The sequence below is a fragment of the Pseudoalteromonas sp. Z1A2 genome, assembly GCF_011378755.1.
Lineage (GTDB): Bacteria > Pseudomonadota > Gammaproteobacteria > Enterobacterales > Alteromonadaceae > Pseudoalteromonas > Pseudoalteromonas distincta.
Genome location: NZ_WTKX01000001.1, coordinates 115,344 through 173,014 on the forward strand (window position 1 = coordinate 115,344; position 57,671 = coordinate 173,014).

Genomic DNA, 57,671 nt, shown 5'->3' on the forward strand with positions numbered 1-57,671 from the left:
GAGTGATTGAATAAGATCAAAAACATCTTTGCTAGCATCAAATACATGCGCATCTGCTTGCAAGCCAATACGAGACGATACTTTACCCACGCCTTGTCTATCATCAATGGCAGCAGTCAGGATCACAGGTTCCATGCCACGTTCTTTATAATTAAATGCAGATTGTAATAACGTGGTTGATTTACCTGCATTCATTGCAGAGTAGTAAAAGTATAATTGAGCCATTGTGGTGCCATTTTATAAAAAGTGCGCTTATGCTACCTTAATATTAAATTAATACCAATTTACAAACGCGAATTTTATTTTGTCAGGGCCTGTTTATTTAAGTGTTTGTAAGTATTTAATATACACAGGTGCACTTTCAAATTTTGATAACCACTGCCACATTTGCAAGCTTAGAGCATTATTTTCTTCATAGAATTTTTTTGAAAATACAAGGTAACCATGGCTGGTTTCGTAAGGGGGATAAATAGGTTTAACATTATTACCCTCATACGGATAACTCGACACTTTTAAGCCATCTACTTGGCATAGATCAACGCTCGCCTGCACTCCCCCCTTATCTAGCAACTCAAAAGCTTTGCTTTTAGAAAACGTATTATGAATAAAAAATGGTTCTTCTTTTAACGCGCTATTTAGCCCATAACCATTAGGAATAGCTATCGTAAATGCTTTATTTTGAAATACTTCACGAGTCTCCCATTCCTTATGAAATTTATAACGCCCTATAAGGCAGCTGCCAAATTCACTTACTGCGTAGTCATCTTGTAACTTACCTTGCTCATCAACAGGGTAAACAGCAACGTTTTCTCGCCCTTTGCGGTAACTTGCAATAACAGCATTAACTCGATGAAATTCTAAATCGTTTAAGCATCTACGCCATGGCTTTCTAACAAATGATATTGCTACATTGGGCAATGCTAAATCAAGTTGTTGAAGTATTTCGATTGATGCACCAGGTTTATCTGTTGGTATATTTTGGCCATCACCTAAAAACATGGGTGCTATATTTTTGTCTTCGTAACAAAACACGAGACTTTGCGGCTTGCTAAACGCAGTAGCGGTAAACATTAAACTGGCAATAAAAAAGTAAACTAAGCTATTAATACGCATAATAATTTTTATTAGTTGATTATTTAAATTATAGGTTGAGTTAAGCAGACTGGCTATATTTTATCAATTAATTTACATTAATCCTTCGTGCTTCAGCAACCACAGTTTCCTATCAAGCCCACCAGCATAGCCCGTTAACTTTGCATTTGCGCCAATAATTCGGTGGCACGGTACAATAATACTAATCGGATTTTTACCATTAGCAGCGCCTACTGCCCTCACTGCTTTTGGGTTATTGAGTTGGTTAGCAATATAGCCGTATGTTTGCGATTGTCCAAAAGGTACTGTTAATAGTGCTTGCCATACACTTTGCTGAAATACCGTACCGCTTGTATCAAGTGGTACATCAAACATAGTGCGTTTTTTTGCAAAGTACTCATTTAACTGCGCAGCGCAAATAAGCACCGCCTTGTTAGTAACTTGCTCAAATGGCGTATGAGGGTGCTCAACTGGAGGATAAAAACCAACGTAACTCACACCTTTATCAGTCGCTTGAATAATTATGTCGTCTATAGGGCTCGAAATTGATGTTTGAATGATCATTATAATTGCTGCCAAAGTTGAAACGTTAAGTAAGAGCGAAAAGGAGCGCAATTAGCAGGCTCAAACGGATTTGCCGCTGCTTGTGCTTTTTTAACACCTAAATCACCATCAAGTAATATATCGGGTTGGCTTTGTCCTCGCAGCTTTGCATAATTTACTGTCCAAGGGCCAATTCCTTTTAAACTAAGCCATTCGTCTAAATCGTCATTTTCAGGATTTAGCGCACAAAACTGGGCTAAGTTGTGTAGCGCATTTTTGCGTGCTTGTGGCATTTTAAAAAATGCAAAATCACTATTAGCAACAATTTTAGCCGTAGGAAAATAAACGGCATCGCCCTCTTTTTCGCCTAATTCATCAACTAACTTTGTTACTAAATTATGCGCTGCAGTAACACTCACTTGTTGCCCAAGTACCGCTCTTATACCGGCTTCAAAACTTGACCAAATCCCCGGAAGTCTGAGCCCTTCGCACACTGTAAACGCATTGTTTATATTGGCGCTTAAATGCATTTGAATTAAATTAATATCGGCATCTAAATCAAGCACACGGCGTATATTATTTATAACAGGTTGTAAGTACGCCGTATTGTCTATATTGATAGATACACTAAAGTGGTTTTTACTCGCTATAAATTCTGCGGTAAAACTTCCTTTATATTTATCACTTGCAAAAGTACGCCCGTAGCTCGTTTGTGTTATCCACTCCATTGGTTTTATCAAGCGCCTTTGTAAAAAGCCCTGCAAAGCAGGCCAATTATAAGGCGGCCTAAATGGCAGGGTTAAAATGAGTGTTGACGTTGGCTTTTTATCGCCACTGCGCAGCTTCGAGGGAGCTATATTTAACTGCTGTAAAAATGCATCATTAAAGCGCCTAATGCTTTTAAAGCCTGCGGAAAACGCTATTTCGGTAAGGGGTAAATGTGTTTCTTGAATCAGTTTTTTAGCAAAGTGGCATTGGTTAAATAATCGATATTGCGTAATCGACACGCCAAAATACTGCTTAAACAACTGCCTTAAATAACGACTACTTACGCCTAAACGAGCTGCTAATTTTTCGCAGTCGTGCTCGTCATTTTGATCTATTAACTGTTTTGCTCTAAGTGCCGTCGTTTTTGTACCCTGCCATGCTGCGCTGCCTGGGGCACTATCGGGCCTGCAACGAATACAGGGCCTAAAACCATCTTGCGCCGCGTTATGGGCAAACTGATAATAAGCAACGTTTTTTTCGTGAGCCGTTGGTGCAGGGCAAATTGGTCTGCAATAAATACCGGTACTTTTTACCGCTACGTAAAAAAGCCCGTCAAAACGAGGATCGCGACTCTGACGTGCTTTTTGCCAATGTGAAGTGTACATAAACGGCTCTATAAATTAATCTAATAGAGCCTAGCTTATAGAAAATAAACTGTATTACTAGCCATATTCGGCACTCAACTTATTGCGGCTAGGTAGCGTTTTTCAACTTCAGTCCAATTAATTACATTATAAAAAGCAGCAATATAGTCAGGACGCTTATTTTGATACTTCAAATAGTAGGCATGCTCCCATACATCAAGTCCCAAAATAGGGGTATTTCCCTGCATTAAAGGGCAATCTTGATTAGCACTATTTTCTACAATCAACTTTTTATCTGGGGTCACACATAGCCACGCCCAACCACTGCCAAATTGACTAATTGCAGCAGCAGTAAATTGATCTTTAAACTTATCAAAACTGCCAAACTGTTCATTTATTGCCTGAGCTACACTACCTTCAGGTTCCCCTCCTCCTTCTGGGCTCATTACTTGCCAAAATAAGCTGTGATTAAAATGCCCTCCTACATGCTCTTGTACTGCTTTTTGTAAATTACTAGGCAGGCTGTTTATTCCCTTAAGTAATTTTTCAGCATTTGCGGTTGCATAAACAGTATCTGCTAAAGCAGCATTGGCTTTATTGATATACGTTTGATGATGCAATGTGTGGTGAATATGCATTGTTTTACCATCAATATGAGGCTCAAGCGCATCGTACTCATAGTTAAGTGCAGGCAAAGTAAAAGCCATAAATACTCCTTTTTCTTTTAAATTAGTGCAGTTGATTGTTTGTAGTGCTCTCTGAGCATAAGCAAAAATTCACTTGCTCTATTAGCTCAGGTAAAAAATGATAGCGTCTTGCAAATGATACAAGTTCAGAGGACGTTTTAGTGTAATGATGCTTACTCACTTTTTGTATATCGTAATGAGTATGCTTAATTAGCGAACAGAGTGTTAAGTGTACTTCGCATAGCCATTTGCATGCATTTTCAGGCTGTTGCATAGCTATATAGGTATCAGCTAAATTATGCGACGCAACAACAAGTGCGGGTATGCAATGCTCAATAGCATGGATGACATTGTTATTAATCTGAGCATATAAAAACTGCTGAAGAAGATGATCTGCAAGTGTTTTAGCTAATAAGTATTTATCGCGGGCTTCGAGAAGTGCACCTTGTTCAAATGCATAATTACCTTGCATTATATTCGACTGCCAAGGGCTTAATGCTTGATCAAGACAAAGTAAATCTGAGTGGGATTGTTTTTGGTTTGAGATCATATAATCATCTGCACGTTTATTTATGGGCGTGTAGTTAACTTACACACCCACAAACCTAAATGCAAATGATTTTCATTAACTATTTAGCAAAGTCTAGTAATTCCTGCCCTGTTAAGCGATATATAATCCATTCGTTTTGAGGCTTTGCACCAATGCTATTGTAAAAATCGATAGCGGGTTTATTCCAATCAAGCACTACCCATTCAAAACGACCACAGTCATTACTAATCGCCTTATTAGCTAAGTGCTTCATAATGGCTTTACCTGCACCATTGCCACGGCTATCTGGGCTTACGTATAAATCTTCAAGGTATAGGCCATTTTTACCTAACCATGTAGAGTAATTATAAAAATAGACCGCAAAACCAATTGGCTCATCACCTTCTAAACAAATTATGCTGTGCGCAGTAGCACCGTCGCTAAACAGCGTATCTAAAATAGCCTGTTCGTCTGTTTTAACTGCATCCGGTTCTTTTTCATATATGGCAAGTTCGGTAATAAAGTGCAAAATTGTTTTCGCATCACTTGGTTTTGCATCACGTATTATAACGGGTTGGCTCATTTTATTTTTACCTTAAATATACTGCTCTAATTTATCTTTTAAAATATCTAATTGAATCGGTTTGCTCAAGTAGTCATCCATTCCAGCGGTTATACAACGCTCTTTATCAGAGTCCATTGCATTAGCCGTAATAGCAATGATCCTAATGTTTTTGTGTTGTATACCCGCCATACCTTTACGGATAGCTGCAGTTGTAGCAAAGCCATCCATAACAGGCATCTGGCAATCCATAAGAACGAGCTTAAAGAAACCAGAATCGTGAGACTCTAATATATCTATCGCTAATTGACCATTTTCGGCAATTGTAACGTCACAATTAAGCTTTTTGAGCATTAATGTAGCCACTTGTCGATTAATTGGATTATCTTCTACAAGTAATATTTGGGTAGGTTCCTGCACCTTTTCTTTTTTAAGAGAGGAAATATAGCCTGAAGTAACAAGTGGGAGTGTCTCATCTGAATCATTACTTGTTATGACTGACAGTGCAGAAATTAAATCGGCAGTGGTTACAGGTTTGGGGAAATATGCCTGAAAGCCTGCATTAGAATAGCGCTGCGCACCTTCCATACCAGCAATACTGGTCATCATTACAAGTGGCATTGATTTATAATGTTCATGTGCTTTTAGTGCTTTACACAGCTCTATACCATCCATTTCTGGCATTTGCATATCAAGCACTGCAATGTCATACATGCAATTGTTACTTTTATACTGCTGCGCGCACATATCAAGAGCTTCGCGTGCGTCACATGCAAGCGCAACTTTAGCACCCCAGTGCTCAAGCTGCTGTGAAATTACAATTCGATTTGTCTCGTTATCATCAACAACCAAAACGGTTAGCTCTTCCATATTAATATTAGGAATATAGCGCTCTTTTTGATCTCCCGGAGTCAGCATTATAGAGGCAGTAAAGGTGCTTCCTTTACCTGCTTCGCTAGTGAGAGAGATAGCCCCCCCCATTAGTTCACAAAGCTGCTTACAAATAGCCAGCCCTAAGCCACTGCCTCCATATTCACGCGTTGTTGATGCATCGACTTGAGAGAAAGGGGTAAATAATTGCTCTTGTTTTTCTAAACTTATTCCTATGCCTGAGTCCTTTATACTTACAACAAACTCTAAACCTTGAGCTACTTTATTAATTTTCGCGCTTACAACAACCTCGCCTTGACTCGTAAACTTAACGGCGTTGCTCAATAAATTAGTAATAACTTGGCGAATGCGCCCTGGATCGCCGCATAACTGCGAAGGCTCTAGCGCTACCAGATCCAAAATAATTTCAATACCTTTGTCTTGAGCTGTAAATGCTTGTGCGGCAGCAACTTCACCAATTAAATCACGTCCATTAAAGTTAATTTCTTCAAGCTCGATTTTACCTGCTTCAGCTTTAGAGAAATCTAAAATATCATTAATTACACCCAATAAAGAATGTGCACTTTTTTTGGCTATATCTACTTTTGTTTCTATTGGTTTAGATAGCGACTCTAATTGAACAAGCTCTAGCATACCGAGTACGCCATTCATCGGCGTTCTAATTTCATGGCTCATGGTTGCTAAAAATTGGCTCTTAGCAATGGCTGCATCTTCAGCTTTCACGAGTGCTACTTTTAGCTCCTCACTAATTACTTTTCGTTTTTGAGAAACTAAAGTGCTTCCCACTAAAGTAGCTAATGAGCGAAGATACGTTTCTTCACTTTGCGTCCAGTTGTGATGCTCGCCTACTGTTTCAGCGCACAAAATACCTAAATTACCATCGCCTGTTGCAATTACAGCATCAAGCATCGATTTAATATTTAGTGGTGTTACATATGCTTCAATAAAATCAACAGTTGCTGAGTGAGTATAAACATCATCAATAGCCACTAAATTATGTTTATAAATAGCATTAAAATAAGCTGGGTAGTCTTTAGCAGTTAAAATAGCGTCGGTATCTACAAACCCTTGACCATTTATATATAAGCAATGACACGTCATCACATCTCGTTTTTCGTTAAAGATCCATATCGAAGCTCGTGTAACATTTAGCACTTCACACATAGATTTAACGGCTAGCTTTTTAACCTGTTCTACATCACTATTTTGCACCTCAGGTGCGACTGTAAGCGCGGCTAAATTTTTGTTATAACGATTTGCTTTTTCGCTCTCAAGTTCAAGTCGTTTATGTGCATCAATACTTTGAAATGAACCAAACACACGTACACATTTACCGTCTTTAAGCTCAGCTTGGCCCATCGATTTAACCCAACGCTCTTGCCCAGAATAGGTCAAAATAATAAGCTCTACACTCCAGCTTTCACCTAAAGTCACTGCGCACTCAAATAAGGTACTTATAGTATCTCGGTGTATGCCTGGTTTATAAAAGTTAATAGCGGTATCTATGCTCGGTTCAAAGTCCTCTGGTACTTCGTGAATAACTTTAACTTCATCAGACCAATAAAGTGTATGCGCATCTAAGTCCATCTCCCATGCGCCAATCTGCCCTTGCTTACTCATTGATTCAAGTAGGCTTTGCTGACGATTTATTTTTAACTGTGTATTGTAACGCTCTGTAATATCAAAAATAAATCCATCTAAATACAATATGCTGCCATCATCTGCGTAAATGGCTTGGCCTTTTTCATTTACCCAATGTAAGGAGCCATCGCGGGCTGTAATCCTATACTCAACAGACCATGACTGCTTAGCGCTAACACAACGTAGAATTTCATCTTTTATTTTTTTAGAATCGTCTTCGCATATCAAATCAAAAAAGCTGGGGGGTTCATCATGTATCAACTCATCAGGTGAATAACCTGTTATTCCACTCGCTTGCTCGCTCATATAAAGCATGCTTAATTTATTATCAAACTTACATCGATAAATAATGCCAGGGATATTTGATACCAAAGATGCAAACCTATCGCGGCTTCCTTGTAGCTCAAGCTCTGTAGATTTTCGTTCTGATATATCTAAATGCGTACCTATCATACGTTTTGGAGAGCCATCGGTATTCCACTCAACTACTTTTGCAGTATCGAGTACCCAAATCCAATGTCCATTTTTATGCTTCATGCGGGCTTCACTAACAAAATAGTCAGTCTCACCGGCAAAGTGCTCTTGAAGTTTTTTATTTGATATCACTAAGTCGTCTGGGTGAGCATATGTATACCAAGTATCTATAGTACAAGGCTCAATCTCACTGAGTTTGTAACCTATTATCTCGGCCCAGCGGTTATTAAACGTCACTTTATTCGTATCAATATACCAACCCCAAATACCCACGGCTGTTGAGTCTATCACTAACTGTAACTGTGTTTTGTGTTGCTCAAGCTCTAGCTCTTGTACTTTCAGGGCTGTAATGTCATTACGAATAGCAATATAGTTTTGCGGTTTTCCATTTTCATCTAAAAATGGTGCAATCGTCGTATCTACCCAATATATGCCACCATGCTTAGCTTTATTGCATATTTGCCCGTTCCATATATCACCACGTTTAAGCGTTTTATACATATTTTTAAAAAATGCTTTTTCGTGTTTTCCTGAATTTAAAAGGCGATGGTTTTGACCTATTAATTCGTGTTCATCGTAGCCACTAATCTCACAAAATTTCTTATTTACAAAAGTGATGGTGCCATGCAAATCAGTTACAGCAACAATAGCGTGTTCATCTAATGCACTTTTTTGCTCGGCTAATTGTTTTAATGCAATTTGAAGTGCAGAGCGTTGCTTTTGTAATATACTGTGTTGCTCTTCTTTTACGGCTACTAAATTACGTAAACCCAATGAAAGCTGGTTAAACTCAATACTGTCGTTTATTACAGGGACTTTTACCTTATCTCCTTTTGTAATACTTTCAACAATTTTAGCTAAGTTAATTAAAGGTCTAGAAAGTCGACGCCCAAACCACCACGATGACGTTAATATAAGCAGCAATGCCCCCGCATTTGTTAATAAAGCAAGCTGTTTATAAAAATTAGCACCTTGTAGTGCAACTTCTTTTGGTTTTGTTACAAGTAATTGCCATCCAGATTCATTTAAAAACTCTAGAGAATCAATATACCCGTATAAAGTCTCTTCATTTTTATTACTGTAAGAAAAAACACGTTGCGTTGGGGAGCCGTTTTGAGAGAAAAATAGTGGTTGAGAATCTTCTGAATTATTATTTTTTTGAATTTTATTATTATGCATAACATAAAATGTTATGTCTTTATTTGCAGCGTGTATTTTACTTAGATTATTTAATAAGCCGTTTAAATTTATATCTGCGAGCAATATGGCTTGTAGCTTATTTTCGGTATTTACTAACGGTAAGCCAATAATATGATACTCACGCCCTGAGACTGTCATTGACTGAAATTGGATTTTACCTGTATTTTTAATACCAGAGAGTATGTTATTAAAACGTTGATCTTTAATAATATTAAAAAAGGGTGATGAAGGTAGTGATTTAACGAGGTTTACATCAATAAGTTCTACATTATTAACAAAGTCGTACTGCTCAACAAATTGCGCTATTAATTGTTGTTTTTTAGTCGGGCTAATATCAAACTGCGCCCTAAGCAAATATAGATCCTTAACATGCTCTGCAAACCAAATATCAGCAAATTGCTTACCTATATTATTAAGCTCGTTTAGTTCAGCGTCTGCATTTTGCTTAAGCGTGCTATTTACATGTCCAAGGCTAAACCAAGTAAGTATACATAGTGGCCCTAAGGCTATAATTATAAAGGTTATAATTAACTTACTTCGAACAGACTGTCCTTTACCTGTTAATTCATCAAAGTTTAAACCTTTGTGCATGCTTAATATCCAGCAACTTATAATCATTTAATATTACTTACATTAATGCACTAAATATATAAAGACGCAAGTTTTGAGCGGTAAACTCCTTAAAAAATGGGTGTTTAGCGTTACAATATTAAATTCACACTTTTTAAAATATACGCCTTTATTACTAACTTATAATTAGATTTATTGACGCTACCACATCTGTAGCGGTTTTAAACCAGCCATGATATAAGCAATATTCAATTAATACATTTGAGGTCATTATGGCGCACGATCACTCACATAGTCATGTAGACGAAAACCAGAGCGATAAACAGCTAACCGTCGCTGTGGTTATTAATGTATTGCTAACCGTAGCCCAAGTTATTGGCGGGGTATTTTCGGGCAGTTTGTCACTTATAGCCGATGCACTTCATAATTTAAGTGATGCTGCCGCTATATTTATCGCGCTCGTTGCACGTAAAATTGGTAATAAACCTGCTGACACCACTCATCATTTTGGCTATAAACGCGCTGAAATACTTGCCACACTTTTTAATAGCGGTACATTGATATTAATTGGTGTGTATTTAATTTTTGAAGCCATTTCGAGCTATTTAAACCCTCAACCAATTAATGGCTGGATAGTTGTGTGGGTGGCAGCAATAGCATTGATTATTGATTTAGCAACCGCATATTTAACCTACCGAGCTGGCGCAAATCACAGTATAAATATAAAAGCGGCCTTTATTCATAACGTATCAGATGCAATGGCATCTATTGTTGTTATTATTGCGGGCACCTTAATTATTTTATACCAGTGGTATATCGTTGACTTAATTGCCACTGTGCTTATTTCTCTTTATGTAATTTATCATGGCATTTTACTATTAAAGCAAAGCTGCAAAATTTTAATGCAAGCAGCGCCTAGCAATATTGATACAGATGCAATATCACGTGCTATTAGTAATGAATTTAATATCGAATCGGTAGTTAGTATTAAGCTTTGGCAACTAGATGATAAAGAAAATTATTGTGAGCTTATTATTGGCACCCAGCACTTAATTAATTTGCCAGCAGTAAAAAGCTTTTTACACGACAATTTTAATATTGAAAATTGCATAATAGAAATCCGACCAATCGCAAATTAAAGCCCAATTTAATGCTCTTAATAACAAGCTAAACCAAATACATAACTATTTAATTGAAAACAGCTCGTATTATCATTTACAATATTGTCATTAACTCATAATGAGATACCGTTTTTGAAACTTTGGTTACGTAGAATTCATTTAGGCCTTGCCCTAATTAGCGGACTATTTTTATTAATAGTGAGCCTAACCGGTGCTGTTATGATTTATGCAAAAGACATACAGCACCTAATAGAGCCTGAGAAATGGCAAGTAACACCCCAAAAAAACTTAATGCATTACGATGAACTTATACAAAATGTACAAGCTCAAACTAAGCAAAAAATCACCTTTTTTATGCCCGAACAAGCGCCAAACGCAGCATGGCAATTTCGGTTAGCCAATAAACACTACGCCAGTGTTAACCCTTACTCAGGGAGTGTACTAAACATCTATGAATCAACCGATACGATTTATGGGTTTGCTATGGGATTACATCGTTGGCTGTTGTTTGAAAACAGTAAAGGTGAGAAAACCTTTCGAAATTGGATGTCGGTGTGTGCATTGCTACTTTTAATAAATGTATTACTGGGCTTTTACTTATGGGTAAAGCCCAAAAACAGAGTTAAACGTTTAGCTATAAAACCAAAAGCCAAATTTAGAGTGCTCATGTATCAATTACATACAGTGCTTGGTGTTTACTTTTTTATACCGCTTATGCTGATTGCATTTACTGGTATGGCATTTAACTGGAAAACACAAACTCAATCTGTATTAGAATTTGTGACGTTTAATAAAGTAGAACAAAGACCTAAAGCACCAAAAGTAATAACCCCTTCTCAAGCTACTTTAAACTACAATGAAGCAATTAAAAATGCAGAGAACGTATTTCCAGACGGTAAATTATATAGAGTTTACTTACCTAAAAAGGATGACGAAGCAATTGCACTGAGAATGCAAAACCCTGGCGAAAGCCACGCTTACAGCTGGGTTTGGACTAACCCATTTACGGGTAAAGTATTAAACTCATTTGACGCCAGTAAAACAAACTTCACAACACAAGCATGGAACTTCAAATATAAGTTTCACATTGGTGATTTTGCAGGTCCTATCGTGCAGTTTTTATGGTTATTAATAGCCCTTTCACTCGCATTTTTTATTGTAAGCGGTGTGTATTTCTGGTTAAAACGCCATAAATGGAAATAAATCTCATTAACACTTGTGTCATTAGTTGATAATGATTACCATTACGTAAATTGTTATCAACTAAGACACCCCATGTTAAAAACTTCGCTTTGCCTTATCGCTGTTGCAATAAGTACTAACACGTTAGCAAATGAAAATAATAAAAATGAATACAATTCTGATCAATTTGAGCATGTCATTGTTTCAGGCAGCCGTATATCAGAAAGCATTGACGAAGTACCAGCCTCGATCACCGTTATTAATCAGCAACAAATACAACAGCATTTAAAAGTAAGCTCAGAATTGGGAAGTTTACTCGCGAAAATGGTTCCTGGCCTTGCCCCAGATACAGGCAGTTCAAGTAATTCAGGACAAACACTACGCGGCCGTGCGCCATTAATAATGATTGATGGCGTACCGCAATCAACCCCTCTTCGTAATGGTTCTTTAGGCGTAAAAACGTTAGACGCCAGCGCAATAGCGCGCATTGAAGTCATAAAAGGCGCAACGTCTATTTATGGTAATGGTGCCTCAGGTGGCATTATTAACTACATAACAAAACAAGCGCGTAGTGATGGTAAACCGGAAGGCGAAATAAGTATTTCAAGCCGCTTTAGCGCTGTTAAATTAGCAGAAAGTGGTGGCGGTAGAGTATCAGCCGCAGTAAACGGTAAGCTCAACCAACTAAGCTACCTGTTAACGGCAAGCTATGAAGAAAACGGCGTACAACGCGATGCACAGGGCGATATTTTAGGCTTGCAATATGGTTTATCAGACTCTGAAACTCAAAACTATTTTACCAAACTAACTTATGATTTTGACGACGAAAAGCAACTGCAGTTCAGCTATAACTTTTACAGCTCACAGCAAAAAACTGATTTAGGCGATGTTACTGGCGATGGCAATATAGGGGAAAAAACATACGCTATACACGTCCCATTAGCGCTTCAAAAACAAGGTAAACCGCAAGGCCCAGAAGGCAACAAAAATATAACCCTAAAATATGTTGATTACGCGTTGTTTGAAAACACACAAATGACCCTCGATCTGTATAAACAAAATATAGAAAACGTATTCTTTTTCTCAACCGCTTTAGCCAATCTTGATGAAGGTTATAGCGGTGGTCAATCGGTTATTAAATCAGACAAGCAAGGTGCAAGAGCTACATTTAATAGCCAGTTTGATTTTGAAAACCTAACAGCCACTCTAATCTACGGTATTGATGCCTTAAATGATAAAACATCGCAACCTTTAGTAGATGGCCGTGTGTGGGTGCCCGAAATGGACATGGAAAGTGTGGCTGGCTTTTTACAAACTAAATGGGTAATAAACGACGATATTATTGTAAAAGCGGGTGTAAGAAACGAAAGCATTGATTTGAGTGTAAGTGACTACCAAACGCTAAAACTTTGCAAAACCGTATCTCAATGTTCAGTACCATTAAATGTGCGTGGTGATACCATAAACTATGACGCTACAACGTATAATGCAGGCATAAAATACAATTTAACAGATGCATTCAGCCCATTTTTTAGTTATTCACAGGGCTCTGATATTTCTGATATTGGTCGCCTACTTCGCGCTGCAACCGTTGACGATATTGCACTTGTTCAAACACAAGCCTCAATAATCGACAATTACGAAATTGGTTTTACCTCACAGTTTGAAAACGTACGTTTTGAATTTGCTCTTTACAGAAGTACCTCAGAGCTTGGTACAAGTAATGAGTATAATGAAGTAACAGGTGTTTACGAACCCGTACGTGCACCACAAGAAATATGGGGTTACGAAGGGTTAGTTAATTATACTATTAACCAAGACCTTAAATTAAGCGCCACATATAGTTACGTAGAAGGAAAAAACACCGAAGCTGATGACTACCTAGGCGCAAGCCAAATTAGCCCACCGAAAGCCACTGCTAATTTAACGTGGCAAACAAATGACGAGCTATCGCTTGCAATGAGCTTTTTATATGTAGGCGACAGAAAGCGTTTTGATAAAAATGCGCAAGGCCAATACTCTGGCGATCAGGGCCCTGTTAGCAGCTACAACACATTCAACTTAAGTGGCCAATACAATGTTAACGCCAGGTGGAGTGGGTATTTTGGAATAGAAAACCTATTTAATAGTGATTACTACCCTGCCCGCGCACAGGCTTACACCTACGGTGGATATAACATTAAAGGATTAGGCACAACCGCAACGCTGGGTGCTAAATACCAGTTTTAATTAGTGATAGACTCAATAAATAGGCATCAGCATGCCTATTTATTTAAAAAGATAATATGAAAAGCAGTATCTCTACTTATTGTTTATAAATACCTCTAGTAATCATTCTCAGATACTAATACAAATAAAAAACTGTCCATAAACCAAGCAGTAACGCAAACTTAAATAAGAATCAAAACCAATAGTAACGCAATGATTTTTATAGAGAAAACTTGCAATATAGGCTATATGTACTACACTGCATACAATTGAAATAGTTGAGGCGATTTATCATGAAAGGTAATCAAAAAGTAATCGATGCGTTTAATACATTGTTAGCTAACGAATTAGCAGCAATCGATCAGTATTTTATACACTCGCGCATGTATGACGACTGGGGTTTAAACAAACTATACGAGCGCCTTAACCACGAAATGGAAGAAGAAAAAGATCACGCAGACTGGCTTATTAAGCGCATCTTGTTTTTAGAAGGTGTACCAAATATGACTAAGCGCCGTGATTTACTTATCGGTAACGATGTAAAAAGCATGATGCAAAACGATTTAACACTAGAGCTTGAAGTAGTTGCGTGTGTTAAAGACGTAATCGCAATATGTGAAGAACAACAAGATTATCAATCTCGTAGCATTTTAGAAAAGCTGTTATTTGATACCGAAGAAGATCATGTTTACTGGTTAGAGCAACAACTTGGTCTAATTGATAAAATTGGTTCTGAAAATTATCATCAAGCACAAATGGCTTAGTAGGAGCATATTATGAAAGGCGATAAAGACGTTATTGCAGCGCTTAATAAAGTACTCGCTAATGAGCTTGTTGGTATTAACCAATACTTTTTACATGCACGTATGTTTAAAGATTTTGGCTTTACACAGCTTGATAAAGCAGACTACAAAGTATCAATTCAAAAAATGAAAAACGCTGATCGTTTAATTGAACGTATTTTGTTTTTAGAAGGCTTACCAAATCTTCAAGACCTAGGCCGATTACGTATTGGTGAAAACAGCGAAGAAATGATTGCTGCTAACATGAGTTTTGAACTCGATACTATTGACGAGTTACGAAGCGCCGTTAAACTGGCTGAAAGTAAAAAAGATTACATTACCCGTGAAGCCCTTGATCACATTTTAAATGAACAAGAAGAGCAAATTGATTGGTTAGAAACCCAACAATTACTTATTAAAAATACGGGTATCAAAAACTACTTACAGTCTCAACTGTAAATAGTAACAAGCATAAAAAAAGCAGCTAAAAAGCTGCTTTTTTTATATCTAAATTTTATATGTAATTAAGCAACTTGATCCGTTACATCCGCAATTTGAATAAGTCTGCGATTAAGGATCTTTTTAGTACAACCACAACACTTACCGCATTGGCTGCCTACTTTAAGCTCTTTGGTTAATTCACGCATGGTCGTTGCACCATCGTCAATTGTTTGCTCAATTTTTTTATCAGTCACACCGTGACAAAGACAAATATACATCAATACAAACCGTGTTAATTACATTCAATAGGTGCATACTAATCTAAACGACAATTGTTATCAATAGCCTCCTCACTAATAAATATAAATTATTTATTAGAATATGGTATTTGTTCTCTTAACTATATTTACCTAAAAGTAAAGTTATGGAATAATGGCCGCCTCTTAGGGGAGTAGCCCGCTCAGTAATGAGTAAACTTATCAACATAATTGCACCTCATGTGCATGGTAAGTTTGTAATGTTGTAGCAAGCGTTATCGGCGAGACCTAGGTAGACACTATCCTCATGGCGGGAGATAGTTGTTTGCCTTGGTTTAGTATTCCCGCCTGTAAGAATCAATAATGGAAGTTTTTTTAACCTCAACCGTCACTGTTACACTTGCCGAAATTGGCGATAAAACCCAGCTTTTATCACTCCTGTTAGCTGCCCGTTTTCGTAATAAAAGCGCACTTATTCTTGGTATTTTAGCCGCAACTTTACTCAATCATGGCCTATCAGCGTGGTTTGGGCAGTGGTTAAGTAATAGTTTTTCTTCTGAATATTTACCTTGGCTTGTAAACATCAGCTTTATTATTGTTGGCCTTTGGCTATTAGTTCCAGACAAAGACGAAGATGTAAGTAATAAATACGATAGCTACGGGGCTTTTTTAGTCGCTTTTGTATTATTTTTTATTGCAGAAATTGGTGATAAAACACAAATAGCGACAGTGTTGCTAGGCGCACAATATCAGTCTGTGTTTTGGGTAACGGTAGGAACCACTTTAGGTATGCTAATTGCTAACGTGCCTGTTATATATGCTGGTAATGCATTACTAAAAAGAATATCTCTAAACACCGTACGTGCTATTGCTGCTTGTGTGTTTGTGTCATTAGGTATTTATGGCTTAGTTACAATTTAATCAATATTAAAGCTCGAACCTGTTAATTCAAGTGCGAGCTTTAATTTTTTCTGCACGTTATTTATGCATTGTTTACACAGTAACACCCCTTGGTTTGCGTAATTAAAAGGTTGGAATTAAAACCTGCAGCTAAATTAGTGACCGCAGTTTCAACAAAGCCACTTCCTTGGGCACACGCTAATCCTTCAGAGAGCGGACCGGCATAAACAAACTCACCGTTTTTATTAATAATAACGGCGGCAGGCGTTGCCGGAATAACGTGTTTAAGCTTTGGTGTTAATTCAACTTGTACAACCTTCATAGCTTTATTGGCAGCAAAAGAGCTTAACGATGAAATATGTGGTTTAGCCTGTATGGTGCACCCGCAATTTTTTTCAGTTATAAGCACTAACGACGCTTCATTAGTGTCAACCCAGTCCAATTGCTTTTTAAAGTTATTAAACCAGTGCTTTTGCAATAAAACTTTTGAGCTATCAAACGGTTTAAGTTGCTCTAACTGAAAATAAACTAAACCTGCAACAACACAAACAAGCCATATAGCTATAAGCGAAAATACAAAAGAGTTAGATTTATTTAAACTTGGCAATGCTTTGCTCTAATACATCAATACTTACATCGATTAACTGCACCTTAGCGGTTAACTGCTGCACTATTTGCGTATCTTGGTACTGATTTTGGCGCATAGTATCAGTACTGCTTGCTATTAACTCGGTATTACCTGCCTGCTCCGCTACAACTTGTGCAACTGAGTCAGAGCTTGAAGATACTGCGGCTATTTGCTCGCTCATTGCTGAAATATTTTCTTTCATTGCAGCACTAATACTTGTTAAATCAACTACAAAACTCACACACTGACTCATTGATTGCGTTGACGTTTTACTATTATTAACAAGATCTTTTAATGTAAGACTAATTTTATCTGTTGTTGCTTTACTGTGGTTAGCCAAAGATCTTACCTCATCAGCAACAACAGCAAAACCTCGACCGTGTTCGCCTGCGCGGGCAGCTTCAATAGCTGCATTTAAAGCAAGTAGGTTTGTTTGCTCAGCAATGCCTGATATTTCATTAAGAAGCCCTGAAATAACATCGCCAGCTGCCACTAAGTGATTTATTTTTTCTTCGGTATGATTAAGCAGTGTTAACAACTCTCTACTTTTAGCGTCTGTTTGAAGCACTTCTTTTAATGCATCACCTGCAGATTGTGTAATATGGTCAACTTGGCGCTTAAGCACCTCACTTTCTTCTTCTACAAGTTTAAAGCCATTGGCAACTTGAGCGCCAGAATTAGCAATATCATCGGTTTGTTGTGTGCGTTGAACCGCACCACTCGCTAACTGATCGTGTACATCAATAAGCTCTTGTGAGTTTTTTTGCAATGATTCTGATTGTGTTTGTACCTGTTTAATAACATCAGATAAGTAATCTAGTAATGTGTTAAATCCTGCTACAGCTTCGCTTTTAGTGTCATCCGCGCGAAGAGAGAGTTTAATGTTTTCAGGATCTTTCATTATTTGTTCTGTCGCATAACTTAAAGATAAGCCCGCACGACGTTCCCGTTGCAGCGTTTTTGCAATATAGCCTGCAACTAATACTTCAACTATTGCGTATCCAGCATGAATTAGCACCGTAGTAAAAGCGAGTCTATCAGGGTCAAATACGTAAAAACCCGTATTTTGAGTTTGTAAATAATAAAAAGATAAATGATGTACCGCTACAAAAATAATAGCGGTAATAAACACTCGCCACTGTACAAAAACAATTAACATGGGCATTAAAATAAATATTTCAAAATGGACTTCAATCAGCCCAAAAGTTTGTTGTATGTGCAAAAAAGAAAACATCATTATGGCGGCAGCTACCACATGGGGGATAATAGGGCTATCACCTTGTGTTTTTAAAAGCCATATAGGTAATAAACACAATGGCAAACCTATCATAAAAGCCTGCGCTAATGTGTCGAAATACAAGCCTATAGCAATAGACTCGACAAACAAAAGACTGAAAATAATTGTAAATAACCGGCCAATACTAGACATAAGAACCTTAAAATTGTTGTTTGCATTGTTGTTTTATAAAGCAGTCTGCAATATACGTATATAAACGAATTTCAGTTTACTTAACACAATAATTAACTAACGACACATCAAAGCAATGCATTTTATTTACATTACATGCATGCGGTCTACTTAATTATAGGCAGTATTTTCTTAAACGTAGGCGTAGCAGCTTTTTTTGTCCATTGAAAAATTACTATTTCAGCGCATGAAATTACAGCTCCAGCTTGACGTAGCTGCTCAATCGCCAAATTTTTATGTTGTGGGTTTCTCGAACCAACTCCGTCGTAAACAATAATAACTTCAAAGTCATTTTCTATTAAATCTAAGCATGTTTGTAAAACACACACATGTGCTTCAGTTCCCACAACAACAACTTGCTTTTTACCATGGTTTTTTAACGTATCAACAAAACCAGGCTCTGCACACGCACTAAAGTACGTTTTATGAAAATACGTGGCATTAGGTAACGTATTTTTAATTTGCTGATTAGTCTCGCCCAAACCTTTCACATATTGCTCCGTTACTAAACATGGAACGCCATGAATAATACCCGCTTGAGCTAACTGCAATGTGCTTTTTAAAATATTCGGAAAATCTTTAATTGCAGGAGCAAGCAACTCTTGTAAGTCTATAACTAATAACACGCTGTTTTTTGCATCAATATTAGAGAAAAGCACTATACTCTCCTTATAAGCATTTACTATTATCTGTATAGAGTAGCTCACTATTTAAAAATAGAACTTTTAGCGTTATGTATATTATTTGTAATTAAAAAATAAAAACTTATGCTATATTTACTATCTAGCTAAGCATCATCCTATCTTCCACTGAGAGTGTTTATAAGTGCGTTTGAGCAAATTTTTTTTTCATATCACCATTACTTTTTTACTATGCATCCAAAGCACTTTTGCATCACAAAACTATGCTCAGCAATTACAACGAATTTCTACTGACGAAGGCCTATCGCAAAGTTACGTTTTGCAGACTCAAGAGGATGATATTGGTTATATTTGGATAGCAACCCAACAGGGTTTAAATCGTTTTGATGGATATAATGTAAAAACTTTTAGTGGCGGCTTTGGCCTGGATAAACACTATATTTATGCATTATTTAAAGCCGAAGACGGAAAAATCATTGTCTCAACAGATCTTTCTGGTGCCTATATAATAGATCCCCTCACTTTAAAAACCGAAAAAATCTATTCTGGTCAAATAGATAAAGAACAAAAAATGTTCTCTCCGATCTCTGCAATGACTCAGCAACAAAACACTTTTTATTTCGCCATAGATGCTCAAATATATACATTTGATGAGACGAGTAAACACTTTACATTTAAGCTAACCCTACCAAATAAAGGTGACTACATTCGGTCATTAACAATATATAAAAACACTTTATATATTGGTACAAATGATGGTTTATACACTGCAAATATAGATAATTCAGAACTTGTAAAAATACCTCTTCATCCCCCTGAAAAAAATACGATAGATAATGTAAACGTCAAATTCTTAAGTATTGATAATGAATTAGGATTACTTGTTGGTACTGTTGAAGGCATGTATCAATTAGCATTCGATAATACCAAAAATATATCTGCAGCAAATATTACAACTTTAATCCCTGATTATAATATATGGGATTATGCCAATACTGTTTACGGGGAGTTTGTAGCAACCGAAAGTGGATTGTTCAGTTATCACCGCGAAACCAAAGAACTAGAATTCGTATTAAATTATGAAAAAAGTAAGTTTAATATTAATGAAAACTCAATAAACGATCTAATGGTTGATAAGTCCGGCGTACTTTGGCTCGCATCTAGAACCCAGGGCGTGTTTACATGGCCAATTATAACCCGACGGTTTAAACACATTACTTTACCCGGTAACAATACTATTCATGCCACCTACCAAGACAAAAATAATATTATTTGGTTAGGAACAGAAGATGGAATTGCACGGTACGACAAAACAACAAATAAAAGTGATGTATATCTGAGCTCAACCGACTCAAAAGCAATATACGGGGCATCTGCCGTTTATGATATTTTTGCGTCTTCAATTGGTGATAATCAATTCCTTTGGCTTGTTACTTTCGATGGTTTTAAACTGTTTGATAAACAAACGGGTAAAATTATTGAAAATAAAGACACAGAAAAAAATGTAATTAACCAATCCAACTTATTTGGCTTTGCCCAGTTATCTGCAGACACATATGCATTTATGTCGAATGATAATTTTTATGTTTTTAATGAAACAACAGGAAAAACAAGAATTATTAAGGGGCTCAAAGAGCAAGTCGATCCTTTATTTTCTTACGCTTTTTATAAACACCTCGACACACATCCTGAAGAGTTTGTACTTGGCACATCAAAAAGCTTCCTTAGGTACAACGAAAAAACGAAAACTTTAACGACTATATTTCAGTCTTTTAATCCTAAAGAAGATATTTTTTACACTGTAGAAAACTTTTACTTAGACTCAAAACGAAACATTTTATGGTTAGCAACCACTCACGAAGGTTTGCTCGGCGTTGACCCCGTTACTTATGAAAGAAAGCACTATATAGGATTAAAAAATTCGTTTAATACTGATTCTATCTATTCACTACTTCCCGATAAAAACGGCTTTTTATGGGCAAGTACCGACAATGGTCTGTATCAAATAGACCTAGATACTCTCAATGTAGTGAGTTTTTCAGTAAAAGACGGTTTGAATATAAACCAATTTACACCAATAGCGGCAGCAACACTAAGCGATGGCAGGCTTATATTCGGTAGCAATGCTGGAGCCTTACTTCTTGACCCGATAGACTTTAATGAAAAAGAACAACTACAAAAAAGTAATCTAGCCATTACTGATATTAGCCTCCTTACTAGGGAACTCAATTACAACCCTCATAAATACCTTAGCAAACCACTTGAATTAAATTATGAAGACATGGGATTGACGGTTAGCTTTTCTAACTTCTCTTACCCTAATATTGATAAAGCATATTATAAAGTAATCCTTTCAGGGCCTACGTCTCTTACATATGAAGATTTACAATCTAATCAAGTGTTTTTCACAAAGCTTCAACCTGGTAATTACTCACTAAAAATATCAGCACATAATCGTGATGGTATTATTACAAGCGAGCCTACAACACTTAATATCAACGTGGCGTATGCTCCTTGGAAATCGCCCATTGCTATAGCCACCTACATTATTTTAATTCTTGGGGTGTTATTTTTTATTTTTTGGCAGTATCGCAGCCGCCGAGTAGCAATTGAACAAGCCCATAGAGCGACTATTCATTCGCAAAAGCAAACAGAACTCGCGCTTAAAAATAATAAAAGCGGCGTATGGGATTATAACTTTAAAGACGCTTCCGTAAATACGCTCAGAGGAAGTGAATTAGGCTATACAGACTTACCTGAACGCGTGCATATAGATCAATTTTTAGCGATTATACACCCAGACGATCGACGTCGTTTTGAAAACCAATGGGAAAACTACTTCAAGTACAAAAAACAACAAAACTGGCAAGCAACTTACCGTTTACAGCATAAAAATGGCCATTGGCTCTGGTATCAAGATACAGGGCAAGTTATATACGATCCTCAAACAAATGAGCCGCTATATGTTTCTGGCATATATACCAATATCACCGAGCAACGAGCTAATGAGCAACAAGCAAAAATTTTAGGTGAAGCGTTTAGCCAAATAAACGATTGGTTACTTATACTCGATAAGCGTTTAATGCCATTTTCTGCGAACAATAGTTTTATTGAAACATTTTCAAACGAGCAAACGGCCACCCAAATTAGCCCTAAATTGTTTATTAAAGCAATTGGTAAAGATAAGTGCAGAGAGTTTGCTAGTATTTTAAAAAAATTAAAACCAACTGAAAACTGGCAAAGTGATGTTTATATAAGAACAGCAAGAAATAACGAACACCCAATACATATAAGTGCCACAGCTGTAACAAAAGACACTGCAAGTTACTATGTGATTGTTATTACAGATTTAACTGAACAAAAACGTGCTGAAAACGAACTGCGCTATTTGGCTAATTTTGACCCTCTAACACATCTACCTAATCGTAGTTTAATGTATCAAAACATTGAAAAGGCGATTAAATATGCCGATAAAAACAATACCCAATGCGCATTATTATTTATTGATTTAGATAAGTTCAAACCTGTTAATGACTCTTTTGGTCATGCAGTAGGTGACAAGCTTTTATGTAATATCACCCAAAGAGTAAGCGGCATGCTTAGCGAGGACGCTATACTTGGCCGCCAAAGTGGTGATGAATTTTTAGTGCTGATTCAAAATATAAAATCACTCCAATCTCTTCGCGATACCGTAAGAAAAATTAGTAATGAATTAGCTAATAAAGTAATTATTGAAGACTTCTCTATTAATATTTCAGCAAGTATTGGCGTAGCTCTGTACCCATTCGATGCTATAACCACAGATATACTCATCCGTAATGCCGATGTTGCAATGATGCACGCTAAGCAAGGCGGGAGAAACGACTTTAAGTTTTTTAGCGATGAAATGAATGAGCTAATAAAACAAAAATTACTGCTTGAAAATGATTTAAAAGATGCAGTAAAAGACAACCGATTTTTTAATCACTACCAGCCTATTATCGACATAGAAGAGAAAACAATAAATGGCGTGGAGTTACTCATGCGCTGGAAAAATGAAGGCCAGTTAATATCTCCAGCTCTTTTTATTCCTGTAGCTGAGGAAACCGGTTTAATAGAACTTCTTACTGAGCAAGCCTTGCACCGTTCACTAATTGAACTTGCACCTATACTCAGCGAAAACCCGTTGTTTTATATATCTTTAAACTTATCGCCTAAACACATTTTAAAAACAAACATAACACAGCGGTTAATGGCTATATTAGCGGACTCTCAAGTTCATCCAAGACAATTAAGGCTCGAAATAACAGAGAGTATTTTATTAGAAGATAAGCTTAAAGCAGCCAAACAGCTGCAAAACCTAAAAGCTGCTGGGTTTAAATTACTGCTTGACGATTTTGGTACAGGATACTCATCACTCACCTACTTAAGCCAATTCCCTATTAATGTTATTAAGATAGATCAAAGCTTTGTAAATAGTATTGGTATAGATAAGGGAGATGAATCAATTATTAAAACTATTTTTTCATTGGCAGAAAACTTAGATCTATACTGCATTGCAGAAGGAGTAGAAACGCGCGAACAGATGCTCTTTTTAGCCGAGGTTGGCTGCCATGTATTACAGGGTTATTACTTTGCAAAACCAATGAATGCTAAAGACTTACGTAAAAGCGATTGTTTTAGCAATATCATTGATTTGATTAGATTTGATTTGATTTGATTTGATTTGATTTGATTTGAAACATTAAAAGCGTGCTAATCATTATTACACGCTTTTATATTAATTAGATGCTATTAATGGATATGATGGCATTCATGGCTTTCGATTTGTAATACACTATTACGTACATTAAATTTTTCGGCTAATAATTGCTCTACCTTCATACGACACGCTTCATCATGTTTTTCAATCGTACAATGTTGTTTAAGGACAACGTGTGCGCCTACTACAATACCATTATACTTGCGCGTTACAGTGACGTTATGGACATTATGAACATGTTCCATATCTGTAATTTTACTTTCAATATCAGTAACTTTAGGAAGTTTCGCTTTATTTAGGCGTAAACCTTTTATACAACTAATTATGACCTTAATACCGGTGAATAATACGAAAGAAGCAATTAACATACTCGATAAAATATCGATTACAACCCAGCCTGTGAAATATATAAGAATACCGGCAACAAATGTCGATACGGTAGAAATCAGATCAAAGAATGAGTGTAAAAATACCGCGTACACATTAATACTCGCTTTGCGGCCTTTATATAAAACCCATGCAGCAGCCCCATGAAATAAAAAACCAATAGCAGCAATAACCGACATTAAATAACTATTGATAGCCAGCTCATTTCCTTCATGTTGGTGTATATAGCGCTCACCACCTTCATACAAAATAATTAAACTGATTGCTAGGTATAAAAACCCGTTCACTAGGCCACCAAAAAGCTCTGCTCGTTGATGGCCATCGTTATAGGTTTTGGCAAAATGAATAGCGAGACTTGATGCTATCAGTGCGATGAATAACGAGCTATTGTGAACAAACAAATGCCCCGCATCAGCAAGAACAGCAAGCGAATTAGAATAATAAGCACCTATAACCTGAATTACCATAAACGAACACGTAATTGCTAGCGCAATGAGTAACCGACGACGAGAAGCTTGGTGTGTAGTGATTTCTGTCATGAAATGCTTGAATAACCTATACTTAAAGTGCAAATAAGCCAAAGATGGCTTAGAGTAGAAATGGGTAATGATATACAGTATCAATTATAATACGTACTGCCCGCAAACGCACTAAAAACTTAGTAAATCAAAAAAAATGTGCTAATAGTTAGTAAAGAAAAAGAATTTAATTATGGCTTGGACACATGGAGAGTTGAGTGAGTAATAACCTATCAGAAGAAGCATGGCAAAACTTGGAGTTATTGCCGTTTTGTGTATTACTTTATGATGCAAATGAAGATATATTTAAAGTTAACAGCCAGGCACAGGACTTGTTTGACTTAAAAGACCAATCACATTTTTATAAAACTGATTTTTCACACATCACTTTAACCAATCATCACAGTAAAAAAAATCTGTTGATCGAGGAGCTATTCTTTGATTATTTTACGGCAAATAACCAATGCCAGTTTATTTTATCGAAACAATCATCCAAATTGCTACTCAACGTAAAATTTGCAAATTTACCTAATTCAAACTCCATTATTATTATCGATATATTAAATAACAACGTGGATGAACAATATGATTTTGATAATATTATATCGAACATCTCAACTGACTTAATTGATATTCAAAATGACGATGTTGATAAGCATATCAACTATGCATTAAAAGCAGTCGGTACGGTTTGCAATGCCGATAGGAGTTATCTTTTTAAGTTTTCCGATGATGGTAAAACTATTAATAACACTCACGAATGGGTCAATGATGGTATCAAAGCTTTTAAAGACGACTTACAAAACCTTTTAAAAAGCGACCTCCCTTATTTTTTTAGTTCGATGGCCCGTACCCACTTATTCAGAGTGAATGATGTAACGTTGCTCCCCATTCAAGCAATGAGCGAAAAAACGATTTTCCAGCGACAAGAAATAAAATCGGTACTTTGCATTGGATTACGTTATGACAAAGAACTGGTTGGCTTTATTGGCTGTGATTGTGTTGTTCAAAAGCGAGATTGGACAGATTTAGACCTTATTCGCCTAAGGTTAGTAGGTGAAATGCTTGCTAATGCTTTCAAAAATTTAAATTATAAGCAAGAGCTTCAACAAACTCAGCAGCAACTCATTAACGCCAACCAAAAACTCAATAAACAAGTCAATACTGATGGCCTTACAAACATTGCTAATAGACGCTGTTTTGATCAGACTTTAAAATGCGAAATTAAGCGCTGTGCACGTAATAAGGAACCCATTAGTTTAATTATGTGTGATATTGATTTTTTTAAGCGTTATAACGATAACTATGGGCATCAGCTTGGCGATGAAGTGCTAAAGCGAGTGGCCAAAGCGCTACACAATATTTGTAAACGCGAAGGTGATCTAGCAGCTCGTTTCGGGGGTGAAGAATTTGCGATAGTTTTACCTGCAGTCGACACAGAACACTGTCAAAGGTTTGCTGTTCTTATTCAGGAAAAAATCGCAGAACTCGCAATTGAACATAACTTTTCAACTGTCAGTAAATACCTCACTTTAAGCATTGGGTTTTATAGTTTCATACCCAATCACAAAACAAAACCCAAAGAGGTTATAACTAACGCCGACATAGCCCTTTATAACGCAAAAGAAACAGGTAGAAATAAAATAGCTAGTTTTTAAAAACCGACTAAGGTGGCTCACTGCAGTGAGTTTTAGTGGTTTAAAGTTTGCTGTAGTGATAATCCATACACCTGAAATTATAAACAATACAACTACTCAGTGATTTACGCGTAGTAAGCTAAGTAAGGCGTTGAAAGTGAGCAACCAATTATCGCCAGTACTGAGGTTTTAGTAACTAAAAAAGAAGTGGTATTATGTGGGTTACGCCTAAAAGCTAATCATCACTGAAAATTACAAGTTACAGTAAAACGGGCGGCTCAAACTGCCCTTTTTTTATACCGGAGATCTGAAATACAGCGCCTTGTTCACCAACAGTATTATTAATCGCTTCATCAAATGCCGATGTTACAAGTAGCAACTCAGCATTTTCACCACCGAAGGCGGTGCACGTCGGTTTTAATGCACAAAGCTCTATTGTTTTAATTAGCTCACCGCTTGGGGATAAACACATAACACATCCCATTCCCCAAACAGCTAGCCACAAATTGCCTAATTTATCGGTTACGCAGCCATCGGGGTCAACATCAGTATTATTAAATTGATAAAAAACACGTGGCTCAGCGCAAGGCTCACCAGTTTTCTCATCCAAATCTAATACATAAATGCAACTAGTTAAAGAGTCGCAGTAATAACCGCGTAAACGGGACTTATCAAAACACAATCCATTTGGGATACTCAAACCACTTACAACGGCTTTAAGCTGGTTTTTATAATAACGGTATATTATACCATCCCCTTTTTTAGCATTTACATCCATTGTACTTAACCAAAAGCCACCCCATGGATCAGCACGGCCGTCGTTTGAACGTCGATTTAGCTGTGTATTTTCAATACTAAGGATAAGATGGCGAGTGCTTGAATTAATATGGTATTTGTATATACCAGTACTTGTCCCTAGCAATAAGTGCTGCTCATCAATCCACGCTATTGCACTGAGCGTATCGGGCATATTCACGGTTTTTAGTTGGCTTTCGCTGTGTATATTTTTGCTTAAAAGTAATTTTTTATTTATATCGACCCAAAAAAAAGTGTTCAGCATAGGATGCCAAAGAGGACTTTCTGCAAGCTGACTCTGTGTGCTTTCAAAAATGGTTACGCTAGGATCAAACATAAGTAGTTATTCTTTATTATTAACAAAGCCTTGTAATACTAAACCTTACCAGAAAGCAGTGAGTTTCGCGATGTGTACCCGGCTTTAATTTTTTATCATCTTCAGTAATCTCTATCGCATTTTTTAGACTGAGTTGATAACATCAAATTTCATAAAAAGGATTGGCCATGAACAACAATAATAAAAACACACTCGTCGTTGAAGGCGGTGCAATGCGCGGTATATTTGCCGCTGGTGTGCTTGATGAGTTTTTAAAACAGCAATACCAGCCATTTGAACGCTATTTTGGTGTTTCAGCCGGAGCAACTAATATAGCCGCATTTTTATGCAAACAACCGATGCGAAATTATAAAGTGATTACCGACTATTCATGCCGTCCTGAATTTATTAATTTAGCGCGCTTTATTAAAGGTGGTCATTTATTTGATTTAGATTGGTTATGGCAAGAAACAATTCGCGAAATACGCCTTCATACAGAGGTATTCGAACAAACTCCACAAGAGTTTTATATTGTATCTACGGCAATCGAATCAGGCAAAGCACACTATTTAAAAGCCACCAGCGCCGATATGGTGCATCAATTAAAAGCATCATGCGCTATACCCATTGCATATCGTGACTACCCTATTATTAATGACATAGCGATGACCGATGGCGGTGTTGCTGATTCAATTCCGGTTATAAAAGCTTACGAAATGGGTGCACGCGAAATCACCGTTATTTTGTCTCAATGTTTAGGCTATCGTAAAAAACCAAGTAAGGCACCTTGGCTTACTAAAAAAATGTATAAAAACTATCCTGCATTAGTTCAAGCGACCTTAGATAGGGCTGATTTTTATAATAAGTCTATCGATTTTATTATGAATCCACCAAATGACTGCAAAATCAATATTATTGCTCCACCAGCTAATTTTAAAGTTGGCCGAACCACTAAAAAGTTTGAAATACTTAATAGTGGTTACAATATGGGAGTTGATGCTGCTAAGGCCTTTTTAGCTAAATAACTGCATTTTTACCCTAATAATTGCGGCGCTTTACCCGCAATAACTGCAGTTAGTAACCCTGCTAACATAGCTCCTACAACGGTGCATATTGCACCGCCTAAAATACCATAAACACTCATAAAGCATATCAGCGCTAAACTAAATAGCAGTGTACATAAAAAAGCTTTAGTGGGTATTGTGAGTGTGTTTTTGCGTATATTAAGCATCATTAATAATAGACTTACCATGGCAATTATAATTAGTAGTTCGTTCATGCGGGTTGTACCTCTGCTTGTAATTTTTGTGTGTTTTTTATTTTTAAGGCACCAAAAATACACGCGATACCCACCACCATAAAACTTATATCTACTATCGCGACAAGCGAGCTATTAAGGTTAATAACATTACTCACGCCAAATATAATATTGAGCGGCAGCACCAAAGCAAGCGAAGCGCCGCATAGCAAAAGAGTCAGCTTAAAATAGTTTTTATAACCTATAGGCAATACACTTAAGAGTAACCATGCCAACCACGTATAAAAAAACACGGGTCCAAAAAAGCTATTTTGCGCCACACCAATAACGGTATAATTAAGTACAACTTGCAAAGGAAATAACACAAAGCTTGCTAATACCAAGCCTCCACAACTACCAATAATAAAACGATTCCAGCGTGCATATGCCTGCACACTCAGCGACGGGCTACTGCCACGTGTACGCTTTGCTAGCCACATCATCATGCCCGAAATAGGTAAAAGCGCAGTACTTAAGCCAAGCAATACCCAAAGTAATTTTACAAACACCCCTGCAAAGTTCCCAAAGTGCAGCGGAAACATCAACTCAATTACTTTTATCGAAACACCTGAAATATCACCAAAACTACTCATCGACTGCACAAACTCACCATTGCCTTTATAATGCAGTAATTGAGAAGCAACAGCCTCGCCACCTAACAAACGCAAATACACCTGCGCATTCGCATCGTTATGCGCCATTATTGTGACATCCCTAATTATTGCTTCAGGGTAACGACTATGAGCATTGTCTAAAATAGTGTCTATTTTTGTAGGTTGCTTAATGTGGCTAACTACCGGCTCAGGAATAGCGGTAAACGTTTCTATTAACTTATCTTGATCGCCACCAAAGCTCACAAACGCAGCTGCTGGTAATAAAATAACGGTCGCAAGCCCTAAAAATGATCCTGTAAAACCAATTACAATATTAAATACGCTGCCCCAAATACCTATGACCTTATGAGCATCGCTTACTGCAATATCTAATCCTTTATCTCGCCTAAACGTAAAGAGCTCTTTTATCAATTTACGATGAATAAACAAGCCTGTCACTGCACTTACTAAAAGTGTTAAACCTAAAAAACCAGTGAGTATTAACCCAATTGGTCGCCCTAAATGCAAATCTGCATGAAACTCACCTATATAAGTTGGCGCATCCGTTTTTTTATTAGCGTAAAATTCTTTACTAGGACCATAGTAAGTATTTTCCAGCGCCAATGTATTGGGATGAAATTGAAATACTCTGGCCACCTCTTGGTCATAGTTTTCATCGCCATGGTGGGATTCAAATACCAACGTTAATAAATGAAAGTTATGTCCACTTGGTAAAAACACATGAATGTTTTCACCAAATTCACTAGGCACCTGTTTATGGTATTCGTTTACTAGTCGATTAATTTGCGCGCTGGCAACGTGTTGACTAGATTGTAGCTCTGGATTTGCCCATATTTTTAACTCAGGTCGCGACAGCACTGCTAACGCCCCACTAAATGCAACAATAAATAGCAGTACAGCAGTAATAATTCCTACCCAGCTATGTAATAAAAATAGCTTTTTTAAAGTAATCGACTTCATCCCTGCCCCTGCGTTAACGCCCAAAAACTCAATAAACCATGTAATACACACAGTGCAAACATTACAACAAACGGTTGCCATACCTTTTGCGCCAAATACGCATAAATAAACAACGCAGTCCAAATAACAGGAAAGAGTAAAATAGGCAGTAATATTTGTTCATTCATTTGAAATGGTAAATAGGTTGTCATACCCGGAATCATTATTACCGCTGTAACTAGCGCTAAAACACACGCAATTAAGTGCCTTCTCCGTGTAGCTGTAAACGTTTTTTTATTATTCATTATTCGCTCAATAAATTTGCCCAAACATATACAAAACAGCATATGCAAATGATAACAATTACTATTATATTGTGCATTTATCGCTTAATGCAATTTATTAAACAAATTAAGTCTAATAACACTGTTGGTTTGCCTTAAGAGCTTTTATGCTACGCCTCGCAATTTAGGTACGCAGTAATGCGTCATTTCAGTTAAGCCGAGTTCGGGCTTTTTAATTTTTCAGGAAGCAGTAAACCGTGGATATAATTAACGCGATTATTTTAGGTATTATTGAAGGTATAACAGAATTTTTACCCATATCATCAACTGGGCACTTAATTGTAGCGTCAAAGTGGCTAGGCATTGAATCAACAGACGCTAACCTCGCCTTCGAAGTCATTATCCAACTTGCCGCCATTTTAGCGGTACTAGCCAACTATAAAGATAAGTTTAGCCCTAAACATTTCAATTTATGGGTGAAAGTTGCCATTGCATTTATTCCTTTGGGTATTATTGGTTTTATATTTAGTGATGTAATAAAAACACTGTTTAGCGTACCAGTAGTAGGTGTTATGTTTATTGTAGGCGGTGTGATTTTTTTACTATTAGAGCGCAATTATAAAGAGACTCACTGCACAACTACCGATGTAACCCAAGTTACTTATAAACAAGCTCTTTGGATTGGCGTAGCACAAGTATTTGCGTTAATTCCAGGGACTAGTCGTGCTGGAAGTTCTATTGTTGGTGCCATGCTGTGTGGTTTAAACCGAAAAGCCAGCGCTGAATTTTCATTTTTACTTGGTTTACCTGTACTTGCAGCAGCCTCAGGATATGACTTACTTAAACATTACCAACTGTTTAGCTTAGATGACCTAACTGCCCTTGCTGTGGGTTTTTTAACGTCTTTTATAGTCGCTTATTTTACTATTAAACTATTCATACGCTTTCTAGAAAATTTCACTTTTGTTAGTTTTGGTCTTTACCGAATCGTATTTGGTGTTATTTTATTAGCTATAGCCTACACATAAGAGAATATTATGAGCGAAAAAATAAACGAAGAAGCACTCCACGCCCTAAAAATAGCTTTTACTTACATGCCTAAAGCGATTGAAGTAACAAAGTATGAATATGGCGAGCGCTACCAAAGCGTACTTGATCACATTGAAGCTGTACGTGAAACACTGCTTATTAACGATGTTGACCCAGAGGAAGTAGGCGGCGATATCAACCCGCAATATACCCCAAATTCAACGTATTAAAAGTATACCGCTGAGTATTATATGCTCGGCGGCATGTTGCACTATAAACTAGCACTATTAATAAACCACTAACTTAGTTCATAAAAACATAAGGTTATATAATTTAATACGTATCAACTTTAGTTATTAGTAATTAAAACTGCTAAACTGGATTTTAAACTAATACCAATGCCCTAATTGGCCTATGTATTATATAAATTGAACAAAAGCTTACGGGGTGTTTTCTTTTGAATTTTTTACGATGTTTTCACGATATAGTTTCTAATCAATCTCTTGATTTTGAAAATAAAATTAATAAGCTCTTAGTGTTTGGGTTAGAAGTATTTGACCTTGAGCTAGGTATTATTAGTAAAGTAGATAAAAACAGCTACACCGTTTTATATGCCAAAACCCCTGACAACTCACTTTTACCCGGTACCGTGTTTGAATTACAAGGCACCTATTGCGTACATACGCTCGCTGCTGGCTCTGCACTTGCCTTTCATAAAGCATCTCAAAGTGCAATTGCAAACCACCCCTGTTATATAAACTTTCAGTTAGAGTCTTATATTGGCGCGCCAATAAAAATTGGTGATAAAATATTTGGCACCGTTAACTTTTCATCCGCAAAAGACTCCCTCGCTTTTAACGATGATGCTTATGACTACATCGAATTATTTGCACAATGGCTTGGATCGGAATTTGCTCGCACCCAAGCTAAAGAACAACTCATAAAAAATAGTAATACTTTATTAAAGTTAGAGCACATTGCAAATATAGGCACGTGGGAAGTTGATCTAATCTCCGATAAAATTACCTGGAGTGAGCAAACCTACCTCATACATGAGGTGGATGAACAATTTCAACCGCAAATGAATTCTGCAATCGAGTTTTATAAAGAAGGCCCAAGTCGTGAAGGCATTACTCGCGCGGTAGAATTAGCCATAGAAAAAGGCAAAAAATGGAATTTAGAACTAGAAGTAGTAACCGCTAAAAATAAACACTTATGGGTGGCTACCTTTGGTGAGGCCGAATTTGATGAAGGCCGATGCGTGCGGTTATTTGGCACCTGCCAAGATGTAACCGAATCAGTAATGCTACGAGAAGAGCTTAAACAAAAGCAAGCTCAAGCAGAGCGCCTACTTGAAGACAGAAGCATGCTATTTGCTAAAATCAGCCACGAATTAAGAACCCCACTCAATGGTATTACAGGTATGCTTACAACATTAGTCGACGAGCATAGTGAAGAAGTGCGTGCCGAAAAAATTAAAATCGCACTTAGAAGCGCCGATATTTTACTCAGTATAATTAACGAAGTTCTCGATTTTTCTAAAATTAATCATGGTGAGCTAAAGCTTGAACCTACTGACTTTTTACTAAAAACAATTTTTACCGATTTAACTTCTTTGTATACACCTCTATTTAAAAACACGCATGTAACGCTACAAGTAAATAATACAATTGATGACAACTGCTGGGCGTTTAGCGACAACACACGCCTTAGCCAAATAACCTCTAACTTACTAAGCAATGCGCTGAAATTTACTGAGAATGGTTCAGTTACACTAAACACAAACCTTTCTAAAATAAAAAATAAGCTAATTTTAAATATTGAAGTGTCTGATACCGGCCGAGGAATGAGTAAAGGCTTTTTAGAATCACTATTTTCTCCTTTTTCTCAAGAAGTAGATGCTAAGAATTCAAAAGGTGGAACAGGCCTTGGCCTTGCAATAGTAAAAGAGCTTGTTGAATATATGGGCGGAAAAATAAAGGTAAAAAGTACACCTAATAAAGGCACTACGTTTTTAGTAAATATTCCTATTGAGAAAGGGACAGAACAAAAACAAGAAAGCCTTAAATCAACGTTAGATATCAACGGCAGTGAACTATCAGTGCTTGTAGTCGATGATAACGACATTAATAGGTTGGTACTTCATGCTTCTTTAGGCAAACTTAATATAAAAGCCGACTCTGCAGTTGATGGCCAAGATGCTGTATTAAAATGTCGCCAAAAGCATTATGACCTTATTTTTATGGACTGCATAATGCCCATACTCGATGGATTTGAGGCAACAAAGCAGCTTAGATCAGAAAACATCTGCTCGCATGAAGAAACCTACATAGTGGCTATAACTGCTAATACTTCATCACAAGACAAACTTGCCTGCAAACAAGCCGGTATGGATATGTTTATATCAAAACCGTTTAAACTACCCATACTTGAAAAAGCGGTTATTAACGCGCTTGAGCATACAGCTAAAGTTAGCTAACCTTTATAGCTAACTGATTGGTTAAATAAGGATATAAAATTAAAAACATAATTAGAACTATATTACTAACAGTACTTATTGTTGCAGTATTTAAAGGCGTTTCCACTGGGCAATGGAGCTCATCAATAACAATAGTTATCGTATCAGGCGTATTGCTGTTAGTTACATTTATCAGTGCTAAGTCATCACGTGGATCATCAGCTTATACTGGCAGTGACTCATCAGTTTCCTCTAGCAGTAACTCATCGCATTCTCATACAAATTGTAGCGGCGGCGATTCTGGCGGTGGGTGCGATTAAATCGTGTGCTAATTCTTAAGTATTAAAAAAGCCGCCTTTGGAGAAGGGCGGCTTGGGTTAACAAACAGCTATGGGTGTAGCCTTGCTGTTATATCAAGAGAGTTTTTACTAAATTTTTTATTAAATAATGTTAAGCAGCACTTTGATCAGCTTCTTCAGAGTGACGAATTAAATAATCAAATGCACCTAAACTTGCTGTTGCACCGCTGCCCATTGCAATAATAATTTGTTTAAACGGAGTATTGGTTGCATCCCCCGCGCCGTAAATTCCTGGTAATGAAGTTGCGCCTTTAGCATCAATCAGTATTTCACCAAATTTACTTAATTCAAGGTCGCTGTCTTTTAACCACTCAGTATTTGGTATTAAGCCTATTTGTACAAATATACCGGCAAGTTCAAGCTCTTTGCTCTCCCCTGTAACTCTATCTGTGTACATTAAGCCAGTTACTTTTTTACCATCACCAAGTACTTCGGTAGTTTGTGCACTTTTGATAATGGTAATATTAGCCATGCTTTTAGCTTTACGAATAAGCACTTCATCAGCACGTAGTGTGTCTGCAAATTCAAGTACCGTAACACTTTGCACAATATTAGCTAAATCGATTGCTGCTTCTATACCTGAATTACCACCGCCAATTACGGCAACAGGTTTACCTTTAAATAAAGGGCCATCACAATGTGGGCAATATGCCACACCATGGCCGCGATATTCTTGCTCCCCTGGTACGTTCATTTCGCGCCAGCGTGCACCAGTTGCAAGTACGAGCGACTTAGCTTTAAGTACTGCGCCATTTTCTAGTGTAATTTCGTAGCCATTGTTATAACCAAGTGCCGCTGCACGCTGATTATGCATTACATCAACATCGTATTCTTTAACGTGCTCTTCAAGCTGAGCAACCAATTTAGGCCCTTCAGTCGCCTTAATCGAAATAAAGTTTTCTATTGCTAATGTATCTGCAACTTGTCCACCAAATCTGTCGGCAACAATACCTGTATTTAAACCTTTTCGTGCTGAGTAAATCGCAGCCGATGCGCCCGCAGGCCCGCCACCAATTACAAGTACATCAAATTTATCTTTTTTACTTAGCGATTCAGCTTGGCGCTGTGCCCCTTTGCTATCTACTTTATTGAGTATATCGGTAAGGCTTAGTGCACCTTGGCTAAATGGTTCGCCATTTAAATACACAGCCGGTACAGCTAAAATATTTCGCTCTTCTACCTCACTTTGAAATAATGCGCCATCAATCATGGTCGCTTTAATATTGCTGTTTGTCGCTGCCATAGTATTAAGTGCTTGGACTACTTGCGGGCACGTTTGGCAACTTAAACTTATGTATACTTCAAAGCTGAGTTCTTGAGTGAGCGATTGTATTTGTTCAATGTCTTCGCTTTTAGCTTTACTTGCGTGTCCGCCAGTATGTAAAAGTGCTAGCACTAAACTTGTGAATTCGTGGCCCATAGGTACGCCTGCAAACGTAATATGGGTATTTTTAATAGGTGAATGTACAACCATTGACGGGCGACGCGCGCTTGTATCTGGGTTGTTCATTACCGTAAATTTATCGCTCAGTGAGGCTAAATCGTTCGCTAAGCTTTCTACTTCTGCTGATTTTTTGCTGTCATCCAAGGCAATAAGCAGCTCAACAGGTTGAGTAAGCGATTCAAAATGGCTTTTTAATTGATTTTTTATGTTGTTATCTAACATGGCTTAACCCTTTTAGGAAAATTTAAACAGCAAGCCTCCCATGCCAAATAATGCATGTGCTTAAACAAGTATATTGATATAGGAGGCACCAACAAACGGATGTTCGTTGATTTAAGGGCAGTTACCTGCCCTTATAGTAGGAATAAATCTATACTTAGATTTTACCGACTAGGTCTAGTGAAGGTGCAAGTGTGTCTTCACCTGGCTGCCAAGATGCAGGGCAAACTTCACCATCGTGAGTTGCAATGTATTGTGCAGCTTGTACTTTACGAACTAGTTCTTTAGCGCTTCGGCCAATTCCTAAATCGTGAGTTTCGATTACTTTAATTTCGCCTTCTGGGTTCATTACAAATGTACCGCGAAGTGCTAAACCTTCTTCTTCAATCATTACACCAAAGCTACGTGTAATACGCCCTGTTGGGTCGCCAATCATTGGGTAAGTAATTTTACCGATAGTGTCTGACGTGTCGTGCCATGCTTTATGAGTAAAATGAGTGTCGGTAGATACTGAGTAAACTTCTACGCCCATTTCTTGAAGTTGTGCATAGTAATCTGCAAGGTCACCTAATTCGGTAGGACATACAAATGTAAAGTCTGCTGGGTAAAAGAAGAAGATTGACCATTTACCTAGAACATCTTTTTCAGACAATTCTACAAAGTCACCGTTGTGGTAAGCGGTTGCATTGAATGGTTGTAATTTTGTATTAATTAATGAAGTGCTCATGGTATTTCCTCATCTGTGTTTATGTATTTTAAAAGTAATCAACGCTTTCGTTTTGAACGACCTTCTGCGTTGGCTTGAGTAGTACAATAAGGCCAATAGGAAATTAAATAAAATTGATTGTTTAGATTAAAACAATCGGTTTTTTGGGTTGAACTATATAATCATTGTTATTGTAAACATCAGTTGAATTGTAAACGCTGGCGAATTATTAAGACCGCTAATCGCAATACTGCTACAATAGCCCCGCTTCAAATAAGTCATTAAATATAAGGCGCACCGTAATGGAAAAATTTGTTAACCATATACAGCTAGGTTATCTAGGCTTAATCCCGTTTTTAGGGTGTGTAGGTTGGCCACTCATGTTTGGCAGTAATAGCCTTAACTTAGAGTTTTTTACTTTTTACAGTATCGCCATTTTAGCATTTATGGCGGGTAACTTATGGCGCGCCGGAGAGCAAAGCTATAGCAATGCAATTAAAGCGGTATTACCTGTTATCCCAGTTCCATTTGTATCATTTTTACCTGTAGAGTGGGCACTGGCTTGGCTAGGTGCTAGTTTTTGGTTAGTACTTATATTTGAAAAAGCCACGCCACAATGGCAAACCTATCATAAAGATTATCAAAAAATGCGCTTTGTACTTACCTCTGTTGTGTTTGTTTGTCACATTCTGACTATTGGTATGAGTATTTACCCTAAATAGCAGCTGTAAACTTAAATATTGCGTGGTAATAAGGTAATATCCGCGCACTGCTATTTGAGGACACACCATGATTGACCAACTACGCCAACAACTCGACGAACTTGGCGAAAACTACGTAGAAAAAAACGCTGCATTTAAAATCAAAGTGATCCCATTTTTTTGTGCTATTCGCATTAAAAAAGATCATAAAAGCGAAGGTCGTTTAAGCTTTTATTCAAGTCAATTACTCGAAATATTATTAGTCGTCTTATTTTTGCTATTCGGTTTAACACTGTACGATACAGATGCAGGGTTCACTCACGGCCCTATTCATATTGCCTTTGCTATTTTAATTACCTTTAATCTTATTATTAAACAAATCGCAATCGAAGGATTAAAAACCAGACTTGCGTTTCATCGTTTACTAGCAAAAGACTCACAAACAAATAGCAATATAAATAATACTGCTACACACATAAACACTAAATAAAATATGTATTTAAATCCTCAATGGCGAATACTCACCGTAGGCGATGGCGATTTATCGTTTTCGAACGCTATTTACACCCATCTATCGCCAAAAGTTTTGGTTGCATCCACTTACGATGACCAAACTACTATTGAGCAAAAGTACCAGCACAATGCACTTAGCAACTTAAAAGCGCATAACGTTGAGGTACTTAATAGTTTTGATGTAACAAACCCTGCATGTTGGCAAGCTCTAAGTGAAAACCAGCACAGCTTTGATGTGGTTATTTTTCAGTTTCCGCTTATACCTGCATTTGTTGGCCGTGAAGCATTTGAAAACAACACGCGCCAAACCAGTATGAACGTATTAAACCGCGCTTTACTGCACCAATTTATTAAATACGCTAACGAATACGCGCTTGATAAAAATGGGCCAATGCTTTGTTACATCACCTCAAAGGATGTAAAACCTTATCGTGAGTGGAATATAGAAGGGAGTTTAAATAACGGTTTAACCGCAGATTATTTAGGCCAAATCCCATTTGATATTAGCCATTTTGAAGGTTATAAAATTCGTAATGTTGACCGCGATAAACACGTTAAAGACACAAGCGGCATAACTTACGTTTTCAGCCCAAAAAGTCTCGATAAACATACTAGCGAATTAAGCTCACGCCTTACAAAGCCTGCATACTTAACATCTAACCATTGCCCCCTATGCCGCGTTGGGCCTTATGTGGCAAGCGAGGACGAAGCCAAGCATCTAAACGCTAAAAAGCATCAGCAAATGCTACATCTTGAAAGCGATTGGCAACAATGGCTAAATGAGTTTTATCGCTAATTAATAGCCCTGCTATTGTTAATTCAATTATACGTTTTCGTGTTTAATTAAATCAGCCGCTTTTTCAGCAATCGCAATTACCGGCGCATTTGTGTTGCCGGTAATAATAGTAGGCATAATCGACGCATCAACTACGCGTAAGTTACTCACCCCGTGTACTCGTAAATTAGTATCTACCACTGCCATTGAGTCTTGCCCCATTTTACATGTCCCTACTGGGTGATACTCGGTATCTGCAGTTTGGCGTATAAACTCAATTAGCTGCTCATCATTATTTATATCAAGCGGGTAGAGCATTTTACCGCGTATGTTATCAAAAGCGTTGCTTTGCATAATAGCGAGTGTTTTTTTAAGGCCTGCAAGCATTACAGTTAAATCATCTGGGTGGCTTAAATAATTAGGGTCTATAAGCGGTGCACTACGCGGGTTGTTATCGGCTAATGTAATAGTACCTCGGCTTTTGGGGCGCATAATACTGCTGTGTATACTGTAACCATGCCCAGTGTGTAATTTACGACTATGATCGTCCACCAGCCCAATTACAAATTCTAGCTGCACATCGGGCGCTGGCGAGCCTTCAAATAATTTAATAAACGCGTGCGACTCTGCAAAATTACTGGTTAATCGCCCTTCTCGTTTACTAAACCAGTTAACGCATCCTTTTAAAATGCTGGCAATGCCAAGCGGGCTTATACCAAATGTGCCTTTACTTGTTTTTGATTTATAAAGTGGCACTACCGTTAAGTGATCTTGTAAATTAGCGCCAACACCTTCAAGTACGTGCTGAACCTTAATGTTATGTGCACTTAACTGCTCTTTTGGGCCAATACCCGAAAGCATTAATATTTGCGGCGAATTAATAGCGCCAGCACTAAGTATTACCTCTTGTTTAGCACGTAAATTAATAACCTCCTTATTACGCCCTATTTGCACGCCTTGCGTTATCTTATTAGCTATATTTATTTTATTAACGTGGCTATGGGTTAATACCGTTAAATTCGGGCGGTTTAAATGCGGTGTTAAATATGCTTTTGCTGCACTACAACGCTCGCCATTGTGCTGAGTTACCTGCGATAAACGCGCGCCGCTTTGCTCTTTGCCATTTATATCGTCGCTTAAATTAACGCTCTGCTCAGCACAGGCATTTAGAAAATATTGGTTTACATTGCTTGGATTACTTAGCTCTTGTACATGTAGCGGGCCTTTTGTTCCGTGCAGCTCATTATTTATAAACGCTTTATTGTTCTCAGCTTTAATAAAGTACGGGAGTAAACTCTCAAAATCCCAGCCTTCATTACCAAGCTGTGCCCAATTATTGTAATCGTATTTGTTACCGCGAATATAAACCATTGCATTGGTAGAGCTTGACCCACCCAATACTTTGCCGCGCGGCACAAAACCACAGCGGTTATTAAGCGCTTTTTGTGGCACCGTATTGTAATGCCAGCTATTTATGCCATAAGGCACACTCGCTGCTATGCCAGCTGGCATTTGCACAAATGCACTTTTATCGCTGCCGCCAGCTTCAATTAAACAAACATTTACATTTTTATCCTCAGACAAACGCGATGCCATAACACAGCCGCCACTGCCTGCACCAATTATGATGTAATCATACTCTGTGCTCATACAACTTGCCGTTTACTTTTTATTTACACCACAATACATAAAACCAGCTCATTAATCGCTATTTATATTGCATAAACCCTCAGCTAAAAAACGACGTTAATTAAAGCCTAAACACATTAAAAACTTAACCTTTAAAACAAACACGCCAAAATTTAAAATGATACAATTATCGCTCTTATATTTTCTAAGGAGTGAGCATGAACTTTGTTATTGTTGGCACCAATTTTATTAGCGACACATTGTTAGCCGCTGCAAATACGTTAAACGATTTTAATTTATATGGGGTGTGCTCGCGCGCAGTATCTAGCGGCGAAGCATTTTTAGCCAAACACCCACAAAATGCACAAGCAAAAATTTTCACCTCAATCGAGCAAGTTTGCCAAGATCAAAATGTCGATGCTGTCTACATAGCCGCCCCTAATAGCTTACACAAACAATATGCCGTTATGTGTCTAGAAGCGGGTAAACATGTCCTTGGCGAAAAACCATCAGCTGCCAATTCTAAAGAGCTTGCAAGCATTATAGCTACAGCAAAAAAGCATCAGCGCCTTTACATGGAAGCCATGATGACCACTCACTTGCCTAACTATGAACAGCTACAACAGGCAATGGTAAAAATTGGCACACCACGTAAATATATTGGCCAGTACAGTCAATACTCATCGCGTTACGATAAGTATAAAAATGGAGAACGCCCAAACACATTTTTACCCGAGTTTGCAAATGGTGCTTTAGTTGATTTAGGGATTTACCCGCTGTATTTATTAATTGCACTTTGGGGGGCACCAAAAAGCGTGAGTGCCAGTGGCGTATTGCTCGATACTGGTGTAGATGGTGCGGGCGATGTATTACTAAACTATGCAGATAAACAAGCCGTTATTAGTTACTCCAAAATATCGCAAGGCGACAACATAACCGAAATACAAGGCGAGCTTGGGCGCATACGTATAGAAGCCGTATCGCAACTTAAAAAAGTGGAATTTATTGCTAATAATGGTGATGTAGAGATTATATCCCAGCCGTTTGATGAGCACTTTATGAAATACGAAGTTGAGCATTTCATGTCATTAGTGAAGCAAAATATCCTTGAGTCACCTGTTAATACGCACATTTTAGCCAGTAACGTAATGAGCGTTCTTGATGAAGCGCGCAAACAGCTTGGGTTGTGTACCCTAACGACTAATTAAATAAAATATGGGCGTTAACCAACGACAGCTAACGCCCAGAAGAAAGCTTAAATAGCTCTCGTACAACGACACATTTTACAAAACACTTTAAAATAGCGATCCCCATCCATGGGCAATCAAATACTTCTACAACAAACTTAACACTGACAACCCAACTCGGTTTATTACCAATATTTATTACTCAATAACCTTAAATTTAACCTAACACATAAAAACATTACCAATCAAGCTGGCCAATTACATTATTTTAAACTAAATTGGTGATACAAGAATGCAACCGTTGGTGTATAGTGGTTTTTAACCCTAACATCGCGTTAGAATTTTGACATAATAGTGAATTTTAAGGTAACCTCTGATATTAACAGTTGGTTTTGACTTATAGGCCCCAGAGGCCATTATTCCTTAAGGTAATGAAGGTAAAGTATGGGTAATCGTCGCTTATTTTGGCGCATAGTTGATAAAATTGAGTCTTTAATAAATCAAGGCGAATTTTCTGCTGGGAGTCGTTTACCACCTGAACGTGAACTTGCAGAAATGTTTGATGTAAGTCGCCCTACCATTAGAGAAGCTATTATCGCATTAGAAGTACGTGGCCGAGTTGAAGTTAAAACTGGCTCTGGTGTTTACGTAGTAGAACAAAAAAATGCATCTATAAAATCAAAAGAGATCAGTGCATTTGAACTTACTCAAGCGCGTGCATTAATTGAAGGCGAAATTGCCGCTTTAGCTGCTCAAAGCATTACAGAAGAAGAACTAGAGCAACTAAATAAAACATTAATCGCCATGGAAAAAGGCCTTTATGTTGAGCAAGCTGACCGTGAGTTCCATGAAATAATCTCGCGAGCAACACGCAATAAAGCACTTGAATTTGCAGTATCTAACTTGTGGGATTTACGTTTAACAAACCCACAAATTGTTGCTGACTATAGTAGTGTATGTAAAAACAATAACGAATGCGTTATGGATGAACACACCGCTATTTATACAGCCCTAAAGTCTCATGATGCAAATGCAGCTCGCAGCGCAATGCACAAACATTTTAATCGCTTAATTAATGCTTTATTTGATGCCGTAGAGTCGCGCGCACTTGAAGAAATTAAACGCAAAAATAATGAAAAACGAGGTCTTTACTCTCTTGATGGCTTAGTTAATAAAAGTGCCCATTAGGGCCTTTTAACCAATTGATTAAAGTTAGCAAGCGCCTGTTTGCTAACTTTACCTCTTACTTTATTTACCTTCCCTATTTAATATACTTTTTATTGCGTTATTTTTGGTCGCAAACACTTACCTATAAATTTAAAAAAAGATACTATGCCGCCATTAATATCGGGGGGGTTTAGCTTTTATACTCCCTGCATTACATAACTAATTGATAGAGTTACTCAACTCAAGGAAAATAATGCATTCATCTACGAAAGAACTCTTACTCGCTGTTTTTTGTATATTGCTCGCTATGGTAACTATCCAATCTGGTGCCTCGCTTGCCAAGCAACTCTTCCCTATTGTAGGCCCTGAAGGGACTACTGCACTCCGTTTAGGTTTTTCTGCCACTATTTTATGCCTGATTTTTAAACCGTGGAAACACTTACCTGCCGCAGGCCAACGATTTCCTATTTTAATTTACGGCCTGAGCCTCGGCGGTATGAACATTTTGTTTTATTACGCCATAGAGCGTATTCCACTGGGTATCGGCGTTGCACTTGAATTTACCGGCCCATTAGCAGTTGCATTATTTTCATCGCGCCGTAAGCGTGATCTATTTTGGGTAGGCTGTGCTATTGCGGGTATTTTATTACTACTGCCTGATATGAAAGGCCAAGAAAGCCTAGATCCGGTTGGCGTTATATTGGCGCTTGCCGCTGGTGCATGTTGGGCAGGTTATATTCTTTTTGGTAAAAAAACCGGTAATCAAGGCTCTGGTGGTGCAACTGTGGCTATGGGTATGACTATTTCGGCCATTGTACTTGTGCCCTATGGCGGAATTTTGCAAGCCTCTTCATTCAGTTGGGATATTATTCCATTAGGTATTGCTATTGCAGTACTCTCAAGCGCCCTGCCGTATACCCTAGAAATGATCACTTTGCGTAATATGTCGTCGCAAGGCTTTAGTATTATGATGAGTTTAGAGCCCGCAATTGCAGCATTAGCCGGATTACTCATATTAGGCGAACTATTGTCTATTTGGCAGTGGCTGGCAATATTACTGGTAATTATTGCCTCTGTTGGTAGCTCGTTTTCAAACGCAAAAAAACAGACTACTTAGTTAACTACCAAATAACCTAAATAATCTAAATAAAGTCACCACGCAACATGGTGACTTTATTGTGTTGTATCCAGTAATTTTTTAACTCACAGCCTTACTTTGCTTTTTAGTTGTAACCAAATAGCCAATCAACGAAATAAGCGGCATGCCCGTCGCGACCAGAGCAATACCTGTCCACCCGCACGCTTCATATAATGGGCTGGCAATAAGCGAGCCTACTGCGCCACCTACAAATATACTCGTCATGTAAATAGCGTTTAAACGCGCACGGCTTTGTGGCTCTAGTGCGTACACTGCACGTTGACCCAATACCATATTGGCCTGCACAGAAAAATCAATAAACACACCGGTTAATGCCAATACTATAATGCCGTAAGGTAACTCAAATAAGCTTGGTAAAAAGCACAGTGCTGCAATGAGTTTGGCCAGTAACGATAACTGATGCGTATAGCCCTTATCAGCCAAACGCCCAACAATGGGAGCTGCTACAGCACCTGCTGCGCCCACTAGTGCAAACAATGCTATTTCTGATTGGGATAAACCATACTCACGGGCAAGCACAACCGGTACGCTCGTCCAAAATAAACTGAACGATGCAAACATTAATGCTTGAAAAAGTGAACGTTGGCGCAGCACTGGTTGGCTAATCATTAACTGTTTAAGCGATTTTAATAACTTAAAATACGTTGTTTTATGGGTAGGTTGCCTGCTTGGAATAGCAAAATAAATTACGCCTGCAATAAACACCATACACCCTGCTGCAAAGTAAAATACAGCACGCCAACCAAAGTGATCGGCTATTAAGCTCGATATTGGCCTTGCAAGCAAAATACCTAACAGCAAACCTGCCATAATATTACCAAGCACCTGTCCGCGTTTTTCATCCGACGATAAATGCGCAGCAAGCGGAATAAGAACCTGAACAGACACCGAGCTTATACCTATCATCAAACATAAAATAAGCATTACATTAGGTGAATCAGCCAATGCCGTACCCACTAAACTTAAAAACGACACAGCGAGCGTTATAAGCATTAAGCGTTTGTTTTCTATTAAGTCAGCTAAAGGCACTAAAAAAAACAAACCTAAGGCATAACCTATTTGTGTAAGCGATACGATAAGGCTGGCACTATGCGAGCTTAACCCCACCTCTGGTGCTAGTAACTCAATGATAGGTTGAGCGTAGTAAATATTGGCAACAATAAGGCCGCAGCACAAAGCAATAATAGTGACGAGTGTATTGCTAAGTGGTTGCGCTGAAACGCCTGTTTGGGTCATGTGTATCCTACTTTACAAAAATAATAAAACCCAACCAGCAAACGCTGATTGGGTTTTTACAAAAAACTAAACTTTACTTAATTGGGGATGGCTGCCCATGTGGGCTTGAGCGTAAATACTGTTTAGGTGCAGTCACTGTAGCACCAAGCTCTGCAGCAACATGCCACGGCCAATGCGGGTTATATAAAATACCACGCGCAAGTGCTACGCCATCGGCTTGCTGCTCACTAATAATATCTTCGGCTTGTTGCGCCTCAGTGATTAAACCAACGGCTATTACAGGCATTTTAACAACGTTTTTTATCGCTGTTGCAAATGGCACCTGAAAATTAGGTTTTACTGGTATTTGTTGCTCAGGGCTTAAACCCGCCGTACTTACATGAATAAAATCACAGCCGAGTTCATCAAGCGCTTTACTAAGCACTATCGATTGCTCTAAATCCCAGCCGCCTTCAACCCAATCGGTTGCCGAGATACGCACACCCACTGCTTTTTCACTTGGGAATACCGCGCGTACTGCTTTAAATACCTCAAGCAATAAGCGCATTCTGTTTTCTAGGCTACCACCGTAGTTGTCATCGCGCTTGTTTGAAAGTGGCGACAAAAACTGGTGTAACAGGTAACCGTGCGCACCATGTAGCTCGATTAAATCAAGGCCGAGTTCATCAGCGCGTTTAGCTGCACTGACAAAGTCTTTAATTAGTGAGTCAATATCGGATTGGCTCATTGCTTTTGGTACTGGGCTGTTAGCGTCATACGCAATTGCCGAAGGGGCGAGCGTTTGCCAGCCATTAACATCATCAGGTGCAATGGCATCGCCACCGTCCCATGGTTTTTCAGTTGATGCTTTGCGCCCAGCATGCGCTAACTGAATACCAATAGGCATAGGGCTGTATTGCCTTACTGCTTTTAGGCTTTTGTCTAGGGCTTGCTGGGTTTCGTTATTCCAAAGCCCTAAATCGCCATAGCTAATACGCCCTTCTGGGTTTACTGCTGTTGCTTCTAAAATAAGTAATCCTGCACCACTTAAACTCAATTGGCCCAAATGAATAGTATGCCAATCGCTAGCAGCGCCATTGTTTGCTGAATACTGGCACATGGGTGCAATAATAATACGGTTATCTAACGTTACTTGCCCAAGTGATAAAGGCGAAAATAGTTGGCTCATTGTTAATCCTTGAAAACACGCACAAAAAAGTGCTGACAAAACAAAAAAAAGAATACGAAGCGGCAATCAAGCACGCTCACTCAATAACTTACACAGTTACTTATAATTCCGACTTAACACTCTTAATGGGGATAAAAATATACTTTAATAGTGCTGATAAAAGCATAATTAATAACATTATAAACTATCAATTTTAATGTAATAATTTGTTTAACGAGCACATCATAAAGCCATTTTTAAAAAATGAATGACTATTTACCTTTAAACAAGAGTGCGATTTTTAACCTGGCTGTACCTAATAGGACTAAGCTATTGCTTATATTGCCTATTAACTAAATACCCCCCCCCCACAAACAAAATATATTTATTCTATAAAAGTGAATTAAAATTCAATTTAAATATTCCAAGCTACTTCACTCCCTGATAAACTGCTTAACTTAATTTACTAATGTAAAACATTTGAACCGGGGATCACTTTTTATGTTTAAACCAAGCTTGTTAACCTTGGCTATTTCGAGCGCTGTTTCTAGCGTATTTTTATTGCCTAATGCCGCACTTGCTCAAGAAGAAGTTGCAGCTAAAAACAAATCACTCGAAGTAATCGAAGTTACAGCAACAAGGCGCAGCGGCTCTGTGCAAAATGCACCGCTAAATATTACAGCCCTTGATGCAGATATTATGAAAGATCAAAATATCAATGAGCTTGCCGATGTAGCGCGCTGGGTACCTGGTTTAACAATTACCGATCAAGGTGGTCGATCAGGCTCGCCTATTATTGTTCGTGGTTTAAATACCAATTCATCTGGTCCATCATCAGATGGCGGCACGGTATCTACTTACATTAACGAAATTCCGGTTTCGGTAGATATGCGCCTTGTAGATATTGAGCGTGTTGAAGTATTAATTGGGCCACAAGGCACCCTTTATGGTGCAGGCACATTAGGCGGTGCAATTCGCTACATGCTTAAACAGCCTGAGCTTGATTTTACATCGCTTGAAGTTTACGGCGACCTGTTTCAAACAAAAGAAAGTGACTCTTTAGGTGGCGAAGGCGGTTTTATATTTAACCTTCCTATTATCGAAGATAAATTAGCGGTACGCGCCAGCTTAAATGTATATGAAGATCCGGGTTTTATCGATTACGGCTATGTAGTACGTGAACCTAGCGTATCGTTGCCAGATCCAGATTGGAGCGATAGCTCAGCAGTTAATAACAACCTTAAAAATGTAAAAGACGCCAACGGCGAAACCACCACAACAGGTCGTATTTCCGTACGCTTTAAACCAAATGAATCGTTTGAAGGTACGCTTAACTACTTTTACCAAAACCAAGACAGCGAAGGCCGCTCGATTGTTCATTACAACAGCCTTAATGCAAATAACGGTTTAAGCGATGTAATAGGTAAATACGAATCGGCTTATCGCTTTGAAGAACCTCGCGAGAAAAAAGATCAATTACTAAGCCTCGAACTAAAAGCCGACCTAGGTTTTGCAGAGCTAGTATCGGCAACCGGTATTTCAAGCTTTGATGCCGACGGTCAACGCGATCAAACAGACTTACTAATTCGTCTTGATTACGGTTATGAAGAGTTTCCTTCGTTTTCAACGTTTACCCGTGAAATTGACGAAGAAGATACCTTTACTCAAGAAATTCGCTTAGTGTCGCAAGGCGACAGCGACTTTAACTGGATTGTGGGTGGCTTTTACAACAAAACAGAAACCGAAGCATCAAGCCGAGAGTTTACCCCTGGGTTTGACCAATTCGCTATCGATAACTTTGGTGGCGAGCAGCTAAGACCTGACTCATTAGAATACTTAGAGCTTACAAAAAGTACCGTCACTGAGTCTGCACTATTTGGTGAAGTTGGCTACCAAGTTACCGACAAATTAGATGTGACCATTGGTGCCCGTTTTTACAAATACGATATAGAGTCGCAAGCGGCTTTTGACTTCCCGCTAGCAAATACATTATATGGTGGAGTAGATCCTGATGTAACCACCGTTGCATACGAAAAAGACGAAGCAGGCGATAACGGTAACTTATTTAAATTTAATGCTAAATACCAGTTCACTGACTCAGTAATGGGTTATGTAACAGTAAGTGAAGGCTTTAGAATTGGTGGTTCAAACGGTTTAGTGTCTTGTCCTGATCCAATTGTTGAGGATCAACAAACAGGTTGTGGTAAACCTGACGAATTATTATATGAAGCCGACACCACAACAAACTACGAGCTAGGCTTTAAAAGTACATGGTTTAGAAGCCAACTACACTTTAACGCCGCGTTATTTAACGTAGATTGGGATGATGCACAAATTACGGGCGCTACAGATATAGGTCAATTAACGTACCTTTCAAACGCAGGCAGCGCAAATGCAAAAGGGATTGAAATTTCAACCCGTGCGATTTTATCTGACTCGTTTTCAGTTTATGCAACTTATGCCTACACAAAAGCAGAGCTAACATCAGACGCACCATTTTTGTTTAACGCCGATGGCACCGGTGGCGCAGAAGACGGCGACCGTTTACCTGGTTCACCTGAAAACCAATTTTCGATGGGTGTAAACTATCAAACAGACGTATTTTACGACAAAACACTCGATATTAACTACGGTTTAACCGCGCAAAGCGACGTGCTTTCAAGAGTTGGGCTTCGTGATAACGGCGAAACACTACCAGGTTACAGCTTAAGTAATATATCAGCTAAATTAACAGCTGATGCATGGTCAACGACCCTATATGTTGATAACCTATTCAACAAATACGCAGTTACGTCAGTTCGTCGTTCAGATGCCGATATAACATCAGCTAATGGCGCCGATATACAACGTAACTACGGCCATTACATTAATCGCCCGCTAACGGTAGGTGTTAAATTTAACTACAAATTTGAAATATAATTTAAGCGACTTTTAAACAGTCTCACTTTTTAAACACTGTTTTAAGGCTCAAATTTATTTGAGCCTTTTTATTTTCTTTTACAAAATAATTACCAAAAACCATGCAGCCAAATTTAAAGCAACTTCATCAAAGCGCAATACACTCCCTAAACCAAGGTAAAATAGAGCAAGCACACAAAGCCCTAGTGGAGTTAGTGACACTCAAACCAGACTTTGCTGATGGGTATTTTTTGCTGGCAATGGTTAATTTAACTGTTGGGCAAATACACAAAGCAATAAAGCTCATCGAAAAAGCCCTTACCCTTGGCCAAAGTATTGAATACACCGCGCAACTTGCTAAATGTTACGCACTTACTGGCGAATTACAAAAAGCAAAAAATACCGCACTATCGGTGCCATTAAAGCAAATAACTAAAGCACTTGATGCCGACACACTCGGCGTTGCACTTACTCAAGCAGGCATTCACGAACACGCACTTAACTACTTTGAGTGCGCTATTAAACTGGCTACAGCAGCTAACAAAGCTCAACCACCGTTTTATTATAACTACGGCGTAAGCGCTAAATTTTTAGGACTATTTGATAAAGCCCAACACGCTTTTGAAAATGCCATAGCGCTTAACCCGCTGCACCACCAAAGTCATTTTGCATTAAGTGATTTAACTAAAGTAAGTAAGCAAAATAACCATATTGAGCGCTTAAAAAATGTATTTGAGCAAGTAACACACCCCGATGCAAAACTGCATATAGGCCATGCTTTAGCAAAAGAGTATCAAGACCTTGGTGAATTTTCAGAGGCTTTTAACGCGTTAGAGCAAGGTAAAGTAGCAAAACGTACTGTGCAGCCATTTGATCATAAAAGCTCAACTGAGTTGTTTGAACATATTAAACTCTTAAGTGAACAACACACACAAGCGCTAACACAAGGTAACCCAACGGCCGAACCTATTTTTGTATTAGGCATGCCCCGCTCTGGCACCACATTAGTTGAGCGTATTTTATCGAGCCACAGCGACGTGCAATCAGCCGGTGAATTACAAGACTTTGGCCTAAGCGTTAAAAAGCTAAGCCAAACACAAACACCTCACGTGCTCGACACTCAAACGCTCAGTAAAGCCTACGAGCTTGATTTTAATCAGCTTGGGTCAACCTATTTAAACGCAACACGCGTAATAACAGGCAGCCATAAGCACTTTATAGATAAACTCCCGTTTAACTTTTTTTATATCGACTTAATTACCAAAGCCCTGCCAAACGCTAAAATTATTTGCATGCTACGCGACCCAATGGACACCTGCATTGGTAACTATCGCCAGTTATTTACTATAAATAACCCCTACTACGCGTACTCGCTCGATTTACTCGACACTGCCAAATTTTACAGCCGCTTTTACAAACTCATGCAGCACTTTAGCGCCCTGCATAGCAATATAAAATTAGTAAAATACGAAGAACTAGTCGCCCAGCCCGAGCAGCAAATAAAAGAGCTAGTTAGCTTTTGTAATTTAGAGTGGCAAGCACAGTGTATAGACTTTCACTTAAACACCTCACCGGTCTCTACTGCAAGTAAAGTGCAAGTACGCCAACCACTTAACAACAAAGCAATTGGGCGCTGGAAAGCATTTAAGCCCCATACTGATAAAGCAGTGGAGTACCTTTTAAAACAAGGTATTAGTATTGAGTAAACGCTTTATTTTACCGGTGAGAGACGCCAAATAAGAGGCTTTGTGTACGTGTAGGTCGGATAAGCGAAGCGCCATCCGACACAGTAAAATACCTTGCCAATTATTATCTACATTTTATGTTGTGGAGTGGCGGAGAATGCCAACAGCAGATATTACCTTTCAAGGCCTTTGAGTGGGACTGCTAAGCCATGTGAACTCACACACCATTGCAGTCATTGAGGTTTAAGTTAAAGAGCTAATAAAACTAACACTTCACTTTGTCATCCATTGCTCTACTATGTATAACCAAAATCAGGATGAAATAAGGCCATACATTTCTGTTATTATGAAAAATCTATTATCCATTCGTTCTTATAGCACAAAACCAACCCGTCACTCACATCACTTTAATCAATTGGTTTTACCTTTACGTGGTGTCATAAATATATGCGTTGGTGATTTCAATGGTAAAGTTGCGCCAAGTGAATGTGTTGTAGTTAAAGCCAATGAAGAGCACTTGTTCACTGCAGATACTGAAGCTAGATTTGTAGTTGTGGACATGAAAAACCTACCCCTAAATATTTCATCTTCTCACTGTATTGTTTTTGCAATTAACTCATCCCTTAAAAGTTACTTAACCTTTATCGAAAACCAATTAGAAAATAAAGTTAATGCTCAATTAGAACAGGCGATGTTTGAAATGTTCAGTTTACTGCTTGCAGAGCAACCTTTATTGCCAAAAGTAGATAACCGTATTGGTACAGCAATATCCTTCATAGAGCAAAATATTGCAGAGCAACTTCACATTAAACGCCTGGCTGAATCTGCTTTTCTAAGCGAAACGCAGTTTAAGAAACTATTTAAGCAACAAACAAATATGACTGTGATGAAATACGTAACCAAACTTCGTATGGAAAAAGCGCAAGCTTTACTAACACACACAGATTATCCACTATCAATCATTGGTGAAAAAGTAGGCTACAAAGAGCCGTCAGCCTTTAGCCGAAAGTTTTCACAATTCTTTGGCCTACCACCTAATAAATTCAAAAAGTAAACTTAGTCTTTATTGTCAACGATAGCGTCTTAATTGTTAAAAACTCCTTTCATCATTAGCATACAATTTCTGTATTGAAATAATAAAAAACAGGTATCACTATGCAAAGTCATCACGGAAGTTTTAAAGGTGTAATTGCTATCATTATTGCTAGTTTTTTGTGGGGAACAACAGGCACCGCAGCAAGCTATTCCCCTGATGTGAGTTCGTTTGCAATTGGTGCATTCTCTATGGGAATAGGGGGAGTGCTACTTGTTATTACAGCACGAAAAACGTTATTTATAGATTATAAGCTCATGATTTCACAGCCTAAGGTATTACTTTTAGGTGCCGCTTCTGTCGCTATCTATCCATTAGCATTTTATACTTCAATGCGTTTATCAGGTGTTGCAATTGGCACTGTAGTTTCAATTGCTACGGCACCTTTTTTTGCTGCAATCCTTGAAAGCCTAATTAGTAAAAAAAATATATCACTGGAATGGGTACTGAGTTTTGTTATTGGAGCTATAGGTATTACTTTATTAACGTTAGGTAGAGATCAGAGTAATGATCCTTCATACAGTATTAATCAACAGAGCCTGGGTATTCTTTTGGGGTGTATTGCTGGATTAACCTATGCAGGTTATTCATGGGCAGCAAGGAGTTTAATTGAAAGTGGAGTTCATTCGAAATCGTCAATGTCAGGACTGTTTGGTTGTGCTGCTTTATTGTTACTCCCTTCATTATGGTTTACAGGTGATAACTTATTTTCAAGCGCAACCAATGCATTGGTATCTTTGTATATGGCAGTAATTCCAATGTTTTTAGGATACTTATTATTTGGTTTTGGCTTGAATTATATAAATGCAAGTAAAGCGACATTAATTACCTTAATAGAACCATTAGTTGCAACTTTTTTAGCCGTTTTCGTTATTGGTGAAAGGTTTAAGATAATTGGTTGGATAGGTGTGGCTTTGGTATCACTATGCCTATTAATGCAAACCATCAAACCTCAAAAGCAATTAAGAGTACCTATTAAATCTATGTAGCTTAAGAGCATTGACAATGCTTTTAAAAGCTTACCATAGGGTATAATTCATTTATATAAAGTAAAAAACATGAACGCTCGTAACGAACGTTCATAAAATGTAATAACCAAGGAGACGAGTATTGACTTCATACATCATAATTTCTCACAGTCTGCCTCACGCTCACAGCCGAACTTCGCTAAAGTGCCATTTATAGTATTTGAATTTAGGTCTAGATTGATGATCGTAAATGCCAGCATAGCGGTTGTTCAAGTATTTATATTTAGATGACTTATTTGTATCCCCCCTAATCTCTGCCATATTAGAAAGTTACTGGTTAAGATTAGGTTTTTGTATCGCTGATAAAGATGCATATCATGTTCATCACTCTTCTTTATCCAGCAACTCCATTAATCCAACCAGTGCAGCGAAAAGTACAGCCCCTACAGGCCAAATTATCCAAGTTACGCCCCAATCCATAGTCCATAAGCTCCAACCAAGAAAGATAGCGATTAGCAAAGGCCAGTAGAATGCAGCGAGTTTTTCAGCACGTTTTACACGTCTACTCTTTACGGTATCTAGAGGCCCATCTTTTAGAATATTGTTATAAGCCTCGTATTTAGCCGCAACAGGAGACACAATGTATATCCCAGCGGCTATGATGAGCATAAGTACAATTAGCATCATTAGAGTTATACTTGGGCCTCTGAAAAGCATACTAGCAAACATAAGAGGTGCAAAACTGATAATGAACATAAATATACCCAACGATAATCTTCGATTATAGGTAGGTCTGAACTTTGTTAATTTTTCATTGAAAACACCATGTACACCATAGGCTAATTCAAATGCTTCATTATCTATTACCGCTATATCGCTTTCATATTGGTTGGCTCTGAGAAAAAAATTTATTCCCATAGAGACTATAACTACAATACACACAACTCCTATCGCTGCTGCGATATTGCCTGTCAGGTTCAATCGATTGGTTTCAGCCATTGCCAAGAAGAAAAACAAAGGTACTACTGAGCATAAACAAAGTATAACTCCTTTAGTGATTAAGGCTGACACTTCCATCTTATTTTCAATATATTTTGCTGCTTGTTCTAAACTAATTTGAATGATATCAGGCTTTTTATTTTCATCATGAGAATCAAAAGCTTCATTCTCATCTCTTAGTAGAAAGTCAGTAGACACGTCAAAAAGCTCCGCCAATATAATTATCCTATTTAAATCAGGTATGCTATTAGTGCTTTCCCACTTAGACACTGACTGCCTAGAAACATTCATCTTTTCAGCCAATTCTTCCTGCGACCAACCAACTTGTTTTCTTAATCTGACAATCTTTTCTGCTAAAATCATAAAGTTCATTCCTTCATTTGTTGTTGAGCGGTAAGCATAGAAAGTCAGGTAGTTGCAGACCAGCAAGTCAAGTTGTTAATTTGTCAACCAGCGGTTGCAATTAGGCTAAACAGCTAAATTTAAACATTTTATTTGGTGCTAGCAAGTTAGTTTTTCATTTTGAGAGTCGAACCAAATCAGACATCCTAAATATAACTAAGCTGTCAATCTATGGCAAAATTTCCCCATCAGACAGGTCTTCCAGCCCAAAAGCTTTAAAGGTGCCCGTTTGATCCAATTTTGTCACTCGTTTAGGGAAGAGTTTAGTGTTTAATTGCTAAAATCACCTATATCATAACTAGGGCATCCATAGTTAAACCACCTCAAAAAAAGAATGTTAGGAATGGGTCAATTTTGTTGGCTAACGGTTGCTCGATTTAAGTTGTTAATTTACATTATTATTGATAATTTTCAGTAATTTGACATGATTAATTCATTAGAAATCTGTGTGAAAATTAAATGCTAGCGTCTTATATACTCACAAAGCGATCTTGAAACCGAATTCATTACTGACTGCTTTAGGCTCAAATGAACATCAAGTGATGGAAGTTCAAAGGCAGCAACGAGCTTACACTAGCCCCTCAAACATGCAGTATATATTGGTTTGAATTACCAATAATCTGTTTATTCTTTTACAAAAACTAATGTCAGCTTTCGGCTAATAGTTAGCTTTAGTAAAGCAGGTTCGAACGTCAGCTATAGAGAAAAATGGATTCCAGTTACAAGATGCTTGAGCGGCTGTTAATCGCTCCTAGCCGCCTTTAAAAGTCATTCAAACAAGATTAAATTTTAAAACCCTGTCTTAAAATAGGCATACCCGCCGAAGGGATCTATCGCTAATTCATAATATTTAGTTCAGTTAATCTGAGCGCACCACTACGTTTATTTACTTTAGTGTCGGTTCAACGGCAAAAAATGTCAATTCAGATAAACATTAATGAAGCAAGTTAAAAAACTCGCTAAATTCCTTATCAACAAAACGCCAAATACCTATTTTGATAAGGAATATAGTCATGAACATTATTACAAAAACAGTTATAGCACTGAGTTTAACAAGCCACTTTAGTGCGCATGCCATTGACCTGCGAGTCGACAACATTCGTGTATACCAAAGTAATTCGCAAAGCTTTTCTGCGCCGAGTTCGCTTTATATTGACGATGGTAAAATTGTAAACGTTGCTAAAGCGACCGACCCACTACAAAACGCCGATAAAACTATTGATGCCAACAACCAATATGCAATACCAGGTTTAATTGATTTACATGTACATTTGGGTTCATCAGGCAGTAACTTTACTGAGTTTCAGTATTTGCCGGTTAAATCGCACTTTAATTCTAATTTGTATTTAGGCGTAACTAACATTGTTGATTTGTTTTCGTTTGAGCAAACCCTAAACGAAGCCGCTCAATTAGAAGAAGCCCAACTAACCCCTAACCTTTTTTATGCAGGTACATTGTTTACCAACCCTGGCGGGCATGGCACGCAGTTTGGTGGCAACGCTTACGAAATTGCCAAAAATGAAGACATAGCAGCGCTATGGAAAAAACATATAAGCACCCAACCCCATGTAACTAAAGCGGTTATTGAAACCTTTGGCGGTATGGGTAAATCGTTGACTGATAGCCAATTAAGCGATCTTGGTAAGCGCTCTAAAGCGGCTAATTTACCGTATTTTGTGCATGTTTCTACACTAGATGATGGCAAACGCGCTATTAAGGCCGGTGCAACGGCTTTAGCCCACGGTATTAATAGCGAAGCGATAGATGATGAGTTTATTACGCTAATGAAACAGCATAATGTAACCTACATTCCTACCCTTGCGGTGTACCACAACCATAGCGATGAAAAGCATAACCATACTATTAGCTCACAAAACGAGTTACTAAAAACCATTCCCGAAAAGCTTCAAGAGTGCTTGTTTGAAAATGTGCCTGCGCCTTCAAAATGGAAAGAACACGCATGGAGTGAACGTAAAACCGCTTATGCAAATATTCAAAAGTTACATAAAGCTAATATCACTATAGGCACCGGCTCTGATGCCGGAAACCCATACACAATCCATGGAACAGGGTTACATAACGAGTTAGATGCACTTAAAAAAGCGGGCCTAACTAATGGTGAAATAATTAATGCGGCAACGGTTAACGGCGCACAAGCGATCAATAAAGCAGATAGTATTGGTAAGCTTGCTAAAGGCTTTGAGGCAAGCTTTATACTGCTTAAGCAAAACCCACTTGATGATATAAACCATATTCACACAATCTCAGAGGTTTATAAAGCAGGTATACAAGTAGACCGCCCAGCGCTTATTGCTCAAAACAAAGCCATAAAGCCACAAGGCCCCACTTGTAATGAAGTAATTAAAAGCAGCCAAGCGCAGCATGTTATTGATGATTTTACCGGTGATACACCATGGCAAGCCTTAAGCGACTCGGTAATGGGTGGTCAGTCTGTGGCAACGCTTACCACGCATAAAAATAGCTTAACTATAGATACAACCATTACAAAGCCAACAAGCTTTGGCGCGTGGGCAGGCGCTGATATAAAATTTACATCACCGGCTGATGCTTCAGCATTTAAAGGTGTGCGCTTAACGTATAAAGGGTCTACCACGCCTTTTGCTTTGTCTGTTTATCATAGTGATGTAAAGGATTGGGATCACTTTAGTGTACTTTTAAAGCCGCGCGATGAATGGACCACGCTTGATATTCCCTTCACTACACTTAAACAATTTGGTTTTGGTAGCCCAGTTACGTGGTCGGCAACAGAATTAACTGGGGTTAACTTAATGTGGCGTAAAATGCCAGGCGCAAGCAATGAGTCATTAAAAAACACACTACAAATCAAAGAGCTAACTTACTTTTAAATGAGTAGCAGTCAAAACACAAAATCATTTGGGTTTTGACTGTTTTTTGTTATGGTTTAATCACTTACAAAAAGAAGCACATACTATGCTCAAACATCCATTTTATAAATACAGCTTTTTTACTCTACTTATTGTAGATATTGCTTATGCCCTTGGGCTAATAATCGCGAACTCCGCATCCTTTACTACTGGTAGTGCACTCGCTGCAACTGTGTGGTTCGTTACTTTTTACTGGCTTCCTGTTTGGAGTGCGGCAGCGGTTATTTTTTACCTTCGCAATAAACACATTAACAAAATAGCATTTGAATGGTTAATTGCAGTTGTATTTATGGCA

At 38.0% G+C, this 57,671-nt stretch carries 47 protein-coding genes (2 of these 47 cut by a window edge); 24 read left to right on the top strand and 23 right to left on the bottom strand.

The window, feature by feature from the left end; genetic code table 11:
• From GQR47_RS00495 to GQR47_RS00530, 8 genes are all read right to left on the bottom strand, one after another.
• Positions 1-225: the beginning of a thymidine kinase gene (locus GQR47_RS00495; protein WP_154902930.1), read on the bottom strand. The gene continues 360 nt to the left of window position 1, outside the view; 225 of the gene's 585 nt are visible here — the first part of the coding sequence; the start codon lies at positions 223-225; its stop codon lies beyond the left edge, outside the window.
• A gap of 93 nt (positions 226-318) precedes the next feature.
• Positions 319-1,113 carry an amino acid ABC transporter substrate-binding protein gene (locus GQR47_RS00500; RefSeq protein WP_165723364.1) on the bottom strand — a complete coding sequence of 265 codons (795 nt, stop codon included), beginning with the start codon at positions 1,111-1,113 and terminating at the stop codon, positions 319-321.
• A 72-nt stretch (positions 1,114-1,185) separates the two neighbouring features.
• Positions 1,186-1,656, bottom strand: coding sequence for a methylated-DNA--[protein]-cysteine S-methyltransferase (locus tag GQR47_RS00505; RefSeq protein ID WP_154902932.1), 471 nt, complete (start codon positions 1,654-1,656; stop codon positions 1,186-1,188).
• Positions 1,656-3,008, bottom strand: a complete 1,353-nt coding sequence (locus GQR47_RS00510; protein WP_154902933.1) for an AlkA N-terminal domain-containing protein — start codon at positions 3,006-3,008, stop codon at positions 1,656-1,658. The genes GQR47_RS00505 and GQR47_RS00510 overlap by 1 nt, the downstream gene beginning before the upstream one ends.
• Positions 3,009-3,082: 74 nt before the next feature.
• Positions 3,083-3,694, bottom strand: a complete 612-nt coding sequence (locus GQR47_RS00515) for a superoxide dismutase (protein ID WP_154902934.1) — start codon at positions 3,692-3,694, stop codon at positions 3,083-3,085.
• A 22-nt stretch (positions 3,695-3,716) separates the two neighbouring features.
• Positions 3,717-4,223 (bottom strand): hypothetical protein, encoded by a 507-nt coding sequence (locus tag GQR47_RS00520; protein ID WP_024597096.1) that lies wholly within the window; start codon positions 4,221-4,223, stop codon positions 3,717-3,719.
• Between the two features lie 79 nt (positions 4,224-4,302).
• A complete protein-coding gene (locus tag GQR47_RS00525; RefSeq protein WP_002958990.1) occupies positions 4,303-4,785 on the bottom strand; it encodes a GNAT family N-acetyltransferase in 483 nt (160 codons plus the stop codon).
• 12 nt (positions 4,786-4,797) lie between these two features.
• Positions 4,798-9,561: a PAS domain-containing protein gene (locus tag GQR47_RS00530; protein WP_165723365.1), complete on the bottom strand. Its 4,764-nt coding sequence runs from the start codon at positions 9,559-9,561 to the stop codon at positions 4,798-4,800.
• A gap of 251 nt (positions 9,562-9,812) precedes the next feature.
• Here GQR47_RS00530 and GQR47_RS00535 point away from each other — a divergent pair, with 251 nt between their 5' ends.
• The 5 genes from GQR47_RS00535 (at position 9,813) to bfr (GQR47_RS00555) (ending at position 15,292) form a co-directional block, all read left to right on the top strand.
• Positions 9,813-10,679 carry a cation diffusion facilitator family transporter gene (locus GQR47_RS00535; RefSeq protein ID WP_154902936.1) on the top strand — a complete coding sequence of 289 codons (867 nt, stop codon included), beginning with the start codon at positions 9,813-9,815 and terminating at the stop codon, positions 10,677-10,679.
• Positions 10,680-10,793: 114 nt separating this feature from the next.
• The gene (locus GQR47_RS00540) at positions 10,794-11,864 is read left to right on the top strand and encodes a PepSY-associated TM helix domain-containing protein (RefSeq protein WP_154902937.1); all 1,071 of its coding nucleotides are present in this window, start codon (positions 10,794-10,796) and stop codon (positions 11,862-11,864) included.
• A 72-nt stretch (positions 11,865-11,936) separates the two neighbouring features.
• Positions 11,937-14,072, top strand: coding sequence for a TonB-dependent receptor (locus GQR47_RS00545; protein WP_154902938.1), 2,136 nt, complete (start codon positions 11,937-11,939; stop codon positions 14,070-14,072).
• 272 nt (positions 14,073-14,344) lie between these two features.
• The gene (gene bfr / locus GQR47_RS00550) at positions 14,345-14,815 is read left to right on the top strand and encodes a bacterioferritin (RefSeq protein ID WP_002958985.1); all 471 of its coding nucleotides are present in this window, start codon (positions 14,345-14,347) and stop codon (positions 14,813-14,815) included.
• 12 nt (positions 14,816-14,827) lie between these two features.
• Positions 14,828-15,292, top strand: coding sequence for a bacterioferritin (bfr, locus tag GQR47_RS00555; RefSeq protein WP_002958984.1), 465 nt, complete (start codon positions 14,828-14,830; stop codon positions 15,290-15,292).
• A 65-nt stretch (positions 15,293-15,357) separates the two neighbouring features.
• Here the strand turns inward: bfr (GQR47_RS00555) and GQR47_RS00560 are convergent, their stop codons facing one another.
• On the bottom strand, positions 15,358-15,552 hold the full coding sequence (locus tag GQR47_RS00560) for a (2Fe-2S)-binding protein (RefSeq protein ID WP_002960627.1): 195 nt from the start codon (positions 15,550-15,552) through the stop codon (positions 15,358-15,360).
• A 342-nt stretch (positions 15,553-15,894) separates the two neighbouring features.
• Between GQR47_RS00560 and GQR47_RS00565 the strand changes: the two genes are divergently transcribed.
• Entirely contained in the window at positions 15,895-16,452 is a 558-nt protein-coding gene (locus tag GQR47_RS00565; protein ID WP_165723366.1) for a TMEM165/GDT1 family protein, read from the top strand.
• Positions 16,453-16,513: 61 nt separating this feature from the next.
• Here GQR47_RS00565 and GQR47_RS00570 read toward each other — a convergent pair whose 3' ends face one another.
• From GQR47_RS00570 to GQR47_RS00580, 3 genes are all read right to left on the bottom strand, one after another.
• On the bottom strand, positions 16,514-17,038 hold the full coding sequence (locus tag GQR47_RS00570) for a DUF6436 domain-containing protein (protein WP_024608847.1): 525 nt from the start codon (positions 17,036-17,038) through the stop codon (positions 16,514-16,516).
• On the bottom strand, positions 17,022-18,488 hold the full coding sequence (locus GQR47_RS00575; protein ID WP_165723367.1) for a methyl-accepting chemotaxis protein: 1,467 nt from the start codon (positions 18,486-18,488) through the stop codon (positions 17,022-17,024). The genes GQR47_RS00570 and GQR47_RS00575 overlap by 17 nt, the downstream gene beginning before the upstream one ends.
• A gap of 146 nt (positions 18,489-18,634) precedes the next feature.
• The gene (locus GQR47_RS00580; RefSeq protein WP_165723368.1) at positions 18,635-19,186 is read right to left on the bottom strand and encodes an isochorismatase family protein; all 552 of its coding nucleotides are present in this window, start codon (positions 19,184-19,186) and stop codon (positions 18,635-18,637) included.
• A 166-nt stretch (positions 19,187-19,352) separates the two neighbouring features.
• Between GQR47_RS00580 and GQR47_RS00585 the strand changes: the two genes are divergently transcribed.
• Positions 19,353-23,867 (top strand): EAL domain-containing protein, encoded by a 4,515-nt coding sequence (locus tag GQR47_RS00585; protein ID WP_165723369.1) that lies wholly within the window; start codon positions 19,353-19,355, stop codon positions 23,865-23,867.
• A 74-nt stretch (positions 23,868-23,941) separates the two neighbouring features.
• Here the strand turns inward: GQR47_RS00585 and GQR47_RS00590 are convergent, their stop codons facing one another.
• Positions 23,942-24,835 carry a cation diffusion facilitator family transporter gene (locus tag GQR47_RS00590; protein WP_002960617.1) on the bottom strand — a complete coding sequence of 298 codons (894 nt, stop codon included), beginning with the start codon at positions 24,833-24,835 and terminating at the stop codon, positions 23,942-23,944.
• Between the two features lie 197 nt (positions 24,836-25,032).
• Here GQR47_RS00590 and GQR47_RS00595 point away from each other — a divergent pair, with 197 nt between their 5' ends.
• On the top strand, positions 25,033-26,472 hold the full coding sequence (locus GQR47_RS00595; protein WP_165723370.1) for a diguanylate cyclase: 1,440 nt from the start codon (positions 25,033-25,035) through the stop codon (positions 26,470-26,472).
• A 238-nt stretch (positions 26,473-26,710) separates the two neighbouring features.
• Here the strand turns inward: GQR47_RS00595 and GQR47_RS00600 are convergent, their stop codons facing one another.
• Positions 26,711-27,583, bottom strand: coding sequence for an SMP-30/gluconolactonase/LRE family protein (locus GQR47_RS00600; protein ID WP_165723371.1), 873 nt, complete (start codon positions 27,581-27,583; stop codon positions 26,711-26,713).
• A 167-nt stretch (positions 27,584-27,750) separates the two neighbouring features.
• Here GQR47_RS00600 and GQR47_RS00605 point away from each other — a divergent pair, with 167 nt between their 5' ends.
• The gene (locus GQR47_RS00605; RefSeq protein ID WP_165723372.1) at positions 27,751-28,587 is read left to right on the top strand and encodes a patatin family protein; all 837 of its coding nucleotides are present in this window, start codon (positions 27,751-27,753) and stop codon (positions 28,585-28,587) included.
• An 8-nt stretch (positions 28,588-28,595) separates the two neighbouring features.
• On the opposite strand, the gene GQR47_RS00610 is transcribed toward GQR47_RS00605, so the two are convergent.
• Genes GQR47_RS00610 through GQR47_RS00620 form a run of 3 tightly spaced genes read right to left on the bottom strand, consistent with a single transcriptional unit; the run spans position 28,596 to position 30,717 of the window.
• The gene (locus GQR47_RS00610; RefSeq protein ID WP_165723373.1) at positions 28,596-28,841 is read right to left on the bottom strand and encodes a hypothetical protein; all 246 of its coding nucleotides are present in this window, start codon (positions 28,839-28,841) and stop codon (positions 28,596-28,598) included.
• Positions 28,838-30,433, bottom strand: a complete 1,596-nt coding sequence (locus GQR47_RS00615) for a PepSY-associated TM helix domain-containing protein (RefSeq protein WP_182753073.1) — start codon at positions 30,431-30,433, stop codon at positions 28,838-28,840. Before GQR47_RS00615 ends, GQR47_RS00610 begins: the two co-directional genes overlap by 4 nt.
• Positions 30,430-30,717 (bottom strand): hypothetical protein, encoded by a 288-nt coding sequence (locus tag GQR47_RS00620; protein ID WP_165723374.1) that lies wholly within the window; start codon positions 30,715-30,717, stop codon positions 30,430-30,432. The genes GQR47_RS00615 and GQR47_RS00620 overlap by 4 nt, the downstream gene beginning before the upstream one ends.
• Before the next feature lie 236 nt (positions 30,718-30,953).
• Between GQR47_RS00620 and GQR47_RS00625 the strand changes: the two genes are divergently transcribed.
• The 3 genes from GQR47_RS00625 to GQR47_RS00635 all read left to right on the top strand — a co-directional run bounded on the left by GQR47_RS00625 (position 30,954) and on the right by GQR47_RS00635 (position 34,204).
• The gene (locus tag GQR47_RS00625) at positions 30,954-31,724 is read left to right on the top strand and encodes an undecaprenyl-diphosphate phosphatase (protein WP_165723375.1); all 771 of its coding nucleotides are present in this window, start codon (positions 30,954-30,956) and stop codon (positions 31,722-31,724) included.
• Positions 31,725-31,733: 9 nt separating this feature from the next.
• A complete protein-coding gene (locus GQR47_RS00630) occupies positions 31,734-31,955 on the top strand; it encodes a hypothetical protein (protein WP_007581825.1) in 222 nt (73 codons plus the stop codon).
• Between the two features lie 227 nt (positions 31,956-32,182).
• Positions 32,183-34,204 carry an ATP-binding protein gene (locus tag GQR47_RS00635; protein WP_024605668.1) on the top strand — a complete coding sequence of 674 codons (2,022 nt, stop codon included), beginning with the start codon at positions 32,183-32,185 and terminating at the stop codon, positions 34,202-34,204.
• Positions 34,205-34,633: 429 nt separating this feature from the next.
• Here GQR47_RS00635 and ahpF read toward each other — a convergent pair whose 3' ends face one another.
• Positions 34,634-36,208 (bottom strand): alkyl hydroperoxide reductase subunit F, encoded by a 1,575-nt coding sequence (gene ahpF / locus GQR47_RS00640; protein ID WP_165723376.1) that lies wholly within the window; start codon positions 36,206-36,208, stop codon positions 34,634-34,636.
• Positions 36,209-36,362: 154 nt separating this feature from the next.
• Entirely contained in the window at positions 36,363-36,932 is a 570-nt protein-coding gene (ahpC, locus tag GQR47_RS00645; protein WP_002960601.1) for an alkyl hydroperoxide reductase subunit C, read from the bottom strand.
• A 281-nt stretch (positions 36,933-37,213) separates the two neighbouring features.
• On the opposite strand from ahpC, the gene GQR47_RS00650 reads away from it, so the two are divergent.
• From GQR47_RS00650 to GQR47_RS00660, 3 genes are all read left to right on the top strand, one after another.
• Positions 37,214-37,633, top strand: coding sequence for a DUF3429 domain-containing protein (locus GQR47_RS00650; RefSeq protein WP_149593146.1), 420 nt, complete (start codon positions 37,214-37,216; stop codon positions 37,631-37,633).
• 67 nt (positions 37,634-37,700) lie between these two features.
• Entirely contained in the window at positions 37,701-38,102 is a 402-nt protein-coding gene (locus GQR47_RS00655; RefSeq protein ID WP_165723377.1) for a hypothetical protein, read from the top strand.
• Between the two features lie 3 nt (positions 38,103-38,105).
• Positions 38,106-38,921 carry a class I SAM-dependent methyltransferase gene (locus GQR47_RS00660; RefSeq protein ID WP_165723378.1) on the top strand — a complete coding sequence of 272 codons (816 nt, stop codon included), beginning with the start codon at positions 38,106-38,108 and terminating at the stop codon, positions 38,919-38,921.
• Positions 38,922-38,948: 27 nt separating this feature from the next.
• Here GQR47_RS00660 and GQR47_RS00665 read toward each other — a convergent pair whose 3' ends face one another.
• Positions 38,949-40,550 carry a GMC family oxidoreductase N-terminal domain-containing protein gene (locus tag GQR47_RS00665; RefSeq protein WP_165723379.1) on the bottom strand — a complete coding sequence of 534 codons (1,602 nt, stop codon included), beginning with the start codon at positions 40,548-40,550 and terminating at the stop codon, positions 38,949-38,951.
• 197 nt (positions 40,551-40,747) lie between these two features.
• On the opposite strand from GQR47_RS00665, the gene GQR47_RS00670 reads away from it, so the two are divergent.
• The 3 genes from GQR47_RS00670 to GQR47_RS00680 all read left to right on the top strand — a co-directional run bounded on the left by GQR47_RS00670 (position 40,748) and on the right by GQR47_RS00680 (position 44,000).
• Entirely contained in the window at positions 40,748-41,737 is a 990-nt protein-coding gene (locus GQR47_RS00670; RefSeq protein WP_024597371.1) for a Gfo/Idh/MocA family oxidoreductase, read from the top strand.
• Between the two features lie 423 nt (positions 41,738-42,160).
• Positions 42,161-42,904 (top strand): FadR/GntR family transcriptional regulator, encoded by a 744-nt coding sequence (locus GQR47_RS00675; RefSeq protein ID WP_024597372.1) that lies wholly within the window; start codon positions 42,161-42,163, stop codon positions 42,902-42,904.
• 232 nt (positions 42,905-43,136) lie between these two features.
• On the top strand, positions 43,137-44,000 hold the full coding sequence (locus GQR47_RS00680) for a DMT family transporter (protein ID WP_165723380.1): 864 nt from the start codon (positions 43,137-43,139) through the stop codon (positions 43,998-44,000).
• A gap of 81 nt (positions 44,001-44,081) precedes the next feature.
• Here the strand turns inward: GQR47_RS00680 and GQR47_RS00685 are convergent, their stop codons facing one another.
• A complete protein-coding gene (locus GQR47_RS00685) occupies positions 44,082-45,278 on the bottom strand; it encodes an MFS transporter (protein WP_024597373.1) in 1,197 nt (398 codons plus the stop codon).
• A 73-nt stretch (positions 45,279-45,351) separates the two neighbouring features.
• Positions 45,352-46,446, bottom strand: a complete 1,095-nt coding sequence (locus GQR47_RS00690; protein ID WP_165723381.1) for an NADH:flavin oxidoreductase/NADH oxidase — start codon at positions 46,444-46,446, stop codon at positions 45,352-45,354.
• A 480-nt stretch (positions 46,447-46,926) separates the two neighbouring features.
• Here GQR47_RS00690 and GQR47_RS00695 point away from each other — a divergent pair, with 480 nt between their 5' ends.
• The 4 genes from GQR47_RS00695 to GQR47_RS00710 all read left to right on the top strand — a co-directional run bounded on the left by GQR47_RS00695 (position 46,927) and on the right by GQR47_RS00710 (position 53,090).
• The gene (locus tag GQR47_RS00695; RefSeq protein WP_024597338.1) at positions 46,927-49,344 is read left to right on the top strand and encodes a TonB-dependent receptor; all 2,418 of its coding nucleotides are present in this window, start codon (positions 46,927-46,929) and stop codon (positions 49,342-49,344) included.
• Positions 49,345-49,445: 101 nt separating this feature from the next.
• Positions 49,446-51,029, top strand: a complete 1,584-nt coding sequence (locus tag GQR47_RS00700; protein ID WP_024597339.1) for a sulfotransferase — start codon at positions 49,446-49,448, stop codon at positions 51,027-51,029.
• A gap of 325 nt (positions 51,030-51,354) precedes the next feature.
• Positions 51,355-52,062 (top strand): AraC family transcriptional regulator, encoded by a 708-nt coding sequence (locus GQR47_RS00705; protein WP_024597340.1) that lies wholly within the window; start codon positions 51,355-51,357, stop codon positions 52,060-52,062.
• Between the two features lie 101 nt (positions 52,063-52,163).
• Positions 52,164-53,090, top strand: coding sequence for an EamA family transporter (locus GQR47_RS00710; protein WP_024597341.1), 927 nt, complete (start codon positions 52,164-52,166; stop codon positions 53,088-53,090).
• Between the two features lie 363 nt (positions 53,091-53,453).
• Here GQR47_RS00710 and GQR47_RS00715 read toward each other — a convergent pair whose 3' ends face one another.
• Positions 53,454-54,431 carry a helix-turn-helix transcriptional regulator gene (locus GQR47_RS00715; protein WP_024597342.1) on the bottom strand — a complete coding sequence of 326 codons (978 nt, stop codon included), beginning with the start codon at positions 54,429-54,431 and terminating at the stop codon, positions 53,454-53,456.
• Positions 54,432-55,483: 1,052 nt separating this feature from the next.
• Between GQR47_RS00715 and GQR47_RS00720 the strand changes: the two genes are divergently transcribed.
• Together GQR47_RS00720 and GQR47_RS00725 are read left to right on the top strand one after the other, a co-directional pair.
• Positions 55,484-57,337: a CIA30 family protein gene (locus GQR47_RS00720; protein ID WP_024597343.1), complete on the top strand. Its 1,854-nt coding sequence runs from the start codon at positions 55,484-55,486 to the stop codon at positions 57,335-57,337.
• 28 nt (positions 57,338-57,365) lie between these two features.
• Positions 57,366-57,671, top strand: the beginning of a protein-coding gene (locus tag GQR47_RS00725) for a histidine kinase (protein ID WP_024597344.1). The gene runs 735 nt beyond the window's last position; the window shows 306 of its 1,041 coding nt (coding positions 1-306); the start codon lies at positions 57,366-57,368; the stop codon falls past the right edge of the window.

Excerpts from the sequence above, each read along its gene's own strand:
- GQR47_RS00500 (WP_165723364.1), bottom strand. The coding sequence starts at position 1,113 with ATGCGTATTAATAGCTTAGTTTACTTTTTTATTGCCAGTTTAATGTTT.
- GQR47_RS00505 (WP_154902932.1), bottom strand. The coding sequence starts at position 1,656 with ATGATCATTCAAACATCAATTTCGAGCCCTATAGACGACATAATTATT.
- GQR47_RS00510 (WP_154902933.1), bottom strand. The coding sequence starts at position 3,008 with ATGTACACTTCACATTGGCAAAAAGCACGTCAGAGTCGCGATCCTCGT.
- GQR47_RS00515 (WP_154902934.1), bottom strand. The coding sequence starts at position 3,694 with ATGGCTTTTACTTTGCCTGCACTTAACTATGAGTACGATGCGCTTGAG.
- GQR47_RS00520 (WP_024597096.1), bottom strand. The coding sequence starts at position 4,223 with ATGATCTCAAACCAAAAACAATCCCACTCAGATTTACTTTGTCTTGAT.
- GQR47_RS00525 (WP_002958990.1), bottom strand. The coding sequence starts at position 4,785 with ATGAGCCAACCCGTTATAATACGTGATGCAAAACCAAGTGATGCGAAA.
- GQR47_RS00530 (WP_165723365.1), bottom strand. The coding sequence starts at position 9,561 with ATGCACAAAGGTTTAAACTTTGATGAATTAACAGGTAAAGGACAGTCT.
- GQR47_RS00535 (WP_154902936.1), top strand. The coding sequence starts at position 9,813 with ATGGCGCACGATCACTCACATAGTCATGTAGACGAAAACCAGAGCGAT.
- GQR47_RS00545 (WP_154902938.1), top strand. The coding sequence starts at position 11,937 with ATGTTAAAAACTTCGCTTTGCCTTATCGCTGTTGCAATAAGTACTAAC.
- bfr (WP_002958985.1), top strand. The coding sequence starts at position 14,345 with ATGAAAGGTAATCAAAAAGTAATCGATGCGTTTAATACATTGTTAGCT.
- bfr (WP_002958984.1), top strand. The coding sequence starts at position 14,828 with ATGAAAGGCGATAAAGACGTTATTGCAGCGCTTAATAAAGTACTCGCT.
- GQR47_RS00560 (WP_002960627.1), bottom strand. The coding sequence starts at position 15,552 with ATGTATATTTGTCTTTGTCACGGTGTGACTGATAAAAAAATTGAGCAA.
- GQR47_RS00565 (WP_165723366.1), top strand. The coding sequence starts at position 15,895 with ATGGAAGTTTTTTTAACCTCAACCGTCACTGTTACACTTGCCGAAATT.
- GQR47_RS00575 (WP_165723367.1), bottom strand. The coding sequence starts at position 18,488 with ATGTCTAGTATTGGCCGGTTATTTACAATTATTTTCAGTCTTTTGTTT.
- GQR47_RS00590 (WP_002960617.1), bottom strand. The coding sequence starts at position 24,835 with ATGACAGAAATCACTACACACCAAGCTTCTCGTCGTCGGTTACTCATT.
- GQR47_RS00600 (WP_165723371.1), bottom strand. The coding sequence starts at position 27,583 with ATGTTTGATCCTAGCGTAACCATTTTTGAAAGCACACAGAGTCAGCTT.
- GQR47_RS00605 (WP_165723372.1), top strand. The coding sequence starts at position 27,751 with ATGAACAACAATAATAAAAACACACTCGTCGTTGAAGGCGGTGCAATG.
- GQR47_RS00610 (WP_165723373.1), bottom strand. The coding sequence starts at position 28,841 with ATGAACGAACTACTAATTATAATTGCCATGGTAAGTCTATTATTAATG.
- GQR47_RS00615 (WP_182753073.1), bottom strand. The coding sequence starts at position 30,433 with ATGAAGTCGATTACTTTAAAAAAGCTATTTTTATTACATAGCTGGGTA.
- GQR47_RS00620 (WP_165723374.1), bottom strand. The coding sequence starts at position 30,717 with ATGAATAATAAAAAAACGTTTACAGCTACACGGAGAAGGCACTTAATT.
- GQR47_RS00630 (WP_007581825.1), top strand. The coding sequence starts at position 31,734 with ATGAGCGAAAAAATAAACGAAGAAGCACTCCACGCCCTAAAAATAGCT.
- ahpF (WP_165723376.1), bottom strand. The coding sequence starts at position 36,208 with ATGTTAGATAACAACATAAAAAATCAATTAAAAAGCCATTTTGAATCG.
- ahpC (WP_002960601.1), bottom strand. The coding sequence starts at position 36,932 with ATGAGCACTTCATTAATTAATACAAAATTACAACCATTCAATGCAACC.
- GQR47_RS00650 (WP_149593146.1), top strand. The coding sequence starts at position 37,214 with ATGGAAAAATTTGTTAACCATATACAGCTAGGTTATCTAGGCTTAATC.
- GQR47_RS00655 (WP_165723377.1), top strand. The coding sequence starts at position 37,701 with ATGATTGACCAACTACGCCAACAACTCGACGAACTTGGCGAAAACTAC.
- GQR47_RS00660 (WP_165723378.1), top strand. The coding sequence starts at position 38,106 with ATGTATTTAAATCCTCAATGGCGAATACTCACCGTAGGCGATGGCGAT.
- GQR47_RS00665 (WP_165723379.1), bottom strand. The coding sequence starts at position 40,550 with ATGAGCACAGAGTATGATTACATCATAATTGGTGCAGGCAGTGGCGGC.
- GQR47_RS00670 (WP_024597371.1), top strand. The coding sequence starts at position 40,748 with ATGAACTTTGTTATTGTTGGCACCAATTTTATTAGCGACACATTGTTA.
- GQR47_RS00675 (WP_024597372.1), top strand. The coding sequence starts at position 42,161 with ATGGGTAATCGTCGCTTATTTTGGCGCATAGTTGATAAAATTGAGTCT.
- GQR47_RS00680 (WP_165723380.1), top strand. The coding sequence starts at position 43,137 with ATGCATTCATCTACGAAAGAACTCTTACTCGCTGTTTTTTGTATATTG.
- GQR47_RS00685 (WP_024597373.1), bottom strand. The coding sequence starts at position 45,278 with ATGACCCAAACAGGCGTTTCAGCGCAACCACTTAGCAATACACTCGTC.
- GQR47_RS00690 (WP_165723381.1), bottom strand. The coding sequence starts at position 46,446 with ATGAGCCAACTATTTTCGCCTTTATCACTTGGGCAAGTAACGTTAGAT.
- GQR47_RS00695 (WP_024597338.1), top strand. The coding sequence starts at position 46,927 with ATGTTTAAACCAAGCTTGTTAACCTTGGCTATTTCGAGCGCTGTTTCT.
- GQR47_RS00700 (WP_024597339.1), top strand. The coding sequence starts at position 49,446 with ATGCAGCCAAATTTAAAGCAACTTCATCAAAGCGCAATACACTCCCTA.
- GQR47_RS00705 (WP_024597340.1), top strand. The coding sequence starts at position 51,355 with ATGAAAAATCTATTATCCATTCGTTCTTATAGCACAAAACCAACCCGT.
- GQR47_RS00710 (WP_024597341.1), top strand. The coding sequence starts at position 52,164 with ATGCAAAGTCATCACGGAAGTTTTAAAGGTGTAATTGCTATCATTATT.
- GQR47_RS00715 (WP_024597342.1), bottom strand. The coding sequence starts at position 54,431 with ATGATTTTAGCAGAAAAGATTGTCAGATTAAGAAAACAAGTTGGTTGG.
- GQR47_RS00720 (WP_024597343.1), top strand. The coding sequence starts at position 55,484 with ATGAACATTATTACAAAAACAGTTATAGCACTGAGTTTAACAAGCCAC.